Genomic DNA, 57,671 nt, shown 5'->3' on the forward strand with positions numbered 1-57,671 from the left:
AACGAGATGAAGACTGTCTGTATATATCTTACGGTTCCAACGTTTTTCCCGAACAATCATTTGAAACGCAAAGCGCTTCGCCTGATTAAATATTTCGATTGTCTCTGCCAATGCATCTACCATTTCATGCGGTACATCTATCTTATAGATCCGTTTCGAAAAATACGCTTTCTTCACCTGTTCTCACCTCATTTTATTTGATAAGATCATTATACACCAAAACAAACGTATGTTCTATTGAAAAAGAAACATTTTCTTTAAAAAAGACAAAACTGATTCATCCCCCACCTTCACTTCATTTAGAGGAGGGGGTCTTCTCGGTCAAAATGATAAAAAAACTTCCACCTATTATAGGGTGGAAGTTTTATCTTCTGGTAATAGCCTTTTCGGACGAGAAAGATGATGTTCTGTTAAATGCATGGCGTACTCGTAAAATAGCTGTCTCGTCAGTTCACTATATTCTTGTAATGATTCGGATTGAAATATAGTTCTTCCAGGTTTGGAATTGGCTTCAAATAGCCAAATCTTCTCATCTTTATCTAAACCTAAATCAAAACCAATTTCTCCAATATTTCCTTCCGTTTGCTGATCTAAAATAGAACTTAGTTGCAAGGCTGCACCTGTCAATTTATTCGTGATTCGAACACGCTCCGTTGCATCAGAAAAAATATCTTGGAGTAGTTTTACTTCTCCGCCGCTATTTATATGAGTTGTCATACTGCCTTTCCCGGCGATTTTTGCAACGATGGCACTGACTCTCCAATTCCCAAAACGATTTTTATTTGTATGAATGCGAAAGTCTACTGGCTGCCCACCTATACGTAATAATACAATTCCTTGTTGAACAATAAATGTTTTTAAATCATGGCCTTGCATAACATGATTGATAAGTGTTTCTAAAGAGTGATACTTTCGTAATTTATTCTGCCCTGCCTCGCGGTAACGACAATAATAACTGTTTTCTGAAGTGGAATAAAGGATTTGATAAATATTTCGTCCAAGACTACCATGCACAGGTTTCATATAAATGTGTTTATATGATGATAAGAAATTCTCTACTTGCTCGAAGTGCTGAAATGTTTCTGTTTGAGGTAACAGAGAAGCGACTGTTTTTTCATTTGTAAGCAGCTGGTGTATATTCCATTTGTTAAAAAAACCTGGGTTAAACCATGGAATGGTGTACTTCGTTTGTAATCGTTTTTTTGTTCTGAGAATAGGTTTGTAAAGTTCTGCTTCTCGATTAGGTAGCCGATCATAAATAACGTTTGGAAAAGGAACTTTACATTGTATCCAGTTTTCCTCTTTAAAAAAGTATCCATCAATTGTTTCCTCATCCCAGTTCATATGTTGTGCACCAAATAAGAAAACAAATGGATGTAAAGAGTGGGGTGGGGTCAGTAACTCCTTGAAACTGATGGAACGATTGCCAATTGGATTAGCAGCTGATTCTGTAAAACCTGTTGTGAAAATACCGATCAATGGCCCAAATACAAGTGTTTGATTTTGAATGAAAGCATGCACGGTAGTTGGAAATGGAAGATAAAGTTCTTTCGCAATTTGTTCGCCAATTATAATTTCGTGAGCATAAGTATAATGAATTTCAATATTTTCACATGTCGTATTTCGTGTGCCGAAGGAAAGAAATGTAAGGGGAGAAGTACTAGAAAATATATAGGGCAATGTTAGCGATCTTGGATGATCGATAGAAATTTGTAATGTGTAAATATGATCTTTCAATGTAATAGTCACTCCTTTTTCAGTTACGGTGTAAATCGATTAAACCGTAATGGGCCGCGGGAAGCTTCTTCGGCCAGTGAATAATCATGCTGTTTTCGCATTCGCATATATAATCCTAAGTGCTCTATTTTATCCATTATGTAAAAAGAGAAGAGAGAACTGCTCAATTGTTTTTTATTTCTATTGTGCAATTGCGCGAATGGCTTCAGTACATTGCAAACATGCTCCCATATCATTATACTGTTGTCCGTATAACGATATTCTATTTTTGGATGATCTATGTTTTAGGGCGAGAGAAGCCAAATTGAAAGACATTCTTTTTTAGAGGTAAGAGAGGATCTGATCAAGCATAGAAGCGGTCAGGTCCTTTTTCACCCCGCGCCACGTGAAACCAAAAGGAGAAAATAAGTGGAGGTCACTTTTTGTCTTCATAGCAGTGACTGATGTATGGAAAGATTGAAATGGATTTATGTACATACAAATGGAAAAACCTTTCTTTTTAGAGGCGAGAGAGCATCCGTCCATGGATAGAAGAGGTCGGATTCTTTTTCGGTCCCATGCCAAGTGAAAACGAGTGGAGGTCATCTTTTGTTCGTCATGGCAGTGGTTGTATTTTGGAAAAATATGGTATTTATTTCGCATCTTAAGCCGTGAGAAATCGCAAAAGGTAGCTGATGGATGGAGAAAGTCAGTGTATCTCAAGATAAATGGCTGGTTGTGTATTGTTTTTGTAACAGGTTGTAGTAAGATATATATATTTGGAGAAATGGAAGGCTGGTATTGTGTAATGAATATGTGGTTAAATATGTTAACAACGACAGGGCTAGGAGCAATAATTGGTGGGTATACGAATCATTTAGCGATAAAAATGTTATTTCGCCCGCATCGCCCTATTTATATTGGAAAGTTTCGAGTACCTTTTACGCCCGGATTGATTCCGAAGCGTCGTGATGAACTTGCTGTTCAATTAGGGAAAATGGTTGTGGATCATTTGTTAACACCAGAAGGGATCGGGAAGAAATTAACAGATGAAAACTTTCAGCAAGAGCTGATTCAGTGGGGACAAGTAGAGATAGATAAAATTTTGGTGAATGAGCAATCATTACGAGAGGTTTTAGAAAAATGGGGCTTGGAGCATGTGGAAGGGAAGACCATCCAAAAAATTGAAAGTATGATTGTGGAAAAAATTGATACGTTTTTATCACAATATTATACATATACGTGGGAACAAGCTTTGCCTAGTTCTGTTCATGAAAAAGTGGAGCAAATGATTCCGAATGTAGCATCATTTATTTTAGAAAGAGGTAAAAGCTTTTTTGAAAGTGAAGAGGGAAAAGAGCGGCTTGCCAAAATGATTGATGACTTTTTTGCTTCGCGAGGTACATTATTAAATTTAGTAGGTATGTTTTTAGGGAATGTAAGTTTAGTGGATCGTCTGCAGCCAGAAGTGATTAAGTTTTTAGGACAAGAAGGAACGAAGCAGCTTTTAAGTGATGTACTGCAAAAAGAGTGGGAGAAATTAAAGGGAAGAGAAGTGAAGGAACTAGATTCCTTTATAGAGAAAGAAACGATTGTAAAGTCAATCCTATCAACAGTTAAAATAGAGGAAACTGTGAGAGGATTTTTCAATCAGTCTGTTCAAAAAGTGTGTGAACCAGTTCGGGAAAAAGTTGTACAAACAATGATTCCAAGTTTAGTGAAAAAAGGTTTAGCATGGGGGATAAACAATACCGAACAGATTTTGAAAAACTTACGTCTTGCTGAAATCGTACAACAAGAAGTATCTACATTCTCAACAGAGAGATTAGAAGATCTTGTGTTATCAATTACGAAGAGTGAATTGAAGATGATTACGTATTTAGGAGCGTTGTTAGGGGGGACAATAGGTTTGATTCAAGGTATAGTGTTGCTTTTTCTAATGTAACGCTTTGTCTATATAAATCCATGTTACTTTTTCAACATACAAATCACTGTGATATGAACCATAAGTTTGCCGGAACGGCAAGCTTATGGTTCTTTTTGTTTATGGCAAACTTATGCTTCCGGTAATTTTGATGTTTTTGAATTAAAGCTAAGAAGGAATTCTTCAACCTTGGTACCAAAAATAACCCTTTATGAGCTCATAAAAGATTTTTAAGTACTTTTAATTGTGGATTTAAAACAAAGCTAAACCGTTTATATGTGGATTTTTGATAATGTAGGATTTTTTTCTTATTAAGCAAACGGGCCATTTAATTGAGTAAGTCTTATTAAACGAACGGTGGCAGGATAATGAATTTCATGGAGTAAAATAAGAAATTAGAGTAGAGAATTATTTAGAAAAGAACAAGGGATATGCCTTTGTTAAAATAACAGATTTATTTTTAGTAAAGAAAAATTAAGCTTGAAATAAAGATAGGTTTAAAAAAACGGTATGGACATGGCCAGCCGTTTTTTTGGGGGATTTATAAAACTTTTCAATGGAGTGCGTCGTCTAATAAATTGGAAGGAGGAACTGATGTGGATGAATTAACAGCAGAGGTGTTTGAAATAGAAGATAAGGAGGACCTTATAGATGAGATAATGAACAAGTATGGACAGGAAATCTTACAGCTTGTTTATTCATATGTGAATAATAAAGAGGTTGCTGAGGACTTAACGCAAGATATATTTATTAAATGTTATAAGTCCTTTCATACATACAAAGGGAAATCAAATTTAAAAACATGGTTGTGGAGAATTGCCATTAATCATTGTAAGGACTATATAAAAAGTTGGTATAACAAAAAGGTAATCGTTACAGAGGATGAATCTACGTATATTGAGATTCAAAAAGAAAGTGTTGAACAAACTGTTATTCAAAATGCTGAGGACCGTAGGCTGGCTTCTGCAGTAATGAATTTACCAATAAAATATCGAGAAGTGATTTATCTCTTTTATTTTGAAGAATTGCCAATCAAAGATATTGCTATGGTAATAGAAGTGAAGGAAAACACTATAAAAACAAGACTTAAAAGAGCCAAGGAACTCTTGAAGAAAGGATTGGAGGAATAATCAAATGGAAGATCGATTAAAAGGGCTACGAAAATCAATGGAGAATACAACCTTTAAACATTTGAGTTTTTCTGATCAGCATCGAAAGCAGGTACACGAAAAAATCAATAAATCATACGAAAATGAAGAAGATATCTTTTTAGCAGTTTTACAACTTCTCATTAATGAAAAAACAGGATACGAATTGGCACAGCTATTGCGGGGGAGAGGGATTCGAAAATTCGAAGGCAATGAAGGTTTTTTATACACCTTATTACATCGTCTAGAACAGAATCGTTTTATCCAATCAAGTTGGGATCATTCAGGAGCTAAATATTATCAATTAAATGATAAGGGAAGAAAGATACTAAGAAAGGCAGAAAAAAATTCTGCAAAGGCAAGATTTATATTAAAAGAATTAGTACAGGGGTGAGACAAAATTGAACAAAAAAGGGGATCATTTTTTAAAAGAAGTCACCAATCATATTAAATCAAAAGAAGCAAAGAATCTTGTGGCAACTGAATTGGATTTTCACTTGAAGAAGGCTAAGAACATGTGGATAGAGAAAGGGCTAAGTGAGGAAATTGCTGAAGACAAAGCTGTTGAACAAATGGGAAGTCCAATCAGACTTGGTCAAGAACTTAACAAACTTCATAAGCCAAAGGTTGATTGGTTAATTATTATTTTATTGGTGACTGCTATGGGGCTAGGTTTCTTGCCAATAGTAGCTCTTGGATATACGAATTATTTTCTAATCAATAAGGTGATATTTGTTATTCTCGGTGTTGCGGCAGCTTTTGGGATGATGCTGATTGATTATCGAAAATTAGAGAGACTGGGATGGCTGTTTTACACAATAGGAGTACTCATCCTGTTAATGATAGGCTATTTTCCAAACGCTTCAATTAATGGAGAACTGTTAATAAAAATTGGTCCCATTGCAATTGGATGTTTAATGGCAGTGCCGTTCTTTTTTCTAGCTTGGGCTTCCTTTTTCAATAACAATAGGTTAAAGGTTATACATCTTGTGATATTGTATCTATTTTCTTTGTATCTATTCTTAACTACATCAATTCTTTCAACAATTTTTATCTATATCATGATGGTATTCGTTATGCTTTGGTGGAGTAAGTTAGGAAAGAAACAGGCATTGATCATTACAGTTGTACCAATTTGTTTATTTATTATCGGTGGTTTATTTTTCTGGTCTTCAGTAAAAGAACGCTATTCGGCTAGGATTTTAGGGTATTTAAACCCAGAGCACGACGCAGGTGGTCCAGGGTATATGTATTTACGTTTAAAAGAGTTAATGTCGTCAGCAGGGTGGTTTGGTACATCTAGAAATATAGAGTTCCTCCCTGCTGCACATACTGATTTTGTGTTTGCAAGTTTGACTTACTATTATGGGTATTTGCTTGCACTGATCCTTGTTTTGATTCTTTCTCTTTTTGTAGCGAGGATAATAGTCATATCTTATAAAATAAATGATCGTTATGGGAAATTGCTTCTTGTTGGTGGAATGACTCTTTTTGTAGTCCAGTTCATTTATAACGTTGGAATGATCATAGGCTTATTACCGATCACTTCTATATCCTTGCCTTTTATTAGCTATGGATTGATGCCAATTCTGTTTAATGCGTTTTTAATAGGTATCGTGTTAAGTGTGTATCGACGTAAAAATTTGATATCAAGTAGTTTCATTTAGAATTGAATCTAAAATTTCTTTAAATTAATTTAACAAAGAAACTTTACATTGACATGGGTATTTAACTTATCCCAGAATAGGGCGCTTTAATGGAAGAAGGATCACAGAAATGAACAGACTTTTTTATAAAAGAATGATTCAATTAAATAAATTAAGAGCGTGTTTTGAACAATTTTTTTTCAAAACACGCTCTTTCTTTTTGCTCGTTTATCAAGATTATTAGTATCAATTTGACCAAACATTATTCCAAAGCTGCATTAATAAAACACACAGCAAGCTTATGGGTTAATAATTAACTCACGGCAAAGTTATGCTTCCATTTTCTTTGGACAATTAGTTAAATATCTTCTAAAATAAGCGATTTCCGGCAAGTTTATGCTTCCAACTGTGGCAAACTTATGAGTAAAGTGACAATCACGGCCATGAAAACAACAGGAGACATCCACTTATGTTCTCCTGTTATTTTCACATAGCATGGGGCCGACCGCTTTTATGCATGAACAGACGCCCTCACTTCTAAAAAGAAAGGTTTTCAATCGGTTTTTCAATTTGTACTTATACATACTATTGAACTACCCCCACCTACCTTTACAAGAGCTTGAGGTGGGAGATTCTCTTGTCTCTGTCCTCACAAAAACAGTTCCTCTCGATAAATAAAGTGAAATTTCTTCACATCTCGTGCATAGTTTGTTATTGTAAGAAGGTGCGTATCAAAAGGTACTCAAAGGGCAGGGACAATAGACCAAGCCCGTTAAAGGAGGAAAAATACAATGACAAAAAACATTCATGATGTTGCATATGAATTACAAAAAGCAATTGCAGAAAATACAGATTTCCAAGCTTTAAAAGCAAGTTATGCAGAAGTACAAGGGGATGCGGCATCAAAACAACTGTTTGATCAATTCCGTACAATGCAAATGGGCTTACAACAAAAGATGATGCAAGGACAAGAAATTACAGAAGAAGATAACCAAAAAGCCCAAGAAGTTGTAGCGCTTATTCAACAAGATCCAAAAATCGTAAAGTTAATGGAAGCAGAGCAACGCTTAAATGTTGTAATCGGCGATATTAACAAAATTATTATGAAGCCACTTGAAGAATTATATACTGCATATCAAGCTTAATGAGAAAGGCGTTTCCTGAGAGGGAAGCGTCTTTTTTTATGGAGTTCGCAGAAGTTCCTTTTCTCAATCAATTGCATAAAAGGAAAGTTTTACAGGGAATAAAGTAAAGATAGGGCAAGGAATATTTGTTGAGAAGGCCTTTAAAAATATGTGATACAAATGGAAAAACTTATAAAAAATATTATTTTAATATATTAAGATACATGTAAGGGTTTTCAATTTTTATTGTCAAAATAATTTCGAATTCATATTGTTGGAAAAGTAATACATTTATAATATAATAATCAACAAGATATATTACACCACATTAATTAATAAGGTGTAATATATGGGTGATTTACATAATAACTAGCTTTATTGTACACGATTTTGACATAAAGGGATGATTAGTTTGAGTACAGAAGTAAAAGCAAACAACGTGAAAACAACAACAAAAGGAGCCGATCTTGTTGTCGATTGTTTAATCGAACAAGGAGTTACACATGTTTTCGGTATTCCAGGTGCAAAAATTGATTCTGTGTTTGATGTGTTGCAAGAGCGTGGACCTGAGTTAATCGTTTGTCGTCATGAACAAAACGCAGCATTTATGGCAGCGGCTGTTGGGAGATTGACAGGGAAACCAGGTGTATGTCTTGTTACATCGGGACCAGGGACATCAAATTTAGCGACAGGTCTTGTTACTGCTACGGCAGAGAGTGATCCCGTTGTTGCTTTAGCGGGTGCAGTGCCGCGTACAGATCGTTTAAAACGTACGCATCAATCTATGGATAATGCTGCACTATTCGAACCAATCACAAAATATAGCGTAGAAGTAGAGCATCCTGATAATGTGCCAGAAGCACTTACAAATGCATTCCGCAGTGCAACTTCTACTCATCCGGGAGCAACGCTTGTTAGTCTTCCACAAGATGTTATGACTGCTGAAACGTCCGTTTCATCTATTGGCACGCTTTCTCAGCCGCAACTTGGTATCGCTCCCATACATAAAATTGCAGCAGTTGTAGAACAAATTAAATCTGCAAAATTACCAGTTATTTTACTTGGTATGAGAGCGAGCACAAATGAAGTAACGAAAGCAGTTCGTGAGTTAATTGCTGATACACAATTGCCGGTTGTTGAAACGTATCAAGCAGCTGGAGCAATTTCACGTGAATTAGAAGATCATTTCTTTGGACGCGTTGGGTTATTCCGTAATCAACCAGGCGATATTTTATTAGAAGAGGCCGATCTTGTTCTATCTATCGGTTATGACCCAATTGAGTATGATCCGAAGTTTTGGAATAAGTTAGGGGATAGAACGATTATTCATCTTGACGATCATCAAGCTGATATTGACCATGACTATCAACCAAATTGCGAATTAATTGGTGATATTGCATTAACGGTAGATAGCATTGCAGAGCAATTACCAAGACTTATCTTGTCAACAAAATCAGAAGCTATTTTAGATCAATTACGTGCGAAATTATCAGAGCAAGCTGAAGTGCCAGTTCGCGATTCACAAGGGCTTACACATCCACTGCAAGTCATTCGTACACTTCGTTCATTAATTGATGATGAAACAACTGTTGCATGTGACATCGGTTCACATTACATTTGGATGGCAAGATGCTTCCGCTCTTATGAACCACGCCGTTTATTATTTAGTAATGGTATGCAGACATTAGGTGTCGCACTTCCTTGGGCAATTGCAGCGACATTGGTGGAACCAGGTAAAAAAGTGGTTTCTGTTTCTGGAGATGGTGGTTTCTTATTCTCTGCAATGGAACTAGAAACAGCAGTACGTCTCAAAGCTCCGATTGTTCATCTTGTTTGGAGAGATGGTACATATGATATGGTTGCCTTCCAACAAATGATGAAATACGGCAGAACATCAGCGACAGAATTTGGTGATGTTGATATTGTAAAATATGCAGAAAGCTTCGGTGCTATTGGACTTCGTGTGAATTCTCCAGAAGAGTTAGAAGGGGTATTACAAGAAGCACTGAAAGCAGAAGGTCCTGTAGTTGTAGATATTCCAATTGATTATCGCGATAACATTAAATTAAGTGAAAAATTACTACCAAACCAATTGAACTAGTGGTAAAGGAGTAGAATAGACATGGGTATTGCACAATTATTAGATATTGATGCGAAAAAGATGAAAACGAATAATGAAGTATATCAAACATCAACAATGCTAGCTTTATTGGATGGTATATATGATGGCATTATCAACTTTGATAAATTAAAAGAGCACGGCGATTTTGGCATCGGTACGTTTGATCAATTAGATGGTGAAATGATTGCTTTTGATGGGGAATTTTATCATTTGCGTTCCGACGGTTCTGCAGAAATGGTAGCACCGGAAGAAACAACACCGTTTGCCACTGTAACATTTTTTGAAAAAGAAATGAGTTATACAATTAATCGTCCAATGAATCGTGAAGAAGTAGAAGCTTTATTACATGAATTAATGCCAAGTAAAAACTTATTTTATGCGATTCGTATGGATGGAACATTCCGTGAAGTAAGAACAAGAACCGTTCCGCGTCAAGAAAAACCATATACACTACTTGTAGAAGTGACAAAATCACAGCCGATTTTTTCTTTCTCTCATACGAAAGGAACAATGGCAGGATTTTGGACACCAGATTATGCGCAAGGTATTGGAGTAGCCGGTTTCCATCTACATTATATTGATGATGAACGAAGCGGAGGCGGACATGTTTTTGATTTTACTGTAGAAAACTGTACGATCGAAATTTGTCAAAAAGCACATATGCATTTAGCACTTCCAGAAACAGCTGATTTTATGGCAGCGGATTTATCTAGAGAAAATCTTGAAAATGATATTGCGACTGCGGAAGGTGCGGAGTAAAAAAGAAGCCGATGTGGCTTCTTTTTTACTTGACTGTGTTAAATCTTAATATTGATATGTAATATGACGATTTGAGCATTTCCGTTTTTGGAAGTATTCCCATTTTACACCATTATTTTTTTAACGTTCCGACCCAAACATCTCCAACATTTACTTTATAAAGAACGTCATTTTCATAGTTAAGGTTGATCTTTTCGGTTTTGTAAGCTTTATTTATAATCTCATTTACTTCATCTTCGGTGCTAAAACCCAATTCAATATTTTCTTTTAAATCTTCTTTCAAGTACTGATCAGCATTAATATGAGCTTCCCATTCAAACAAAGCTAATTTATTTTTCAATGATTCATATTTATGAAATGGGAATGCCTTTGTAATAGTATGTTTGTCAAAGGTATCATCGTAAAGGTTTATACAGTCTTTATACGAAACAACAATTTGTGAACTAATAAAGTCAGGTTCATATAACCAAATTTTTAGAAAGAAGTCTTCATTTTCCTTCGCCATTTTTTCATGCCAGTTTAGATATACATCAATCATTTCGCTTAGTAATAATTGGTTATACCAATTAGGTAGGGTTGTACGGATTAACGAATAAAAGGGATGAATCCACAGTTTTGCATAATCTCTCTGATTTTCTCTTATGTAATCCATATCCAAGTTGATTACATGTTGCTTCCATCTTTCTATTTTCCTCTTGTGCCGCTTCCATCCTCTGATTTTCTTCTTTTTAGAATGATAAAACTCTTTCATTAACACACATCCTTTGGTGTTTGTGGAAATTCTCAACTTGAGGGCATTTAACAGCCTGTGTCTCCAATAAAAAAGCATAATCCAAGTAACTCCTACGAATTCAGTCGATTTCGCAGAGGTTAACTAACTTTTGAACACACAACCAACGAATGTAATCCATTCATCACCTTTACAATCCTTATCAAATATCTGTTTTGATTTTGGTTATAACAAGTAATCGGGAAAACGCCAAATAATAACATTCTTCTTTAACAGAGCCTTTATTTAGAGACAAATGGATGGTTCTTAAAATAAAAACGCCAAGGATAATGAACAGCTTCTTCAGCATAGTCAATATTGATGCGTGGGCCTGTTACAATTTCATATTGAGAAGATAGCTGCTCTGCTTCTGGCACCAATTCAATATATAATTCTTCACCTTGTAAGGATAAGCCACGTTCTTCTAAAGTAATGCCAAGTGCGCGGCATAGCTTTCCAGGTCCGCTTGTTAAATTTTTGTATTGTGATTTCGTAAGCTCTGTTTTACCGTAACGTGCCATTTTTATGTCTTCTATTCCATCGACTGGCTCTAATGCCCGAATAAGAACGCCTTGCGGGGTACCAACTGGAGCTGTAATGACATTAAAACAATGATACATACCATAGATGAGATATACATAAGCGTGTCCTGGTGCGCCAAACATAACTTCCGTGCGCTCGGTTCGTCTTCCCCCATAGCTATGTGCAGCTTTATCATCTGGTCCTTTATACGCTTCTACTTCTACAATGAATCCACTTCGTTTTATTCCATCTACTATATGTACAAGTTTATGACCAAGTAAATTTTTAGCAATTTCTAATGTATCACCCTCATAAAAAGAAGGAGGTGCTTTCATATTGGTATCCCCTTTACTGATGATATACGTATATATTAAACCAAATTTGCGTACGAAATTCTAACTCGTTCTAATTAACAAATTTAGTTCATAAATTATGGATAGAGTAAAAGCAGCTAAGAGGAGGAATGCGACGTGATTTATCGCTTGTTGGCTCTTAATATAGATGGGACGCTCCTGCAGAAAAATGGGAAGATACCAAAAGGAACACGAGAAGCTATTGAATTTGTAAAGCGAAAAGGTGTATATGTTACGCTGTTTACAAGTCGGCACTTTCAATCGGCTCATAAAATAGCAAAGTCATTAAAACTAGATTCTATATTAATTACGCATAGCGGTGCTTTTATTTCTGCTTCATTAGATAAGCCGCTTGTTCAAAAACGATTATCAGAAGAAAAAACGTTTAATATCGTGCAAGTGCTCGAACATTTTGAATGTAATGTTCGTATTTCACATGAACGTTTTTCTATCGGTAACCGTGAGCGAAATACACCAAACTTAATTGCACGCACTGTATTATCAAGTTCGGATCCGTTATTTTATCCTGTTCAATTTGTAGATTCATTAGGTGACGCACTGCGTGATCAGCCTGTTGCAGCTCCAAAAATTGATGTTGTCTTTGCAAGTAGAGGAGAAAGAGAACGCGCGCTTAAAACGTTGAAAAAAGCATTTGAAAATGTCGAGTATATAGAATCCGATGGGGGAAGGGTAGAAATTCTTCCGCTTCATGTGTCGAAATTAAGAGGATTGCAATTATTAGGAGAACACCTTGGGATCGAATTGAATGAAATGGTGGCAATTGGAGATAGTTTGGAAGATTTAGATGTCATCGCGAGTGTTGGATTAGGAGTTGCAATGGGAGATGCACCTATTCCATTGAAGCAAGCAGCAGATTGGATTACACGTTCCAATAGTGAAAACGGAGTGGAATATATGATTAAGGAACATTTTCGAAAGCAATTTCCACTTCCATTTTTAAAAAATCACTCGCAGGTTCATAAATGGTGACAAGATGACGAAAGAACGCAGCCTGAAAGCTGCGTTTCTTAGTGTTTGTCTTTCCGGGAAAATGAGGAAAAGCTTCTATATTGACCTCTAGTCACCCTTCAAGTAAACTAAAGAGAGTTTACAAATGAAAAGGTGATAAGTGTTGTTAATTTCAATAAAAACGTTACAAGATGATCGTTTTTTACGTCCGCTACAAAATATTAGCGGCTTATTTTTTGAAGAAAGCACGATAGGATTTGAGAAAGAAGATGCGAATCTTATTGTTGAAATAAAGATAGAAGGAAACGTGACAGCTTCAGCACGTTTAACAGACGTTGCAACTGGAAATGTATATGAAGAAACGTTTGAAAAAGATTTATCTTCCTTCACAGTAGAAAAAGAACGTATGAAACAAGTAAAACATGTTGTTTCATATGTGTATCTTTCTGTCTTGCAACAGCTAACTGGAATTGAGCAAAGTTGGGGGATTTTAACAGGAGTACGTCCAACGAAACTTCTTCATAAAATGCTTCAAAATGGCATGTCAAAAGAAGAGGCGCATAAAGAACTTCGTGAAAGCTATTTAATTCATGAAGAAAAAATTGAACTTCTGCAGCGCATCGTGGACTGTCAATTAGCAGTTGTTCCAGATTTATATCGTTTGAAAGAAGAAGTAAGTATTTATATCGGTATTCCGTTCTGTCCGACAAAATGTGCATATTGTACATTCCCGGCGTATGCGATTAATGGACGTCAAGGATCGGTTGATTCTTTCTTAGGAGGCTTACACTACGAAGTTCGTGAGATTGGTAAGTTCCTAAAAGAGAAAGGTGTTAAGGTTACAACGATTTATTACGGAGGCGGTACGCCAACAAGTATTACAGCAGAAGAGATGGACATGTTGTATGAAGAAATGTACCAATCGTTCCCGGATGTGAAAGAAGTACGCGAAGTAACAGTTGAGGCAGGTCGTCCTGATACGATTACGCCAGAAAAACTAGAAGTATTAAATAAATGGAACATCGACCGCATTAGTATTAATCCGCAGTCGTACCATCAAGAAACGTTAAAAGCAATCGGGCGCCATCATACGGTGGAAGAAACGATTGAAAAGTATCATTTAGCACGTCAAATGGGAATGAACAATATCAATATGGACTTAATTATTGGTCTTCCAGGTGAAGGGCTAGATATATTTAAACATACGTTAGATGAAACGGAAAAGTTAATGCCGGAATCATTAACAGTTCACACATTATCATTTAAGCGTGCTTCTGAAATGACGCAAAATAAGCGTAAATATAAAGTGGCAGGTCGTGAAGAAATTACAGCGATGATGCATGAGGCTGAAGAGTGGACGAAAAATCATAACTACGTACCATATTATTTATACCGCCAAAAGAACATTTTAGGTAACTTAGAAAATGTTGGCTATGCGATGCCATCGCAAGAAAGTATTTATAATATCGTGATTATGGAAGAAGTACAATCTATTATCGGTCTTGGCTGCGGTGCATCAAGTAAATTTGTGCATCCAGAGACAGGGGCAATTACACATTTTGCAAATCCGAAAGATCCGAAATCATATAATGATGGTTATATCAAATATACAGAAGATAAGCTTGAAATTTTAAAAGAGCTATTCTCTTAAAGTGAAACTTTAATCCGTGGGGGTTTTTCTCATCCCCCACGGATTATTAGTTGAACCAATCGGGCTTTTACGGGCAGTTTATCTCACACCTAACTTCTTGGCTTCTGCTAAAATTTAAGGTGGGAGTATTACTGCCCGTTAAAGCGGGGTAAGAGGCTGGCCTAAAGGTTCGCATATTGCGAGTTTTTAGGTTTCAGTCTCTTTTTTTAATAAAAACCATTCTTTGGATGGGAGAGAGAATCCGTCCATGCATAGATTGCTTTTTTAGCCCCAGGCCAAGTAAAAACAAAGGGAGAAAATGAGTGGAGAACTCCCTTTGTTTTCATAGCAGATACGTGTATACCTACAAATCAAAATGAATATATATTTGTAAAACGATGTCGAGAATGATCAGAAAAAGAAGGTAAAAATGTAGAGGAAATGTCTACTTATAGACGAAATGATAGAATTATGAAAGTTAAAAGGGGGCATATTTTGACATGTATATGACGATTGGGAGGATTTTTGATTTAACGGTAGGGAAATATGCAAATAAAGAAGCGTTAGTAGAACCAGAAAAGAACATTCGTTGGACATATAAAGAATGGGATGAACAGATCAATAAAACGGCGCAAGCATTATTAGCAGAAGGTGTGAAAAAAGGAGATACTGTATCTGTTTATTTATATAACTGCCGTGAATTTGTAAACGTTTACCTTGCTTGTGCGAAAATCGGTGCGATTTTCAATCCGATTAATTTCCGTCTAAAAGCAAAAGAAGTAGCTTATATCCTCATGGATGCATCCTCAAAAGTCGTTGTATTTGAAAAAGCCGTTGAACAGACGGTTGCTACCATTGAACGAGATTTCCCAAATAGTTCTTTTTGGTACATAGAAGATGACGCGCCTTCATACGCTGCTTCTTATCATGAAAAGGTAAATGCAGCTTCATCTGAGGCAGTGGATATTGTCGTTGAGGAAACAGATTATTGTTCGATGCTCTATACAAGTGGTACAACGGGTCATCCCAAGGGGGTGCTACATCGTCATCGTGATATGGCTGAACATAGTATGATTTGCACGTATTTCTTAAAATATAACCGTGATAGTATTGGCCTTGCAGTAGCACCGTTATACCATTGCGGTGAATTAAATGCTGGTATTATACCAAGAATTCAAGTTGGCGGAAAAAATATCATTTTACATCACTTTGATACAAAGACGGTGTTACATACAATTCAGAAGGAAAAGATTACAACATTCTTTGCGGCGCCAACGATGTGGAATATGCTGTTACAAGAGGATTTATCACAATATGAATTACGGTCGATGAAAATTGGAGTATATGGCGGAGCTGCGATGGCACCAGCGCTCGTAAAAGAATGTAAAGAGCGTCTGCATATCGATCTTGTTCAAATTTATGGAATGACAGAGATGGGTCCCGTTATTGCATTCTTAGTAGAAGAAGATCAAATTACGAAAGCTGGTTCAGCTGGAACGCCTTGTTTTAGTCACGAAATTCGAATTGTAAAACCGAACGAAGAGGGGCCGGCAGAACCAGATGATGTGTTACCACCTTATGAAGTGGGAGAAATTATTTCACGTGGGCCAACTATGATGGCAGGATATCATAATCGTGAAGAAGCAACAGCAAAGTCTATGTATAAAGGATGGTATCACTCAGGTGATTTAGGTTATTTAGATAAAGATGGTTATTTATACGTTGCCGATCGTTTGGATGATATGGTCATTAGCGGCGGGGTAAATATTTATCCGCGTGAAATTGAAGATTTCCTGCATAGTCATCCTGGGATACTAGATGTTGCAGTACTTGGTGAACCAGATGAATTATGGGGTGAACGTGTTGTTGCGGTAGTGGTCAAAAAGGATGAACATATTACGGCGGAAGATTTAGAAAAGTATTGTAAAGAAAGTGATGAATTAGCAGACTATAAACGACCACGCCACTACGTATTTGCAGATGAACTTCCTCGTAATGCGAGTGGGAAATTGCAGAAATTTGTACTTAGAGAGTCATTAAAAGGTGCTAAACAATAAAAAAAATGCCTTTCCAATTTGGAAAGGCATTTTCTTTATTTGCGTGAGAAACCTTCTTCATCAAGGTATTCTGCAGCTTCTGGATAAGAATTGAATGTTCCGTCTAAGTTACTACCTGCGTACACATTCCACATATCGTCTTCTTGGATAAGAGTAAGAATATGGCCGTCTTCATTATGCCATTCTTCTTCTTTAGTAGGTGCAGCCTGTGCGACTACTTCTTCCGGTTCTTGGGATAGAAGTTCAATTGATTTTTGAATTAATGAGCGTAGTTCGTCTGCTGAAAATTCACGGATGTTAACCATGCCTTTCTCGTCTGTTTTATAACCGTTAATGCCGCTAGCGTATACAAAGCCATTTCCATTTGGATGTAAATGATAAACAACGTTCTTTTTGTCTAAGCGACTTTCTTCAAAGTGAAAGTTTACACGTTTTAATGACACGTTCTTTCTTTCTAATTGCGGGAAAGATTCGATAATCGATAATTTTTCTTCAAAAGTTAGCATATTGCCTCCAAATATATAGTAAAAGATTTAATCCGTTCATTATAGCATAGGGGGATTTTTTTCTAAAGCGTTAGCGAGAAGGGAATGTGAAAAATGAAGACGGTTACTTCACGATACTGTAAAGAGTTTCTTCTAAAAGGCGCTGACGAACGCGCCTTTCTCACGTTACAATGGAACGTGGACATTATCCTGCATGTAACACTTCCACCTCAAAATTTAGCGAAAGCAAGGAAGTTAGTGAGAGAAGAACTGTCAGTAAAAGCCCGATTGGTAAGGGATAATAATCAGTGGGGCTGAAGACCCCCCACTGATTAAAGTTTCATTTTATGTAGAGGTGATTTTTTTATGGTTCAAAAAATAGCAAAAGAATGTTTAGCGGGTTTTACCGTGGCGATTGTTGCACTGCCGCTCGCAATTGCATTTGGGATTGCCGCAACGGGGACATCTGAAGGGGCGTTAGTCGGATTGTATGGTGCGATTTTTGCGGGATTATTTGCAGCGCTGTTTGGTGGCACAGCAGGGCAAGTAACAGGTCCTACAGGTCCAATTACGGTGATTGCGACAGGAGTTATCGCAACTCATGGACTCGAAGCAAGTTTTATCGCATTTATGATGGGCGGGTTGTTTCAAATTTTATTTGGTGTATGTAAGCTTGGAGCTTATATACGTTATATTCCATATTCCGTTGTTTCAGGGTTTATGAATGGAATTGCACTTATCATTATTTTAGGTGAAATGAAGCATGTAAAGAATAGCTTTTTACTTGTTCTGTTAACAATTCTCGTTATGCTTGTTGCAGGGAAGTGGATTAAAGCGATTCCGGCGAGTCTAATTGCGTTAGTTGGAGTTACGGCAACATTGCCATTATTTTCTCATGTATTACAAGGACTTACGATTCAATTACCTTTTGTGGGAACGATTCCTCTAAACAAGATGATTGAAAAAATTGGAGCAATTCCAGAAGCAATACCTTCTCTTCATGTACCATCTTTTAGTGGATCAGTAGTGCTTGAACTTATTTTTCCAGCACTTAGTATCGCATTATTAGGATCAATTGACTCTTTATTAACATCTGTTGTGATGGATAACGTAACAGGTACGCGCCATAAAAGTAATAAAGAATTGATTGGCCAAGGGTTAGGGAATATCATGAGTGGATTGTTTGGCGGATTAGCAGGAGCAGGAGCAACTGTAAGATCGATTGTGAATATAAGAAGTGGCGGGAAAACAGCATTGTCAGCTTGTATGCATAGCATCATTTTATTTATTTTCATTATTGGACTTGGTGCGGTTGTACAATACATTCCACTTGCAGTACTATCGGGTATTTTAATTTTAACAGGTATCGGAATGTTTGATTGGGATAGCATGAAAAAGATGCATGTAGCCCCAAAAGGTGATACTGTCGTTATGCTTTTAACAATGGTGATTACAGTGAAATTTGATTTAATGATTGCGGTTGCGTTTGGCATAGTGTTTTCCTTCATTTTATATATAGTGCAATGTAAAGAACGAAAAGCTTCTATTGTAAAAGAAGAAGGGGAAGATGCATTGTATATGATTCGGGGGCCGCTTTCCTTTCTATCTGTTGACCGTATTTTCTCTTCTTTGCAAGAAGTCAAATCTCATTTGACATTACGTTTGAATGATGTGCATTATATGGATACTTCAGGAGCGATGGCGCTATTAAACTTTGTGGATCATACGGAGAAAATGGGTGCAAGTGTAACGCTTGAGCATTTACAGCCGCATGTTGAACAGACACTGCTAAGTTTGGCAAATGATGAACAAAGAAAAAAGTTACAAATGGTGAACGAAAAGTAGAATTGAAATGATGAAAAGCAGCATCCACATAATTGGATGCTGCTTGTAGCGTTTTCTTAATCTGCTTTTAAATCAACAATGACATAGGCTAATATTACGACAAAGAAAATACTAACAGCTGGTGCGGTTAATACATGTCCAGCCGTAAAGGCAATACCTAGTGCTAATACTAGCACACTGGCAAGGAGCATATATCTTACAGTTATAATGGATTTGAAATTTGTAATGACGCGAATGAATAATCGAATGCCAAAATAAACAAATGGTAACAGATAAAGCAGAAAACCAAGGATTCCAAATGAAAAGAATAAATCATGAAAGTCCATTTCAATTAGTTTAACTGCATCTTTATCTTTATAGTTTCCTGCGTATCCCATACCGAATAACTTTTGTGATGTAGGAGCTTCTTTATAGTATTGTTTATACACTTGTAAGAATTTATCACGGTCACTATAAATTAAACTATTCATTTCTCCACTTGTTAATTTTCCTTCTGCACGTCTTTTGGCTTCTTCAGGATCCTCTGTAATTCCTTTACCTTCTTTTCTTGCTTGTTCTTCACTTGCTAATTTTTTATCTTCATATATTTGTAAATGAATGCCCATATTTTTTGCAATAGGAGTAAGTGGTGTAACTGCCAATAAACCTCCTAGTACAACAAGAGCAACAAAGGTATTAACAAGATGTGTAATTCCTTTACCTACTTTTTTACGTTGCATCACATATTCAATAATAGAAAAGAGAAGTGCAACGCCTAGTGTAAGGATAATTGCTCCATAGCCCACTTTTGTTCCGACCATAATACTGGCATACATCGCTAAAATTGTTGGAATCCAGTAGTATACTTTAGAAAAAGAAGTTGTTTTCTGTACAGAGTAGAGTACAACCATTGGGAACGTGATTGCTAAAATAGAACTCAATTCATTTCCCGCGAAGAACCATCCTCTAGAGCCGGTTTTTTCGTATGAATAACTTGAGAAATCTGTTCCGGATGCTATAGATACAATCATAACTATACTTACAATTAACGATGCATATAAGAAATATGTAATGAGTTTATCAGAAGCATACTGTTTATCTTTTAGTTCTTTAAATACAAGAATATATCCAAACAATAAAACGATTGGATATGTACTTTTCAAAATGAATTTAATTTCCTCGCCAAAAGAAACGGGGTGCTTGATGATCATATTGTTTACAAGTCCAGCAGCAAGTACGATACCAAGCAAGACTAGATAGAAAATATATTTCTTATTACCAGGTTGTTTCCAATTTAAAAGTAGATATCCTAAAGCGAGAGTCATAAAGGCAAATCTTACTACAATTCCGACTGTCGCACTCATGTGTAATGTGTAGATAGAGAAAGGTGTTAATAAATCTAAAACTGGTTGCAACACGATGAATAGTAACAGGAAATGTGGGAAGTAGTTATTCGTTTGTTTCAACTTGTTAACCATGTTTTCCTCCATTTCTTCATTTTCGGATGATTGGATGAACGAATTTCTATGTCCATTTGATACATCAACATAAGAATACACCATTTTATTATAATGGTAAATAGACGAGGATATGTGGCAAATCTCTTGAAAAGAAGTTATTTTCTTTCATTCATAATAGGGAATATGTAAATTTTCGAGTGCATTAGACAGAAAATTACGAAAAAAGAAGGATTTTACACATCTTTTCTTTAATTATATAAGTATAATCTTTAAGGAAGAAAGAGGGATATATAATGGAAGTAAAAAGTAAAGCCGAGTCTGTAGTTGTGAAATATGAAGGACGAGTAGCAACGATTATGATGAATCGCCCGGAAGTATTAAATGCATTAGATGAGCCTACGCTCAAAGAATTGTTAGCAAAATTGAAAGAAGTAGCTGAGAGTTCCGTTCATATTGTTGTATTATGCGGGAATGGACGTGGTTTTTCTGCGGGTGGAGACATTAAATCTATGCTTTCTAGTAATGATGAAAGCAAATTTGAAAGTATCATGAATACCATTTCTGAAATTGTTGTAACGTTATATACAATGCCAAAACTTGTGATCAGTGCAATTCATGGCCCAACTGCGGGTCTTGGTTTAAGTATTGCGTTAACAGCTGATTATGTATTGGCAGACATTTCATCTATCATTGCGATGAATTTTATTGGAATCGCTTTAATACCAGACGGCGGGGGGCACTTCTTCTTACAAAAACGTCTCGGTGAAAATATGGCAAAACAAATCATTTGGGAAGGTAAAAAGTTACCAGCAACAGAAGCGTTAGAGCTGGGATTAATTGACGAAGTTATCGGAGAAAACTTCCAAGGTGCTGTAAAACAAAAAATAAATGAATGGCTTCAAAAACCAATTAAATCCATGATTCAAACGAAACAAATTTTCTGCGAAGTCAATCGCTCAAGCTTAGAACAAACGCTTCAGCTTGAAAAGCGCGGACAATACGCAATGAGAAGAACAGCTGACCATAAAGAAGGAGTTACTGCATTTTTAGAAAAACGTCCGCCTGCGTTTAAAGGGGAATAAAAAAAGAAAAAGTGTTAACACATCCTAAGTGTTAGCACTTTTTTAAGTAATGAGGGAAAAGATGAAAAGAAAAGTTATAGTTATTATCGGTTTATTTATGCTAATCTATTTTGCTCTACATAGCACACCAACGCTTGCTGTTCGCACGACGTTATTTTTTGAGGGCCATCCTAAGGTTGCTACAGGGGGAGAAATTACGAAGGAAAGAAATATAGAGAAAGAAGCACTTCCTGCAGCTTATCAAACATTGTATGGAACAGAAAATAACGAACCAGATCATTACTTCTTTCCTCAAGTACAAGCTCATGGAACGGGGATTGATATGATGAGTGCGTGTGTGAAAAAGAAATGGTTTTTCTATAAAGCAGAGCTAGGATGCTACTAAATATGGAAAGAAGATATGCTATAGTATAAGTATGATATTTTGGTGGAGGTAGAACTATGTCAACTTATAATAAACTAGTTAGAGATCTCGTTCCAGAAAAGATTTTAATGTCTGGAAAAACATATACTTCAAAAAAATTAACTGGTCAAGCATACATACAAGCATTAGCGAAAATCGGAACAGAGGAAATTCGTGAATTCGCCTCAATGAAAGAACGTGAACACGCATTAGATTCACTGGCTGATGCACTAGAAGTCATCATCTCACTAGCGCGTGCAGAAGGCGCAACATTTGAAGATATTGAGCGTCTTCGTAAGCAAAAAGAAGAAGAACGCGGTGGGTTCCAAAGAGGGATTTACTTGCTGGATGTTTCGGAGGAGTAGTTAACTGTGAATTATATAGAGATATAAAACCTTTCTGTTTTTGGGTGAGAAAGAGGATTCGTCCATGCGTAGAAGCGGACTCGGATTTTTTCTGCCCCGTGCTGGGTTTGAAACAAAGGGAGAGAATGAGAGTAAAACGTTCTCTTTTGGCGTACAAAACAACAAACAATAAGCTAAATGGGTTACGAAATCGCAAATGATTTCGTAACCCATTTAGCTTGTTGATATATAAGTATTTTTGGCACGCTAGCAAGCCAATTCGTATAAGAAAACGCAAGTAAATTATCATATTAAAATGAGACTTATTTTCCCCATATTTTTTTAAACGACTTAGCATATGTTATTACAAGTACAGATTGTACAATTAGAAATAGTGATGCAGTCAATGTTTTTACATTATGGTCCAATGCACCTAATACTCCCATAATTAAGCCAATTAAGATAAAAAGTACACTTAGGAAAGGCGTAACTTTCATTAATATTTCAAACTTTTTATTCATAGAATGACCTCCTATTTTCTGTGGATTTTAACTATTATATAGGATTTATTATAAAATTAAAATATTTAAATTATATGTAAATTCCCTATCTAAATTTAAAGGCCTTTAATTTTGTATCTGAATGAGAGGTGTGGGATTGCACCAAAAGTTTTTTGCTCTTAACAGAGTCATTTTTGGGGTGGGAGAGAGGATCCATGTATATGCGGAAGTGGAAAAAATGTAAAAATGTAAAAATGTTGTTTAAAATAAAGGCTATATAGGAGAAACGCCATCTATAAGTGGTGGTTTTCTAACGATTCCTGTATACTGAATATTAGAAAAATGAAGTGGAGGGACCAACATTGGCACATCATGCAAAAGAAACAATGGAATTAATTAAACAGCTTGTTTCTATTCCAAGTCCATCTGGAAATACAGGCAAAATCATTAACTTTATTGAAAACTACGTAAAAGAGTGGAATGTAGAAACGAAGCGTAACAATAAAGGTGCGCTTATTTTGACGTTAAAAGGGAAGAACGATGATCAGCATCGGTTACTAACTGCTCACGTTGATACTCTAGGCGCAATGGTAAAAGAAATTAAATCTGACGGTCGCCTTCGCTTATCGATGATCGGCGGATTTCGCTGGAATTCTGTTGAAGGAGAATATTGCGAAATCGAAACAGCGAGCGGAAAAACATATACGGGTACAATTTTAATGCACCAAACATCTGTCCATGTATACAAAGACGCAGGTGAAGCAAAACGTGATGAAAAAAATATTGAAGTTCGTATCGATGAGCGCGTATCTTCAGCGGATGAAGTTCGGGAACTAGGAATCGAAGTAGGGGACTTCGTCTCATTCGACCCACGTGTCCAAATTACAGAGAGCGGCTACATAAAATCACGTCACCTAGACGACAAAGTAAGCGTGGCAATTCTACTAAAATTAATTAAAAGATTACAAGATGAAAACATTACATTGCCATATACAACACATTTCTTAATCTCTAATAATGAAGAAATTGGCTATGGTGGTAATTCCAATATCCCAGAAGAAACAGTAGAATACTTAGCTGTCGACATGGGAGCATTAGGGGATGGTCAAGCATCAGATGAATACACAGTATCCATCTGTGCGAAAGACTCTAGCGGTCCATACCACTACGGTTTACGTAAACATTTAGTGGAACTTGCGAAAGCAAACAACATTGAATATAAAGTAGATATTTACCCATACTACGGATCAGATGCATCCGCAGCAATCCGCGCAGGATTTGATGTGAAACACGCGCTAATTGGAGCAGGAATTGATTCTTCTCATGCATTTGAGCGTACACATGAGAGTTCGATTGCACATACGGAGGCGCTTGTGTTTACTTATGTGATGTCAGAGTTGATTGGAGAATAGCGAAAAGAGGTTACCTGGTATCGGGTAACCTCTGTTTGTATGGCGAATGTTGTCGGATTGACACTCCCACGGCTAAAGTCAGTGAAATTCTTGCTACCAAAGGCGAAGTAAACTCTTACAGGTGCTTTCTCGTATCGCAAAATCTGTAATCTCCTTACATACTACATGGGAAGTTTTTTATGAAAAAACAGCTATTAAAGAAATTAACCTTCCTAAAATTGAAGGGGCTTGCAATTTTAGGACAATCTCAGTTGAACTCATGTTACTTAATCGTTCCCATCCCACCAATTTTTATATTTACCTTGACGTTTACATCGCCCTTTGCTAATTCATTATTCCATTTATTTTGGACTTTTTTCCATTCTGGATATGTGTAAGTTCTCGCATATACCCCAAGCCCAATAGGGTCGATTTTGGCAGCTTGTATTTTCTTTATTAATTGCTTGAAATCAGCTTCCAGCTTAGTTTCAATAGCTTTTTGTAATTTTTCTGCGTCCTTTCTTGTATTGAACGAAAAAAGTCGTTCTGTAATACTGATTCTCATCTTTACATCTATATTAAATATAAAATGATTCTCATACTTTACCTTTGTCTTTACTTTAATATTTTGGGCACTAAAGCTTATCCAATCTTTATCCTGGCTATCTGAATTTAGTTTAATTGCAATTGTAAATGGAAACTCACCTTTCGTTTCTTGCTGCAAAATGCGTAATAGTTTGTTTTCATCGGATTTTAGCGTTAATTTATACCTTCCTTTTTCATCCAATAAAGCTGTACCTGTCACCCATATTTTATTCTTTTTTTTCATCTCAGTAATACTTGCTGTTATCCCTTTGTCTGCTATTTGTTCATGTAATTTTTGAAGAGTTGTTTTTACTGCGATATTTCTTAAATAGGCTGTATCAACTAGTTTTGTTAAATATAAAGGAAGCCGCGGCTTATCTTTTGGGTGATAAAAGATGACGTCCGAAACAGGTCCATCTACAGCAACAACTCGTGTGGTAACTGTGTTTTTGGGGTCTCGGTAAAATGGGTCGAGGTAATTTTCCCAGTTTTTTCGTTTCATTAGCCGTTTTCCAACTAAAATAACCTGTGTTTTACTTCCCGAGGTAAGCGCCATAACCGTAGCGTCAAATTTGTCTCTAGAATTTCGAGTCGTAACAGATTTCACACCAGTAGTTTCTTCTTTTACCTTTGCTTCTTTATTAAAAACAGGGCTTGACATGTACACCAATAAATTATTATTACGATCTAAATCGATACCAAGGACAAGAGTAAGGGAAACATCTTCAACATTTGTTTGGTCAAAGCATCCAGTCAGCATGAACACTGATAACAAAATACAACATAGCACCTTTCTTTTCAATGTATCCCCCCCTGGCGAGACTTCTCATATACCCAGCTATACATCCATAAAATGATAGGCGATATATACGTTAATCCTAATCCAGCATTCGATACTACCTGTTGCCAAGTTTCGGCTTGATTCCAACTAGGATGAGTCCAAAATATGAAGCCGATAATGAGTAATAATAGAACAACAACATGAGAGGTGTGATCTTGTTTCCCAAGTAATTGGCTAGAACAAAATACAGCGCAGTATATGCAAGGAATCCAGGCTGTGGAAACAACGGTTAAGTAAACAGCTAATAAAATCATGTCAAAACGTTCTAAAAAACGAAATTCAATTACTTTAAGTAAATTTAGTACTGGCTGGTTAAATTGTGTAATGCTATCAGGGCTAAAATAGGCAAAGCAAACAATAGTAGCAAATAAATAAAATAACATCGTTAAAGTGTTTGCAATAACGATTCCATGGACTGCATACTGTTTTTTTTGTAAAAAGGGATATAAAAAGAACGCAATATCAAATCCTAAATAAGAAAAAATAGTGGTCGGTACAGCCGTTAATACCGGTTTCCACCCTTCTTTTAAAAGCGGAAAGAAAGGCAGCAGGCTTCCGCCCTCTCTTAGCGGTATCAAAAAAAACAGCGGAATCCAAAGCATCATATAAAAATTAAGTTCACAGTACCGCCCTATAATACGAAGGCCGTTGCGTACAACAAGAAAGGTAGGAATCGAAAACAAAAAGATAATGATATAGTCAGGCGTTTTCGGAAGAAGCCATCCCTTAAGATAAAGCATAGCGTTCACAAGAATGGTACCGGAATAAAAGGAAAAATATATCATGTAAATAACAATTAGTGCTTTCCCTACTATTTTTCCAAATAATCGTATAAGAATGTCGTAAAGCGTGTCCTCGGGATATCTTGCAGCTGTTTTCACGATAAAAATACCTGATATTGTGGAGAATATCCAGCCGATAAGTATAGCTATCCATCCATCTGTTCCAGCTTTTTCTGCAAGCAATCGTGGGAGAGATAAAACTCCAGTTCCTACCTGCATTCCATTAATTAAAAAAATATACTGCAGAAGAGTAATGTCATTATAGGCATATTTTTTCATAGTTTCACCTTTTATTATGGTTCTTTCCTTGTCGAATAGATTGAATGGCTCCTGTACCCTTAGGACGACTTCTTATGGCCCATAGAGGAAAGCGTACAAAAGCATCCTTCATATCTGTAAAGCGAAACGGTGCTAACGGCGTTCCATAAGGAGTTCCTAGCGATTCAAGACTGATAAGATGCGCAATTAATGTCATCCATCCGATAACAAGTCCGACAATTCCAAATAAGGCAGCTGATAGCATCATCGGAAAGCGTAAAAGTCTGACTGCCGCCCCCATATCATAATTAGGGATAATAAAAGAAGCGATGGCTGTAATAGCAACAACAATAATCATAATGTTGCTGACAATTCCCGCCTGAACAGCTGCTTGTCCAATAATAATTCCGCCTACAATTCCAATCGTCTGACCGATCGGAGTAGGCAGCCGCAAAGCCCCTTCCCTCATCATTTCCAATGTCATTTCCATAAGCAGTGCTTCCATAACTGGAGAAAATGGTACGCGCGTTCTTGATTCAGCAATAGATAAATAAAGCTCTACAGGAATGACTTCAAAATTAAAGGAAATAAACGCAACATAACTCGCAGGCAAAAATAGAGCAATCATAAAAGCGACGAAACGAAGTATACGAATAGACGAGGCAACTAACCAACGTGTCCCGTAATCATCAATTCCTTGAAAAAAGGAGGTAAAATTTGTTGGAGCAATTAATACACTTGGGGAATGATCCGTTACAGTTACAAATCTGCCCTGTAAAATGTGAGATACTGCCAAATCAGGTCTTTCAGTTAATATAAATTGGGGAAACGGTGAGTACGGGTTATCTTCAATGAATTCGATAAGTTCACCAGTACTAGCAACAGCGTCGATCGTAATACTTTGAATTCGTGTTTCTAATTCCTTCAGCACATCTTCAGAAGCTACATCTTTCAAATATAAAATAGAAATCCTCGTTTTGCTTCGTATACCAATTATTATTTCTTTTATCATTAATTCGCGATGAGGAATATATCTTCGAATCATTGCGATATTTTGACTTCCAGTTTCTACAAATGCTTGATGCGCACCTTTTAGAGCTATTTCGTTATGAGCATCTTCAATATTTCTTTGTGGCCATCCTTTCGTATCCAATTGATGCGCTGTTGTTCGGCCATGGATTAATAAAACACTATCTCCTCCAAAAATAGCATTTTCAAACTGACTCCACGTATTAATAATTTTAATATGTCCTAATGTAATTGGAAGTTCCGTATTCGTATCAAAAACACTATTCATCAAAGGATTTAGAACGTGATTTTGAATCAATTGTTTATCTGTTAATCCAGACAAATACACTAAAGCTGCTTCTAATCCATCTGCTTTCATTTGAAACCGACGAATCACTAAATCAGGTGCTTGACGAAATACATTCTGAATATCAGCTATGTTTTTTGATAAATCAGCGTCTAAGAGGGAGTCCTCTATATTTTTTTCCGAGAAATGAGTGTTGTCTCGTATTGAAACTGACTTACGATTGCTTCTATATTTTAACCGTTTCAGAAATTTAGCCATGAGTCCCTCACTTTCTACGTGCCTTCTATAGTATGTTTAGTATGTATATATTAAAAAAAAATATCCTAATAACTAGAGAGGCAACGCTAGAATTATTACTATAGATGGCCATTAACCAAATTTCTAAAATAAAAAAGTATTTCCTTCTGTATGACTAGTAGAAAGAAATACTTTCTATAATTTCTTTAGGAACCATATTGCCACCTGTCCCTCACATGACGTGTGTAGCATTTTCTAGTTTGTCTGTTTTAATTGAGCATACAGAGGCGCTTGTGTTTGCTTATGTAATGTCGGAGTTGATTGGAGAATAGAAGAGGAATGCTTTTCTGAATGAGTGATTGGTAGTTGTATACCAATCACTTTTTTTATTCCGCTATTCGCGGGCAGTAAGACTCCCGCTTCGAAATTCAGCAAAAGCAAAGAGGATAGGTGAGTGTGATTAAAGTTTCACTTTATTTGAATCATATGATATCATTTAACTTTATTAAAAGAGTATGTGAGCGATTGTAAGGAGTTAGGAATACGAGCTAATTTCTAGAAATAAAATGTTCTTTAATAAGTAAAGAATCCGATGAAAAGGACTAATAAAAAGAGACAAACTTGCCTCGGCTTATTCGTCCCTTTTTCATATATTTCATGTTATATGGTGCTACTGAGAATGATAGGGAAGAACAATTTAAAATGATAAAGGATGCGAACAGATTGAATAATCACAGCACAACACCGGCATTTATATATACGTATGCATTCCGCGAGGATGAACGATCTTTATGTTATATGGAGATGCGCTCTCTTTTTGGAGTTGAGTCTCATGTTAACATTTTGAAAAGTAATGTTAAAATTGATCCGAGCCGAAGTCCGTTTATGAAAGAACGAATCGAAGTGATGTATGAAGGAGACGACTTGGCAAATATTTTAGAACAAGTAGAACAAATTGATTTGGCAGGAGCTACATTCAAAGTTATTTTTGTTAAAATTAATGACCTCAATGAATCGAACAAGATAGAATACGGACAGAGGCGTGTAATTGAGAGAGAAATCGGCATGCAGATTGAAGGGGAAGCGGACGTGCATCATCCAGAGCGTGTATTTGGAATTGTTCCTCTTGGTGGTCGTTGGTATTTTGGAGAATATATTGAAAGTGAAGCTGTTTGGTATCATCACGTGAAAAAACCACGCAGCTATTCTACGTCACTTAGCACACGTGTTGCGAGAGCTGTTGCGAATATCGCTGTGCCAAATCCTGATGGAGTCAAAGCGATTGACCCGTGTTGTGGTATAGGAACGGTACTGGTAGAGGCACTGTCCATGGGAATTGACATCGTGGGCCGGGATATAAATCCTCTTGTTGTAATTGGATCTAGAGAGAATATTGCGCATTTTGGATTTGAAGGAGACGTAACGGTAGGGCCGATTGCGGATGTCACAACTAATTACGATGTAGCAATTATCGATATGCCGTACAATTTATTTACACATGCGACACCAGAAGATCAATTCTCAATTCTTACACATGCGCGTCGTTTTGCGAAAAAAGTAATTGTTGTAACCATTGAGACAATGGATCACATGATTAAAGAAGCTGGATTTGAAATTACAGACCGCTGTATAGCTAAAAAAGGGACATTTTCTAGGGAAATTCTTGTTTGTGAATAGGGGAAGTTTTTTGTAATGAAAAAAGGAAAGTGATTGGTATATATGCCAATCACTTTTTTCTTTATCACTCAAAGGAATTGTTTAATCTTCTATTCTAGGATTAAGGGTATTTACTTGTTAAGCTTTGTAGTAACTGCTTAGCCTAGTGTTAGATATTTTCCTTTACCTTGGCCATTCGCAAGTCACGCTCTGCTTGATTGTTGCCAAACGGGACAAACGCATTCCGAATATGGTGAGAAACGGTCGATATATTTGAAAAATCGCCGATATATTTGAAGGAACAGTCGATATCGTTGTATCGATGAATCATAATAGATTACTTTTCTTTGAGTTCTTCTTGCTTTGCAACTAATAAATTGCGTAAAACATGCCCCCGATAGCTCTCTAACTTCCGTCCTTCAAAATAACGAACTCCTAATTTTTTCAGTTCAGCTACGTACCATCCTTTTGTTCCAAAATGCATGGAGATCACTTCCTTTTTTTGCTTTTAAACAGTATATGTTTGGGGAGGGGGAAATTTCGTTTTTTATATTATATGACTGAATTTAAAATAAATGTTGAATATTCAGTCTATTTGTATTATTATTAGTTTATCATCGGATGACAGTGATTAGCCTCTCTGCATGCCCGGATATGATTTCGTTCACTTCAATAGAGGATGATTGGCTTCTTTCCACTTGAACTTCCTTAGCAGGAAGACGAGCCATAAGGATAGAGACAGTAAAATCCAATGTAACTTTGTACATTGTTTTTCTGGCTCTTTTTATTGTTCCTATTTATAGGAGGACTTTAAGAAAACGTTATCAATAATAGTGATATTTCAATCTTATATATGCTAGCTCGAAGGGTTTATGAAAATAAATACTTATAGGTTGGTGATCTTTTTGGCGAAAGAAAAACAAGAATTGCAAAAAGACTTAAAAACCAGACATATCACGATGATTTCAATTGGTGGGGTAATCGGGGGCGGATTATTTGTAGGAAGTGGGACAATTATTCAATCAACCGGTCCAGCTGCCATTTTGTCCTATATCATTGGCGCTTTAATGGTTGTACTTGTGATGCGGATGCTCGGGGAGATGGCTGCGGTAAACCCTGATAGTGGTTCATTCTCAACATATGCACATAAGGCAATTGGACCTTGGGCAGGGTACACAATCGGTTGGTTATACTGGTTCAATTGGCTCATCATTATCGCAATCGAGGCGGTATTGTTAGGAGTGATGATCAATAATTGGTTTCCTTCCATACCAACATGGATAGCGAGTTTGTTCGTGATTATCATGATGACAATGACAAATGTTTATTCAGTGAAGTTATATGGAGAGTTTGAATATTGGTTAGCGTTTATTAAAGTAGTAGCGATTCTTGCATTTTTAGTTTTAGGAGTTTCTATGATTTTTGGACTTGTGCCTAATGTAGATAGACCGGATCTTTCAATGATCTCTGAAAACGGGGGCTTTTTTCCAAAAGGAATTATGCCAGTATTACTTAGCGTTGTGTTTATTTCTTTCTCTTTATCGGGGAGTGAGGTAGCGGCGATTGCGGCCGGAGAGTCTGATAATCCAGAGAAGAATGTAATAAGAGCGATTAACAGTGTTGTATGGCGCCTTATGATTTTCTTTGTAGGGTCTGTATCGATTTTGGTCATTTTTATGCCGTGGAACAATGCAGAATTATTGAAATTGCCGTATGCAAGTTTATTTCAGATGGCAGGAATCCCTGCGGCTGCGGAAATTATGAATGGGGTTGTATTTCTGTCGCTCCTTTCGGTTATGAATTCCGGAATATACACGAGTTCTCGTATGTTATTTTCACTTGCGAAAAAGGGAGACGCTCCTTTTATTTTTTCAAAGTTAAACAGTAGAGGGACACCAGTTTGGGCGATATATGCAAGTATCATCTTCGCATTCATTTGCGCCATGTTAAAGTTTATATCTCCTGATAAACTATTTGCTTTTTTAGCGAATAGCTCAGGCGGCGTTACGATGCTGATGTATATGTTCGTTGCCGTTTCTCATATCAGGTTGAGAAGAAAAGCTGAAAGAGAAGACCCAGGGAAACTAAAGGTGAAAATGTGGCTATTCCCTTATCTCACATATGCAACACTTGCGATGATCATTACGATATTTGTTGCACAAGCGTTTATAGCGGATATGCGTATGCAATTTTATATGACGATGTTAGCAACTGCCGTAGTAATCGCAATCTATTTCCTAAGAGATAGAAATAAGCGAGTGCCAATAAAAGAAGATTTTACGATTATACAAGATTCGAAAGTTAGTTTAGAGAAGGAGTAAGAAAGGGGTATGTTCCATGCTAAAAGAAAAACAAAATATTGTAACGACAAAATCAAATAGTCTACATGAGAGAAGAAACAATGCGGTGCCTGGGGGTCCTTATAATATTACGCAGTTATATGTAGGGTCGGCAAAAGGGGCAATCATTACGGATGTAGATGGTAACGAATTAATAGATTTTGCAGGCGAGATTGGTATGCAAAATGTCGGGCATTGTCATCCGAAAGTAGTACAAGCCATTCAAAGCCAAGTGGAATCTTCTATTCATAGTTGTTTTCATGTAGCGCCGTATGAAAGCTATATTGAGTTGGCTGAGAGATTGAATGAATTAACGCCAGGAGATTTTAAGAAAAAAACAATGTTTGCAAATAGCGGGGCTGAAGCGGTCGAGAACGCTGTAAAAATCGCTAGGAAAGCGACTGGGCGCAGTGCCATCGTTTCATTTGAGCGTGCATATCATGGGCGGACACTTCTGACAATGTCTCTTACGAGTAAGGTAAAACCTTATAAGCATGGATTTGGTCCATTTGCATCAGATGTATACAAGCTGCCTTATCCGTATTATTACCGCGCGGAAGACGGCATGACGAAAGAAGAAGTAGATGGGCAAATTTTAGCGTATTTCGAACGCTTTATGTTAGAGGAAGTGGCGAGTGATAATATCGCTGCCATTATTTTGGAACCGCTTCAAGGGGAAGGTGGATTTATTGTTCCAAGTGCAACGTTTATACAAGGCGTCAGAAACCTTTGTGATAAATATGGAATTATCATGATTGCTGATGAAATTCAAACGGGCTTTGCTCGTACAGGAAGTTTGTTTGCAATGGATCATTTTGGCGTTGCTCCTGATTTAATGACATTTTCAAAATCCATTGCTGCAGGTATGCCGCTTAGCGCAGTGACAGGAAGAGCTGAATTGATGGATGCACCTGGGCCAGGACAACTTGGCGGCACTTTTTCGGGAAGCCCGGTTGCTTGCGCAGCTGCACTCGCTGTTTTAGATGTAATAGAAGAAGAGCAGTTAGTAAAACGTGCCGAGGTAATCGGTAGCCGTATGATGGAAGTATTCCATAGCTGGAAGGAGAAATACGAATTAATTGGAGATGTGAGAGGCCTTGGGGCTATGACGGCAATTGAACTTGTCAAAGATCGCAATACGAAAGAACCAGCAACAGAAGAAGTAAAAGCAATTATGCAAGAAACACATAACAAAGGTGTAATCACAATAAGCGCTGGAATTTATGGAAATGTCCTTCGTTTCTTACCGCCGCTTGTTATTACAGATGAACAGCTGGAGGAAGGTCTTCATATTCTTGAAACGGCAATTGCGAAACTATCAAAATAGGAAACGATGATGGAGGCAGAGAAATGAGGTTTTTAAATTATATAAACGGCCAGTGGAAAGAGCCATCTGCGAATCAATATTCGAAAAATTATAATCCGCATAACGGAGACGTGTTAGGGGAATTTCCACTAAGTTCAGCAGATGATACTGGGGCAGCCATCGCATCCGCAAAAGAAGCGTTTCAAAGTTGGCAAGGATTATCATTTCATGAGCGGGCAAGTTATTTATGGAAAGCAGCAACGATTTTAAAAGAACGAGTGACGGAAATCGGTCAAGATTTAACGAGTGAAGAAGGAAAGACGCTCGCTGAAGGAATCGGTGAGACGAAGCGGGCAATCAGTATTTTGGAATACTATGCGGGGGAAGCAAATCAGCCGGTAGGAGAAATGATCCCTTCTGCAAATCCGAAAACAATGCTCTATAGTAAGCGCGTCGCGGTTGGAGCAGTCGGACTCATTACACCATGGAATTTCCCAATTGCGATTCCAGCATGGAAAATGGCGCCAGCGCTTATTTATGGGAATACAGTTGTGATAAAGCCGGCTGAAATTACGCCAAAATCCGTGTATCATCTTGTGAATGCTTTTCACGAGGCGGGAATTCCTGCTGGGGTTATCAATTGTGTATTTGGGAAAGGTTTAGTCGTTGGAGCAGAATTAACAGAAAATCCTGATATAAAAGCGATATCCTTTACTGGTTCGAATAGCGTCGGAAAAACCATTCAGCAAACGGCGATTGCAAGCGGAAAGAAAGTGCAATTAGAAATGGGAGGAAAAAACCCATTAGTCGTATTAAAGGATGCTGATACCCAGAAGGCAGTCGATATTGCGATAAGAGGTGCATTCATGTCAACAGGACAAAAATGCACAGCGACAAGCAGAGTGATTATTGAAGATGACATTTATGAGGAATTTCGAAATGAGCTCCTGTTACGTACAAAGGCTCTAAAAGTTGGAAATCCATTAAAACAGGATACATTTATGGGTCCATGTGTATCTGAAAATCAACAGCACTCTGTTTTAGCGATGATTGAAGTAGGAAAGAAAGAAGCTTCTTTACTTTGCGGAGGTAGCGCACCAGAAGAAGATGAGTTAAAACGAGGATATTATGTTTTACCGACTATTTTTGAAGACGTATCGCAAGATGCACGAATTGCGAAAGAAGAAATTTTCGGTCCTGTTATCTGTTTGTTTAAGGTGAACAATTATCAAGAAGCGATTCATGTAGCGAATGATACAGAATACGGACTGAGTGCATCTATTTGTACAAATAATCTCAGCCTAGCCCAGCAGTTTATTGATGATATGGAGGTTGGGATGGTCCATGTCAACTCAGAAACGGCAGGAGCAGAGCCGCAAGTTCCGTTTGGTGGTATGAAAAATTCGAGTGCAGGACCGCGTGAACAAGGAAAAACAGCTGCAGAATTTTATACACGAGTGAAGACAGTATATATCGATCAAGTATAAGTTAGAAAATGGGGGATGAACATGCGTAAAGGTACTTTTTTCATGGCAGGACACTCAAGACTTCCGAAAGGGATGGCTGTGCGCAGTGTCTATGAAACATTAACAATTACAATAGAGGCAGATCACAAATATCACGTTATTATTGAAGCGTCATGTACCCTTGCTACTGAACATGGAAGAGACTTTATTGCTCAAATGTTAAGAGGACATAGTTTACAAGATGGCATTGAAGATATCATTCAAGAAATCTCTTATCACTATCAAGGAAAAGCGCAAAATGCGATTATTAGTGCGGTAAAAGATTTGTACCGCCAATATACAAGCTATGTAAACGGCGAAAGGCCACAAGAAGAATATGAAGAAACAAATCTATAACAAACTGCCCAGTTTATTACGCTTTACTTTTTAAAGAGCATTCATAAACAAGAGCCAGTTATATTTCAGCTTATTTGATGAGCGAAATATAACTGGCTTTTTTATTTTTTCTAATAGGGAGGAAAGAACATGTAAAAATCAAACCAAGGTGGAAAGCAAAAAAGAGGATGTACGAAAAATGCTGTAGTGAAAACTTGTAAAATGTGTAAAGCATGTGGTCGTGAGAAAGAAAATGAAAAATACATGTCAAAGGATAAGAAAGTTCTTTTAAATTCGGAAATTATAATAGATAAATATAGTGTCAACTCTTACCACTTCATATACAATAAAAGTAGGATTGCTCTTCTACTAAAGAGCACTTTTCAGAAGGAGGGAATGACTTGGAGAAAATGAAAGTAGAGTTTGAAGTGAAAGGATTCGGTGAAGAAGATCTAGTAAATGTTGATGGTGCTTTTAAAAGTATTGAAATTGCAAGAGTAAATGGCTTATCAAAAGATACGACATTAGGTGAGTTGGAATCCATTTTAAATGCTATGTTTGATGAAGTTGAAAAAAATTATGAAAATCCACCACAATTCACTGGAAGAATTACGATTCGAGCAAAGAAAGAGAATGCTGAAATTAAGTATTATGGCTAACTCTAACTGCATGGAAATAAATAATAAAAACATATTGACAGTATAAATATTTCGAATTATCATTTAATTATAAAGTGATAAGATCCATATGAGAAATTAGCCTTCTCTATATCCGATCTTCATTTTCTATTTTGCACATATTTTCATAAAAAAACTGTCTATTATTACTGTACTTTAAGAGATTAAAGAACACTCGTAATTTAAAGCCAGTTGTACGTTTTCTACGATTTGTATTGTAGATGCGTATGACTGGCTTTTTCGTTTATCTAAAAAAAGGAGGAAATAAGATGTCAGTGATTACAGAGCAAGTAGTGAAGATGAAGTTTGCAAAGAAATATGAGGGGTATGAAATTGTTCCTCATCCAGAACATAAACGTTTGTATCATATTGTGTTAGATCAGCAATTGCTTCAGCACTTTTTCGCAGAGGTAAAAGAACATTCGGAGCAATCCTTACAATATATTCCGTATTCTCGCTTTATCCTTGCTGATCAAATGAAAAAATTCTTTGGTGAATCGTTTATGGAAAATGTTCGTGGCATTATTCACGACCGGGAAACGGGCGGGTTTACAATTGGTGTACAAAGCGAAACGATAGATGCAAGAGACTATGTGAAATTTGCAACGGCATTAACACATTTAATTGGTACACCTAACTTTGATGCGATGACAGGAACGTACTACGCGAGATTTAATGTGAAAGATACAGATGGCAGTGATTCTTACCTTCGTCAAGCATATCGATTATTTACTCTTCATACAGACGGGACATTTGTTGACGAACCGACAGATTGGCTCCTTATGATGAAATTTGAGGAAAAGAATGCGGTAGGGGGCGAATCACGTTTACTTCATTTAGATGATTGGGAAGAGCTTGAGAAGTTTCGAAAACATCCACTCGCATCTGTCAAAATCACATACAAAGCACCTCCAAGTAAAAATGCGCAGGAAATCGTCTACCGTGAAACATTTTTTGATGTAAACAATGCACCGTGTATTTGCTTTATTGATCAATTCGCTTATCCAGATAATATTGAACAGGCAACATATTTGAAGGAATTATCACACTCTGTGGAGAACTCTCCAGCAACGCACGCATTAAAATTACCAGTTGGCGATCTCGTTCTATTAAACAATCTCTTTTGGATGCACGGGCGCGCTCCTTTTGAGAAAAACAAAGATTTATATCGAGAGCTCATGCGCCAGCGCGGTTGTTTTTCTAAATAATATATGTGGCGGGCCTTTCAACAAGGCCTGCCTTTCCTAATATAGGGGATACAGACATAAGGGGGAAGTAAAATGTATGATTTTCTAATTATCGGCGGAGGAATTGTCGGCCTTTCAACTGGAATGGCCTTAACGAAAAAATTTCCTCATGCCAAAATCGCAGTCATCGAAAAAGAGGACGAACTTGCGCATCATCAAACAGGACATAATAGCGGTGTCATTCATTCCGGTATTTATTATAAACCGGGTAGCCATAAAGCGAAATTTGCGAAAGAAGGAAACGCAGCGATGGTGGAGTTCTGCAAAGAAAATGGCATTGCCTATGATATGTGCGGCAAGGTGATCGTGGCGACAGAAAAAGAAGAAATTCCTCTTTTACATAATCTGTATGAAAGAGGCCTGCAAAATGGGTTACATATTTCGAAAATCGACAAAGAAGAACTAGCGGAAATCGAGCCTCATGTAAAAGGATTAGGAGCTATTCGCGTTCCATCTTGCGGCATCGCCGATTATAAAGGAGTCAGTCATACATTTGCACGTTTTATAGAGGAGAGCGGAGGAGAAGTACACTTAGGCACAAAAGCAGAACAAATTATTGAACACAAAGATTTCGTTACAATCGAAACAAACAAAGGCGCCTTTGAAACAAAATTTCTCATTAACTGCGCTGGACTACATAGCGACCGAATCGCCAAAAAGACAGGCATACTAACAGATATGAAAATCGTCCCGTTCCGAGGCGAATATTACGAACTCGTTCCAGAAAAGCGCCACCTTGTAAAACACTTAATTTACCCTGTTCCAAACCCAGACTTTCCGTTCCTTGGTGTTCACTTTACAAGAATGATAAATGGGGACGTACATGCAGGGCCAAATGCAGTACTAAGTTTCAAGCGCGAAGGCTACACAAAAAAAGACTTTAACATAAAAGACTTCATGGAAACAATGACATACGCCGGCTTTTGGAAAATGGCAATGCCGAATATGAAAGAAGGCATGAAGGAAATGATTCGTTCTTTCAGTAAACAATCTTTTCTCAAAAGCTTGCAGCGCTTAATACCAGAACTTACAGAGAAAGATATCGTTCCGACTCACGCTGGTGTAAGGGCGCAGGCGATTCTATCGAATGGAAACATGGTCGATGACTTCTGCATTATCCCAGGCATCAACTCTATGCATATTTGCAATGCCCCGTCTCCGGCGGCAACAGCGAGTTTGAAGATTGGGGAGGAGATTGTGGGGAAGGTACCGGATGTGATTTTGGACCGAGTTTCCTTGTCGAAAGCTACTTTTTGAGGTAGCTTTTTATTTTTTTTTGGTAAATAACGAAATTTATTGAATTACGGATATATGTTGAGAAACAATCGATATATTTGGAAAATAACTGATATAGGAGAAGAATACTCAATATTTCGGTATGAAATAGGAGGTATACGGGTATTTTCGAAATATTTATAGGGTGTATTTTCTTTTGTGAAAGCGCTTTATCACTTAACTTACACTACATGTCGTTAGACAAGGAATTGATTTTATGAAACAATAATATCAGGTAAGGAGAGGGTGCTTTTCCTTAAGTGCTTCGTATTGAATTTATTCTATAAGAGAAGGTGTGCTTAATGATTTTAAATTAAATAAGGAGCTGTTTTTATTATATGCAACAAAAAAATGATTTAGATTTTGGACCTCAAGATGTGAATATTGTTAATCCTAAACAAGCGAGGAAAGCTGTTGTTGCTACTGGCATTGGGAATGCAATGGAGTGGTTTGATTTTGGCTTATATGCGTATTTAGCGGTTACTTTAAGTCAATTATTCTTCTCGGGTGTCCACAATAGTGGTCTCCAACTTGTACTTACATTCGGTACATTTGCTGCCGCCTTTCTAGTTCGACCAATTGGAGGTATTTTCTTTGGTAGAATTGGTGATAAATATGGTCGAAAGATTGTTTTAAGTACGACTATTATTTTAATGGCGCTTTCTACATTATTCATCGCACTGCTGCCAACTTATGAACAAATTGGTATTTGGGCACCGATACTATTATTAGTTGCTCGAATGATTCAAGGTTTTTCCACAGGAGGCGAATATTCAGGTGCAATGGTTTATATCGCAGAATCTTCTCCAGATAAAAAGCGTGGTATACTCGGTAGTGGTCTTGAAATTGGAACACTCTCAGGTTACATTGCTGCTTCGGTAATCGTTACCATTTTGACGTTATTGTTAACAGATGAACAAATGCTTAGTTGGGGATGGCGTATTCCTTTCTTAATTGCTGCACCAATTGGTTTGGTCGGTTTATATTTACGCCGTCATTTAGACGAATCTCCAATCTTTCAAAAGATGGAAAAAGCACAAGAGGAATCTGAAGACAATGAACAAATTCCGTTTATCGATATTTTAAAATATCATAAAAAGGACTTCCTGCTAAGCACAGTAATTGTTGCCTTCTTTAATATTACTAACTATATGATCCTTTCTTTTATCCCTTCTTATCTAACACAAATATTAAAAATCAAAGAAACAACTGGTTTAATCATCATTTCAATTACGATGGCACTTATGATTCCATTGGCGCTTTACTTTGGTAAATTAAGTGATAAGGTTGGCAATAAACGTGTAGTACAATTTGGTTTACTGGGTTTAACATTATGTTCAATTCCAGCATTTTTACTAATAGGTAATGGGCATATTGCAGCCGTTTTTGCGGGTATTCTTGTTTTAGGTTTCTTCCTTAGTGTTTATGAAGGAACACTGCCTTCGTTGTTACCAGCTCTCTTTTTCACAGATGTACGTTATCGTGCACTTTCTATATCCTTTAATATTTCTGTATCCATATTCGGTGGTACAACACCACTTGTATGTTCATACTTAGTTCATGCTACTGGTAATGCTCTAGCACCAGCATTTTATTTAACAGGTATAAGCTTAATTGGATTAGTTGTATTTAGTTTACTATTTGTTACCACATCAGGGCGTGCATTAAAAGGTTCTTATCCTACCGTAGAAACGAAAAAAGAGGCACATCAAATAGCTAAGCAAGACCCTGAAGAAACACTTTGGTGGCATGAAGAATCTTTAGAAATTGAAGCAGAGAGACAATCGTAATAATGATTGTTTGAATTTTCAATATAAACAAGACTCCTGTTAAAGGAGGGCGCTGAATGCAAAACAAGAAAGGTGATTTTTCGTTCAATTTCGAACGAAAAATCACCTTTTTCTTTATTCTGTTTCATTTTGTTTCGTTCATTTTAATTATATGAAATTTTTTGTTTGATTCTGTTGTTCAGCTTAAAATTTATACTCTCTAAATGGAAAAAGATGAGTATAATCAAATTGGGTAGAAAAATGTGAAATTTGAAAGGGAGGGGATAGTGATGCAGTTAGAACAACAGGATTTGTTTAAAGGGGAAAGAGTTGTTATGGAGCGAAAAGCAAATGCAATGATTGATTTTGAAGAATTTGGTATGAAAAAAATCAAATATAGCTCTTTTAGAAAACAGGAAGCGATTGGCGGAAAGTTATATGTAACGAACTATCGGCTTATTTTTAAATCACATTCTATAAATCGTGTAAGGGGTATGTACAGTATCCTACTACCTACGATTCAATTTGTTAAGGACGCTTCTTTTCTTGTAGTTAAGAAAATTGAAGTGTTATCAAAAGATAATACGTACATATTTGTCGTTTGGGGAATTAAAGAGCTTTTAGAAGAAATAGAAAGAGTGAAGAGTAATCTTTCGGTAGAAGAGAAGGTATGGCTAGAAAATATAAGAGAATCTGACGAAGAAAAATGTGGAGAAGGATTAAAGAGATTCAAAGAGATGGAAGAGATTGTGGAAATAATGGAACAGCTGTATTAAAAACAACTGTTTAGAACATATAAAATATTTTAGACTTCAATCTATTGATATATTTAACATTCTTTATTTTCAACTGGATGATGAGATTATAAATAGCAATTCTTAAAAATATAGCACAAAATAAAATGGGGGATGAGCTTGAATATGAAAACAAACGTTGAATATGGATTAGTAACTGAACGTAGAGAAGAGAAAGTAATTATTAAGTATCTCAAACAATTTCTAGCTAACGATAAACGGACAATTTCAAAGACAAAAAGCCCTTCATTATTAGAATCCAAATTACCCTTTAAGTATAAATATTTTTACTTCAATCTTAATAAGGAAATGGGTACATATATTGCCTTATTTCCAAATCGAGATGAAGATTCAAAGTATAAATATCCCGATAATAAAGAAGCTAGTTGGATATTACAAGTAAGATTAAAAAAAAGTTCTCCTGGTTACGAGCAAGAAAAGACAAGCAATTATATACATTCACTTTTAAATTCTCTTAACTGTGAGTTCACTATTGTATGTGAAGATGATGAAATGGATGATCATTAATAAAGTCACTAACTTTTTAGTATTATGTTTAAGAAAAGTGCATTCGTGTACAGAAAGCACCTTTTCAGTCTAATACTTTTTTCTATCAAATCAAAATATTGATTTGAAATAGGTGAGTAGACATTGATAATGAGGTTATAGAAATATAGAGCCTTTTGATTGAAACCCTGAACTGTGGAAAATTTAAAAAGTCTACGATTCAGGTTTTTTTACGTTTCGTATCAATGCTCTTCTTTATGAAATATAATCCCATACTTCTTTATTTTCTTATACAAATTAGCGCGCGACATTCCTAATTTTTTCGCCGTAATGCTTTTATTCCCATAAGTCTGTTGCAAGGTTTGAAGAATGCGTGTTTTCTCTAGACTTTCTTTTTCGTCGGTGAGTGAAGGCATAGTTTGGTTAACGGACTCTGAAAAAGACTTTGTTTGCGGTAATAGCTTGAGAATGTCTGATTCGTATATTTCGCTACCTTCGTGAAGAACAATCAGTCGTTCTATGAAATTACGTAACTCGCGGATGTTGCCTGGCCAAGAATATGCATGTAATCGCTCAGTTGCCTCTTGATGAACAAAAGGAGCTGGTTTGTTATATTTGAAAGAAAATTCTTTGAAGAAATGATGAGCTAAGTAGGAAATATCGTCCGTTCGTTCCCGAAGTGGCGGGATGCAGGCAGTAAATACGTTAAGTCGATAAAATAAATCAGACCGGAAAGTTCCGTTTAATACCATATCTTCTAATATACGATTTGTTGCGGCGATAATTCTGACGTCGATTTTCTTAGGTGTTTGTCCTCCGATTCGATAAATCTCTTTTTCTTGTAAAGCTCTAAGTAGTTTCACTTGCATATCAAGTGGGAGTTCACCTACTTCATCTAGAAATAAAGTACCTCCGTCTGCTAATTCTATTTTTCCAGGTTTGCCCCCTTTAGCAGCTCCGGTATATGCGCCTGATTCATAACCGAATAATTCACTCTCAAACAAAGCGTTGGGAATGGCACCGCAATTAATCGGAATAAACGCTTTTTTACTTCTTAAACTCGCCTCGTGGATCGCTTGTGCAAAAAGCTCTTTTCCAACACCGCTTTCCCCAGTAATCAAAATCGTCGCATCTGTCTTCGCTACTTTTTTCATGTCATGAATGATGTGCTGGATTTCCAAGTTATTTCCTTTTATATTGCTGAAGGGATCGTCCCTATTATTTTGAATCATTTGTTGTTTTAGTTGCTGTAATTCTTCAGATGTAGAGGATAACTTTTCATTTAATTTAATCGTAGCGGTAATATCTTTTTCTACAGACATAGAGCCAATTAGTTCATTGCTTTCATTATAAATGGGAGTTGTGCTAATCAATACATGTTTATCTGGCCTAGGGAGGTGATAAATATCCCGAACGGGTTGCTGACTCTCAAGAACTTTTAAATTCATAATGTCTTCTTTTAAGAAAAATTCCTGAACATTTCTTCCGATAATATCTTCCTTTTTTATGTTATACATTTTTTCTGCTGCTTCATTCCAATAAAGCATGACGCCTTTCGTATTTACAATAGAAATCGCTTCTTCTACAGAAGAGAGAAGTGTATGCAATGTAGGAATCGCAAAGGTATCAGATTGTTTCATAACATATCCCCCAATGATTTTAAAACGTATACAAAAGTAGACACTCGTAGACAGATTTGTTGCTAAAAGGATACAACTTTTGAAAAGAAATGTAAATAAAATGACCGAATATTCGCTTTTCGTCATTGGCATAATACTTGCTAATAAAAAAGTAAGACACTTTTAAAATACAAACACGGAGGAGATAGAAATGAAGATTAGCAAAATATACACAACAATTGATGCACACGTAGCGGGGGAACCATTACGTATTATTACAGGCGGAGTGCCGGAGATAAAAGGAAAAACGCAATTAGAAAGACGAGCTTATTGTATGGAGCACTTGGACCATCTTCGCGAAGTTTTGATGTATGAACCGAGAGGGCATCATGGGATGTATGGTTGTATCATTACGCCGCCGGCAAGTCCTCATGCTGATTTTGGGGTATTGTTTATGCATAATGAAGGCTGGAGTACAATGTGCGGCCATGGAATTGTTGCTGTCGTCACGGTAGGAATTGAAACGGGTATGTTCGAAGTGACAGGCGAAAAACGAAAGTTCATTATTGATAGCCCTGCAGGAGAAGTTGTTGCGTACGCAAAATATAGCGGAAATCAAGTAGAATCCGTATCATTTGAAAATGTTCCTTCTTTTGTTTACAAGAAAGATGTTCTTATAAAAATTGATGGCTATGAATTTCAAGTAGATATTGCTTTTGGAGGAGCATTTTATGCTGTTGTAGACAGTAAAGAACTTGGTTTAAAAGTAAACTTTAAAGATTTATCAGCTATTCAAACGTGGGGCGGGAAAATTAAACACTACATTGAAAGCCAAATGGAGGTAAAACATCCTCTCGAAGAAGATTTAAAGGGAATATATGGCGTTATCTTTTCAGATGAGCCAAATGGAAAAGATGCCACTTTACGAAATGTGACCATTTTTGCTGATGGGCAAGTAGACCGTTCTCCTTGCGGTACTGGTACTTCCGCAAGACTTGCAACTCTTTTTGAAAAGAGTGCCTTGCAGAAGGAAGAAAGTTTCATTCATGAGTGTATCACTGACGGACAATTTGCCGGAGAAGTATTGTCAGTGACAAAAGTAGATGAATACGAGGCAATTATTCCAAAAGTTACTGGGCAGGCATTCATTACAGGGTTTCATCAATTTTTATTGGACCCAAGGGACCCGTTGAAGCGAGGGTTTTTATTGGCTTAATGTTTTTTAAGAGTTGTTTTCTAGGTAGAAAACAACTCTTTTTATAAGTGTTTAACTTGACCTTCACACTCTGGAAATGAAGAGGTAGCTAATTATGTACAGAAGGTGTTTGTGCTCAGGTAACTATGAAGTTCAGTGAGCCGAATACGCTAGAGAAAGGTTTCTTACCTAAAAAATCCCTTGATAAACAAGGGATTTTTAAGCTGAATTATCGTTTTAAAATAGCTATTTATGACATTTAAGAGTGCCTTGAACCAGAGTTGCGAGTAGCTAGCGTATTTTCATCGCCCAGCTCGGCTTCGATATGGGAGACCTTCGAAGACTCAGCCATACGCCAATAAGTGATGAAACTTATGGCAATGCAGCCAGCCACGTAGAAGTAGAAGAGCGACTCGAGCCCAATGCTCTTCAGCCATAACGCGATGAATTCCGCCGTCCCGCCGAATACCGCAACAGTAATTGCATAAGGGAATCCCACGCCAAGGGCACGGATTTCAGTTGGGAAGAGCTCGGCTTTCACGATCGCGTTGATGGAAGTATAGCCGGTAACAATAATGAGACCTACCATCATAAGCAAGAATGCAACAATAGGGTACTTTGTTTGCTCCATGATTAGAAACAGTGGCACTGTCAGCAAAGTTCCGAGAATGCCGAAACCAATCAATAGCGGACGTCGTCCAATCCGGTCGGATAACATACCAGCGAGCGGTTGAAGTACGACGAATACTAATAGGGCAATAAAGTTAATCCAGCTAACGACTTCTTTAGGAAGGCCTACAGTATTCACCATGAACTTCTGTAAATACGTCGTGTAAGTATAGAAGGCAACAGTTCCGCCGAGCGTTAGTCCGACCACTGTTAATACTGCCTTAGGGTGTTTCATTAGAGCCCGAATGGTTCCAGCGTTCTCCCGGCTTTCAGAACCCATTTTTGAGAATTGCTCCGATTCATCCATCGTGCGACGCAGCCACAATACAGCAACTGCTCCCATTGCTCCAATGATGAAGGGGATACGCCAGCCCCAAGATTTCATATCCGGTTCGCTGAGTATTTGCTGGAGGATGATCTGAACACCAAGTGCTACTAGCTGTCCCGCAACAAGTGTTACATACTGGAAGCTCGAGTAGAAACCACGGCGGCCGCTGCTGGCCATCTCGGATAAATATGTTGCCGAAGTTCCATACTCTCCACCTAACGACAACCCCTGAAGCAGACGTGCAAGAACTAGAATAATAGGGGCCAGTATACCAATGGTGCTATAACTTGGGGTACAGGCAATGATCAGAGAACCACCGGCCATGACGGTGATGGAAAGCGTCAGTGCGGCGCGTCGGCCATGACGATCGGCATAACGGCCCATCAGCAGGCTTCCTAGTGGGCGCATCAAGAAGCCTACGGCGAAGATTGCTGCCGTGTTAAGCAGTTGGCTGGTCGAGTCTCCCTTTGGGAAGAATTCTGCTGAGAAATACACGGCGAAAGCAGAATAGACGTACCAGTCGTACCATTCAATCAGATTTCCAACTGAACCTTTGAAGATGTTCCCTGTTATGCGCCTTGTATTTGTGCGATTGGTGGATTGAGACATGATTAAAACCTCCCTATTTAATTGAAGTAATTTGAAAAATATCATTATGAACTAAGTATGAAGGCGTATAAATGTAAATAAATTATATCGTTTCGTTCGAAAAATCTCAATATAATGAAAAATAACTCTATTTTATAGTTGAGCAAATTGTTTGGAGGCAATCTGGAAGAGTTTGAGTTTTTTGTGTATGAAAATAAGGGGGAGCTGTAAGTGCTTTAATTGATAGGCGGATTGCTGTGGTGGCAATGACTTTGTCAGAAGCGGAAAGACAATACAAAGTAGAAAAGAGAATGTTTGACTATATCTCCTCCTGAAAGGTTATTTAATCATGAGTTATAGCGTATCATTTTTCTTTTGTATATAGTTTGTTAAAATAGTAGTAATTGTAATTAATTGTAACTGCGGAGGTGAAAATGTTGGACCAACTCATAATTGAATTCGCTAAAGTAACCAATCAAGTTAATGATATAAATACTAATAAATCTTATTTGATTATAAAGACAGATGATAAAGGGCTATACGTTGAAACGGAACTTTTACACGAGAAGTACAAAAGGGGAGAAGAGTTACAGCCATATTTTATGATAACTTTTGAGATTCTCCAGCAAGCTTGGCAAAAATTCATAAATATACGTACGGTAACGAGTGAAGATTTTGGACAAGCAAACGAACACAATGCTTTTTTGATGGCTTTCTTTTCACAACTTCCGTTTGTGAATGTAACTGACTCAAAATCTATTACACTTAAAGAATTTCAAACAGATGATCTACCATGTGAGCAATATCATAAAGTGATCACTTTTTTAGAAGAGGTAATAGATAATACATATGCTCCGAAAAATCTCAGTCACCAAATTGATGGGAATTTATATAGAGTGAAATCTCGTGGACGGCAAGATTTGAGATTATTGGGCTTTTTGGATGAAGCTCATGAGATTAATCGGGCTCTATTAAATGAATATATTGAATCAAAAAATAAGGATGCTTTTATTCGAAATTTGATTTTGAAACAGGAATATTTTCAAATTGTTCTATTTGTACTCGAACTTTTAAATAGTTATTCAAAGGCTGAAAAGAAAGCGGCTTTAGTGAATTTAGGAATGACGATCGTTCGAAATTCACGAGGAGATAATTTAATGGTTGAATCAGTAGCCAAGGAACGTACTCATAATTTGTTAATGTGGCTTGAGAAGGTAGGGTTAATTAACGAGAGGTGGGTTCCAGTTGAACAATATTTAAAAGAAAATGATGAAGAGGACGATAATATGAATAGTAACTTACGTGAAAAATTTTTAACTGTTATGTATGAGTATTTAGAGGCAAGAACGGAAAAATTTGCGGGTCATAAACTTGGTTCAGTCGTTCGAAATGAAATGACAACGGAGGTAACTCGTTTATCTTTTATCGATCATAATCAGTACATTGTTACGGGCTCAGTTGGACAAGGGAATTGGGCCGCCGTGCCATGGCTTGCTATCATGAATAAAGACATTACGACATCGACGCAGAGAGGGTATTATATCGTTTATTTATTTAGTGAAGATATGAAGCAATTATATTTAACAATGGCACAAGGAGTAACTGAAACTTCTAAAGAGGAAATGGAAAAGATTAAGTCTGAGATCCGTCAACATATACAAATGTCTAAAAAAATAAAAAAAGATGATGATATTTTCCTTGGTACAAGTCCAAAAGCGAAGGGATATGCCAACTCTACAGCTGCATACATTCCATATGATGTTGAACAAATGCCAAGTGAAGCAGAATTAGTGGAAGATTTAAAAGAACTGCTTCGCTATTATGAGGGATACATTGCCTTTAGAGAGAAAGGAACTAATCGTGCAGTGATTCACGAGGAGAAAAAAGAAATGGATTTGAATGGGAAGGAAATTGTAGATCATGTATCTTCCTATATGAAAAGCAAAGGTTTCTATTACGATAAGCAAGATATTATTAACTTTTTCCTTTCTTTAAAAACGAAGCCCTTTGTTATTTTGTCTGGTATTTCAGGTACGGGGAAAACAAAAATTGTTCAGTGGTTCGCTGAAAGTTTAGGGGCAACTGAAGAAAATGGACAGTTCACGCTTATTCCTGTGCGACCTGATTGGAGCGATAGCTCTGATTTACTTGGCTACGTGAATATTCAAGGTGAATTTCAGGAAAGACCGTTAATTCAAGTTCTTGAAAAAGCTGCAGGGAATCCGGACAAACCTTATTTTGTCGTGCTCGATGAGATGAATCTAGCACGTGTAGAGTACTATTTCAGTGATTTTCTAAGTGTCATTGAAAGCCGAAAATGGGAAGGAAGAGAGATTGTTACATCGGCTGTTCTTCCAGAATCGATTATTGGGAAACGAATTACGATTCCATCAAATGTGTACGTCATTGGAACTGTCAACATGGATGAAACAACACATCCGTTAAGTAAAAAAGTATTGGATCGTGCGAATACAATTGAATTTAATCAAGTAAAATTAGATTCCTTTGAGTTTTTAATGGATGTAGAAGAAGTACAGGGAAAATGTGTTTCTAATCATTCCTTGACAGCCACGTTTCTTCATTTAAAAGAATGCTTTCAGCTCAATAAAGATCTTGTGAAGGAAGTATCTCATATTTTAATCGAAGTTAATAAAATTCTTGAACCGATCGGAGCACAAGTCGGGTATCGGATACGTGACGAAATTTGTTTTTATATGGCTTACAATGAAAAAAGTGAACTATTATCGTTTGACGAGGCGTTAGACTATCAAATATATCAAAAAATCTTACCGCGTATTGCAGGGAGCGATGGGAGAACAGAAGAGGCATTAAAGAAATTATATACGCTATGTACAAATCAAGAGTTTGATAATGAAGATATGATGTCTTATGCGAAGTATCCTCGTTCTGCTAAGAAGTTGTCTCATATGTTAAGGAGGTTCGAGTATGATGGTTTCACCTCTTTCTGGATCTAATCGTGATATAGAGCTAGTTAAGATTGAAACAGCGGATTTGTCATTGACTATCAAAGGGAATCCCTATCATGAAAAATACGAGAGCTTAAAAAAACATCAATCCATTGCCTCAGATGAGATGATGCATTTTCATGTGTCTGGAACAAGTGATTCTATCATGGTATATGATGCTCAGTTACAAAAGCTTAGCGAATTAACCGAGCACCCCCCTATCTTTTTCGAGAATAGGAGTTATCAGCTCGTTGTCGTTCCTAAAAATGATCAAGAATTGTCTTTTTACCATGAGCATCCATCTCTTCGAAAGGCAATCAGTTCTACTCAAATGGGTTCATTGAAAGTATTAATGGGAAATCTCTCATTTCCCAATGAAGTAGGCTATACAACATTTGAAATTCGAGATGATAAAAAGTCTCTACTAACAGTCACACTAGAAATTTTTCCATCAAAGCTCGATTACAAAGATGACTATCGAGCTTTATTGGAAGAAGTGAACGATGAAATTTATAATCTAGCATTTCATTTATTAAAAAGAACTTATTTGGGGGCATCAACAATCTATGCTACAAATCCATCTAAAAGTGAATTTTATCATATTTTAAATGACTCTTTTCATAGATTTATGAAGGCAATTTCTCATATTAAAAGACAACCGCATCATGCGCTTACTACACGTCATCAGCTTGTACAAGGAGAAAAAATTCGTAGGCTTGATTCTGTTGGGATGAATTACTTACGAAAAAGACCTCACTTGTTTCAAGAAGTAGGAAGAAACATGCTTCCATCGAAAGGAATTACAGCTTATAAGGAAGTATCCTACGATACATTGGAAAATCGGTTTGTTAAGTGGATGGTTCAGAGGGTGATACATAAAATCGAGGATTTACTTAAATCTTTGGAAAAGGATTCTGGATTTAAGAGTTTGCCAATTGACGATGATTTGATTCAAAACGTAAGAAAAATGAAATCTCGAATGAAAAACGAGTTGAATGATCCGTTTTGGAATGGGATCGGGAAATTGGATCGTTCTGTCTTTTCTCTAGTCATTCAAATGGCTGCTGGTTATAGGGATGCGTATCAAATCTTTCTAATGTTATCGAGAGGTCTCACGCTAAGAGGGCAGATCTTTAAAATGTCTGTAAAGGACGTCGCAAGGTTATATGAATATTGGACGTATTTAAAGCTTGGACAAATTTTATCTAAAAAATATGAAACAGTGAATCAAGATATTATTAAGGTACGGCAAGATGGATTATATGTGACACTTGATGAAAGTAAAACTGCAAAAAGAACATTTAGGCACCCTGAAACAGATGAAGTGATTGAGCTTTATTTTCAAAAAAGAAATAAAGCATTACCAACTGTCACTCAAAAGCCGGATACGATGCTTGCTATTGAGAAGAAAGGGAAAAACTATCAATACCAATATATTTTTGATGCTAAATATCGAATCGACTTTGCCAAAAATGGTTCCCATTATAAAAGACAGTATGGGACACCGGGTCCAATGGAAGAAGATATTAACACGATGCACCGATATCGAGATGCATTAGTAGTAGATCAAGGTGGACCGTTTGAGAGAACAGCCTATGGAGCTTATGTATTATTCCCGTGGAATCAAGAGGAAGAATATGAGCATCATCCTTTCTATAAAAGCATTGAAAAAGTAAATATTGGCGGTTTTCCATTTTTACCAAACGCGACAAGACTAGTAGAACAATTTCTTGATCATCTCATTGAAAAAAGTCCAGAAGAGATTATAAGAGAAGGAATCCTTCCAAGAGGAACAAAAGAAGAATGGGAATCCTCTTTAGATGAAAAGGTATTAGTCGGTAATGTGAAAACAGAAAAGGATTATGAAACATATATGAAAGAAGGTTTCTATCAAATTCCTGTTTCACAATTAAAACCAGGCTGGCAAGAAATAAAATACATAGCCTTATATGCACCGAAAAAGTGGTATGGAGAAAACGGTGGGATTCAACATGTCGCAAGGATTAAAGATATTCATATAAACAGAGAGAATGTACTACCTGGTGATGAAACAAATGATTGTGTTTATTTCGAACTAGAGCCATGGAAAAAGTTAGGTCATCACATTTGTCCGGTGGGATATGGAATTCAAACATATATGTTAACGAGCATGTCATTATTAAAGGAAGTACAAGAGCTTCCTGAATTATTTATGAAATCGAAAGAAGAGCGAGCTCTTTGGAAAACGCTGCGCCGATTTACGAAACAGGTGAAGGTCGAGCTTGATCATTCTGATTTGGACAAGGCATCTTCCATTAAGGGTTATTATGTTCAAGATGTTCAAATTAAAATTGATTATGAGCAGGGGAATGTGATGGTTGGAAAAGGGGGAGAGTTTAAAGAGTTGGCTTTGGATTTGGTTGTTAGGTATTCTTCGATGTTGTTTAAGAGTGTTTTGGGGCAGTTAAGTAGAGATTAAGGTGTATTGAAAATAATAAATATAACAGGGACAACAATTTGTATATCGTAGGTGAGAATTGTATCATGGACAAGAGATCTAATCTATTTTCATATGCGACTAGTGAGTCATCTCAAGATGCTTTTATTTGTTGGCTAGCAGAGTAGGCAGATCCAGAGTATAAAGAAGCAAACCCAGATTTATATAAAAAGAATTTCCCAGTATCTATTTCTGTCTTATAGATCCGTTTCGAAAAATACGCTTTCTTCACCTGTTCTCACCTCATTTTGTTTGATAAGATCATTATACAACAAAACAAACATATGTTTTATTAAAAAAGACAAAACCGATTCATCCCCCACCTTCACTTCGTTTAGAGGAGGGGGTCTTCTCGGTTAAAATGATAAAGTCGGTACATTTACTTGTTACAACAATGCTCTTCTTCTCATCCATTGCGTCGCAACCCATTTTTCACCTTTGATAACAGGTGCACCGCCATGTAAAGTAAGTTTGTTTATTGATTCATCCTGATAAAAATACTCGAAATATACCGCCATTCCTTTTTTCGGAGATACGGAAAGGTTGAGTTTTGGAAAGAAGGTCTCTCCACCTTCTTCTACATGATTTAAATACATCACAAGTGTACTCATACGATTGTTACTTGCTGCCGCACTATTTTCTACAAAAAAATCATAATGCGCTTGATATTCTTGGCCAACTGTATACTTTAAAATTTGCAGCCCTTCTCCATGTGGGGCAGGAACATTCATGATCGAGGCGATTCGTCTTTCGATTCTAGTAGTAATCTCGCTTTCTTCTAAAAATGCACCACTGCTCGTCCGAATGTCATTTGTTTTGCGCGAAACACCAATTTTAGAACGTTTCATTTTATTTTTAGACATTTCAATTAACGTTTCACACTCTTCATCACTTAATACATTTGCTAAAACGACAATAAGAGGCTCTTCTAGTCTTGAAATAATTTGTATTTCTCTGTCTTCTGTCACAATGGTGTTCCCTGTGTGGTTAAAAATCGTTAGTTCTGTATTTTCAACTGTTTCATTTTTCGTTGACATTTGCCCCATCTCCCTAAAAAAATGATTAGATAGCATTAATATATCACATTTTTCTAACTATTCATTCTTTACAAAAAAATAGAGTGATGATTGAAAAAGAGGACATGTAGTTACCTATTCAAACTAACTATTCCCACACCAAAATTTTGTTAAGTTAACACAGTTTAGTGATACACTGTACTTCTTTTGTTCATAAGTGCAGAAGTCGGCCATGTACAGATTAAAAGAACCCCTCCCAAGCCCCTTACAACCCCCTACCAACAAATAAATCACTAAAAAGAAACAAAATAAAAAACAAAAAAACTACTACAAGCATTCCTTCAAAAGAAAAGTAGTTGTAGTAATCGTAAAAAATATAAAATAACCCCGCCAAACTTCCTCCCTTATCCCTATATACATTAAGGAACCACCGATTACATATGTTTCATTAAGGGATAGGAGGAATAAACATGGCAGTATACCGTAATGTGCAGGTGAATTTTTGGCAGGATGATTTTGTACTCGATTTAACACCGGAGGAGCGGTATTTTTATATTTATTTGCTGACTTGTTCGAAGACGACGCAATGCGGGATTTATCCGTTACCGAAGCGTTTGGCGGAGATGGAGACGGGTTATAACCGGGAGACTGTTGAGAAGTTGCTGCAGCGCTTTGTTGAGTATGGAAAGATATTGTATGATGCGGAAACGAAGGAGTTATGTATTTTAAATTGGCTGCGCTATAACCCGGTTACGAATACGAATATGGAGAAGTGTGTGTTACGTGAGCTGAAGAGCGTGAAAAGTAAAGCGTTTGTATATATGTTTCTGCAAAAATGTTTGGAGGAAGAGATGAATATTCCGCTACTTTTAGAGCATTTCGGTATGCCGGGTGAGTTGTCTGAGATGATTCCACAAGCATCTATTGAAAGCTATGAAGAGGATGAGGAAGTAGAAGAGATGGAGCAAGGTGGTGGTGTGTTCATGTTTTATGAACAAAACTTTGGTAGTTTGTCGTCGTATGCAGCGGAGGAATTAAGTGAATGGATGGCAGATTTATCGGAGGAGCTTGTCTTAAAAGCGCTCCAGATCGCTTTTGAAAATAATAAGCGGACGCTTGCTTATGTGAAGGGGATTCTGCGGGATTGGCACGGTAAGGGATATACGAAGGTTATTGAAGTAGAGGAAGCGGCAGCAAAGTTTCGGAAGAAGGAATCGACTGCTTTGTATGAGACTGAGAAGTTTCTAGAGGAGTGTGAAGAGTGGGAGAAAAACGTGCCGTCTGAAGAAGAGTTGCAGAGGTTCTTGAAAGAAGAGGGATGGCGGCCATGAGCATTCAAAATATTGAGGCCGAACAGACGGTATTAGGGTCTTTGCTGCTTGATGGTGAACTGATTAAGGAGTGTAGGCTGACCGATCAGCACTTTTCTACAGCTGTGCATCAAGCTATCTTTAAGTTGATTCGGAAAATAGAGGAGGAGGGACAGCCGCTGGATCTTGTTGCGCTTGTTTCAAAAATGGAACCTGCTTTTTTGGCGCAAATTGGTGGTATGGAATACCTTGTAAATATAATTGAGAGTGTGCCTACTACTGCTAATTTCTCCTATTATGAGGGGCTTGTTCGGAATGCCTGGAAAATGAATCAGGCGGGAAGTATGGCGCACAGCATGTGTGAACGGCTTCTTGCGGAGAAGGATGAGAAAGTAATCGGAGAGACGATTACGAGACTTTGTGAACTGGAAGAGGTGGATTGCACACTTGATTTTGATTTGAAGGATACGTTAGTCGATCTTTATGAAGAGCTTCATCAAGATACAGAAGAACTTACTGGTATTGAGACAGGTTTTTCAGCTTTAAATAAGATGACGTGTGGTCTGCAGGAAGGGGATTTTGTTGTGATTGGGGCACGGCCTTCGATGGGAAAGACAGCATTTGCCTTAAACATTGCGCTTCATGCGGCAAAATCGGGTACGGCAGTTGGGGTGTTTTCTCTGGAGATGAGCAACAAGCAACTGCTGAAACGAATGGTTTCTTGTTTGGGTGAGGTATCTGGGAAAAGGCTGAAAAATCCGAAGCATCGTTTTACGATAGAGGACTGGGGGAAAACGAGTCGGGCATTCGCAGAAATTGGGGATTTGCCTCTAGAGATTTATGATAAGGCAGGCGTTACAACGCAGGAGATTTGGGTGCAAGTGCGGAAGCTGAAACGGAAGTATGCAGATAAAAAATTGCTTGTTATTGTTGATTATTTACAGCTCATTACAGGCGATTCAAAATATCGTGGAAACAGGTTTCAAGAAATGAGTGAAATCTCCCGTAAGCTGAAGCTGTTGGCACGCGATTTAAATGTGTGCGTCGTAGCGCTGTCGCAATTGTCACGCGGGGTGGAGTCGCGTCAAGATAAGCGCCCGCTTTTGTCTGACCTAAGGGAGACAGGACAGATTGAGCAGGATGCGGATGTGATTATGCTGATGTATCGGGAGGATTATTATGATAAAGAGACGGAGCATAAAGATATAACAGAAATTCAGATAGCAAAGCATCGGAATGGGCCTGTTGGGATGATGAAGCTACGGTTTTTGAAGGAGTTTGGGAGGTTTGTGGAGGATGGTTAAAAATAGCTTGATGAGTTCCACTCCTAAAATAATCTTGATTCTTTTTTAGACAGTTTGGATAAAATTAAGAGGTTGCTAATTAAAACTTCTTCAAGCGGTAGGTAATGTAATCGAATTGAGGTCTATATTAGGAATACAAAAAAGACACTTCATCGAGTGTCTTTTTATTGAAATGATATCTTTTATCCCGCATTAACTGCCCGTAAAAGCCTGATTGGTCGGGCTGATTAAAATTTCACTTTATCTAGCATATATGGTGAACTAGTTGGTCCACCATGCTCAGATTATTGTATTTACAAGAGAAAGTGATCGGTTGAGCCATATGTTTTCTACTGATACTTCGGACGTAAATTTTTAAGGGAAAGAAAATGGTAAGCCTATACACCTTTTGCTTGCAAAAAACATCTATCTGCAAGAAAATAAAAGAGGTAATAGTTGTAAATAATGGTTTAAAACCCAATTATTATATTTTTAGTAAAATATCTCTTGTAGATAAAGTTTAAAAGCTACTTAATAAAAAGGTGGATTTTTTATACTTCCTGCTTAGGTGAGATCATATCAGTTCATAAAGAATGTATGGTGGTCTTTTTATCTTTTAATCTCGTTTCGTGACAGTGTTAATACTGGAAGCTATTGAAGAATTGAAGACAACAATAGAGTATTCATATATAACGAATCGAAGAAAGGAAGCTAAATATGGGGATGAGTACGATGAAAAAAATGATTGGTTTAATCGTAGGTATAGTGCTAATTATTTTTCTTTTTTACTATCAGAATCATTCTAATTCAGATCGAAAAGAGAAGATATATGTTGAGGATTTTAAAGGGACAAATGATTCTGATAAAATTCAATTAGCTATTAATAAAGCAAAGGATAATAAAATAAAGACTGTTTTGCTTGATGACAAAAAGTACAAGATTACTTCACCTATCGTTGTGAAGCAAGGTGTTAAGTTGTTATTCGGGTATGGAACACAGTTTATTGTTGATGGTGACTTCAGGGTGATTGAACTTGAGAAGAATGCTTCAATTGAAGGGGCCTATATTGCCATTGATGATGCGAATTTTAACTCGGAAGTGATCTATTTAGATGGTAAACATAAATATTATAACACTTGGAACAAAACACATATAAAGGATATAAATATCATCAATTGGTCTGAAACGAACAAGGGGACAGGGATATCGTTATACGCTGGTGGAAGAGAACATGAGATTTCTTTTGTTAACTTCGAAAACGTTAAGGTAGTAGGAATGAAGAATGGAGTAAAGTTAAAAGTGGATAAACCGAATTCTGGATATGCTTGGATAAATGCTAATCGGTTTCTGAATTTTTCTTTAGAGGATTGTGTAAACATGATTTACATGGATAGCCATTCAACGATACCGAATGAGGCTAGCGGGAATCAATTTACCAATTTACAGATACAACCTTCAAGTAAAACAAAAAGTGTTTTGAAGGTGAGCGGGCAACATAATGAGTTTCATGGGATGTTGTGGGATTTGAACCAAATCAATCATGGAAACACGATTGTTGAGCTTACGGATAAGAGTATGGATACGACCATTGATATTTCTTCTGTGCCTACGAGCAGAATCTCTGATAGGGGACAAGCAAATAAAGTGAAACAGTAACTGTAAGGTTCTCTCAATCGGACATGGCTTTCTTAGGAGGAGCCCCCTAGATTCATGTAGAGACGGGGACAATTATTACGTATAAGTGGAATTGTTAGGGTATTTTGTGTCTTTGGTATAAGAGGTGATGGTTACGCAAAGTTTTTTGAATCGTTAACATTTGAAGATATCGAAGGGGAGCATTTTAATATTTACTAATGGAAGTAAATGAATCTTAATTTGTACTATTTTCATAGTTTAGATGTGCTAATTTGCCCTTGATCATTTATACTCAATCTCCATTTTGTTCCATTTGAAGAAGTCAAAGTCACAGCATTCCCTTTTTGAAATTCTAAATCTCCATATAATGTACCACCAGTAGTTGGCAACCATGAGGAGCCATGCTGTAAAGATGATTTTGCGAATATTCGATTTATCCGAAAACGTTTGTGATCTTGTGTATATCCGCTTAGTGTTAGTTTAACTTTATACAACATAGCTGACCTTACTTCTGAAATCACAGTGTCTCCGACATTAAACTGGAGATCTTTAGCCACCTCCCATGGTCCATTTAGGCTCTGTTGATATTCAATTAAAATACGACTTGGGCTTTCATTCCATCCAAAATAGATGCCGATGCAATTAAGCATGTTAATAGGCTGCTTAGAAAAATCTAACTCGATTACAATCGGCTGAGTGCTAGGAACATCCACGTAATTTACACTTTGCTCATCGAGTAAGTTAAAACAATTATTAATATGTCCTCCATAGGGGGCTTTTCCAGAAAGTTGGCGCACTGCGTAGCGGATATTTGCATTTACTAATATATCATCTTGATTCCCAACTAGATGTGCTTTTCCTAATGCAAGAGGAGGATATATAGGAAGGGATTCTTCATGTGGTGAGGTACACCGATTGTATAGGCCACG

At 37.0% G+C, this 57,671-nt stretch carries 48 protein-coding genes and 1 pseudogene (1 of these 49 running past the window's edge); 34 read left to right on the forward strand and 15 right to left on the reverse strand.

Annotated features, from left to right (window positions below; translation table 11 throughout):
- Positions 1-348 precede the first annotated feature (348 nt).
- Entirely contained in the window at positions 349-1,737 is a 1,389-nt protein-coding gene (locus C564_RS0123490) for a YheC/YheD family endospore coat-associated protein (RefSeq protein ID WP_018767059.1), read from the reverse strand.
- Positions 1,738-2,503: 766 nt separating this feature from the next.
- Between C564_RS0123490 and C564_RS0123495 the strand changes: the two genes are divergently transcribed.
- The 7 genes from C564_RS0123495 (at position 2,504) to budA (ending at position 10,439) form a co-directional block, all read left to right on the forward strand.
- On the forward strand, positions 2,504-3,661 hold the full coding sequence (locus tag C564_RS0123495) for a DUF445 domain-containing protein (RefSeq protein WP_003195503.1): 1,158 nt from the start codon (positions 2,504-2,506) through the stop codon (positions 3,659-3,661).
- 575 nt (positions 3,662-4,236) lie between these two features.
- On the forward strand, positions 4,237-4,770 hold the full coding sequence (locus C564_RS0123500) for a sigma-70 family RNA polymerase sigma factor (RefSeq protein WP_018767061.1): 534 nt from the start codon (positions 4,237-4,239) through the stop codon (positions 4,768-4,770).
- Positions 4,771-4,774: 4 nt separating this feature from the next.
- A complete protein-coding gene (locus C564_RS0123505) occupies positions 4,775-5,182 on the forward strand; it encodes a PadR family transcriptional regulator (RefSeq protein WP_003195507.1) in 408 nt (135 codons plus the stop codon).
- 7 nt (positions 5,183-5,189) lie between these two features.
- The gene (locus C564_RS0123510; protein ID WP_003195509.1) at positions 5,190-6,455 is read left to right on the forward strand and encodes an FtsW/RodA/SpoVE family cell cycle protein; all 1,266 of its coding nucleotides are present in this window, start codon (positions 5,190-5,192) and stop codon (positions 6,453-6,455) included.
- A 770-nt stretch (positions 6,456-7,225) separates the two neighbouring features.
- Entirely contained in the window at positions 7,226-7,579 is a 354-nt protein-coding gene (locus C564_RS0123515; RefSeq protein ID WP_006093678.1) for a YlbF/YmcA family competence regulator, read from the forward strand.
- Between the two features lie 391 nt (positions 7,580-7,970).
- Complete coding sequence (gene alsS / locus C564_RS0123520) at positions 7,971-9,659, forward strand: acetolactate synthase AlsS (RefSeq protein ID WP_018767062.1); 1,689 nt, start codon at positions 7,971-7,973, stop codon at positions 9,657-9,659.
- A 21-nt stretch (positions 9,660-9,680) separates the two neighbouring features.
- The gene (gene budA, locus C564_RS0123525) at positions 9,681-10,439 is read left to right on the forward strand and encodes an acetolactate decarboxylase (protein ID WP_018767063.1); all 759 of its coding nucleotides are present in this window, start codon (positions 9,681-9,683) and stop codon (positions 10,437-10,439) included.
- Between the two features lie 112 nt (positions 10,440-10,551).
- Here budA and C564_RS0123530 read toward each other — a convergent pair whose 3' ends face one another.
- Together C564_RS0123530 and C564_RS0123535 are read right to left on the reverse strand one after the other, a co-directional pair.
- Positions 10,552-11,190: a hypothetical protein gene (locus tag C564_RS0123530; protein ID WP_018767064.1), complete on the reverse strand. Its 639-nt coding sequence runs from the start codon at positions 11,188-11,190 to the stop codon at positions 10,552-10,554.
- A 260-nt stretch (positions 11,191-11,450) separates the two neighbouring features.
- The gene (locus tag C564_RS0123535; RefSeq protein WP_018767065.1) at positions 11,451-12,065 is read right to left on the reverse strand and encodes a DNA-3-methyladenine glycosylase; all 615 of its coding nucleotides are present in this window, start codon (positions 12,063-12,065) and stop codon (positions 11,451-11,453) included.
- A 135-nt stretch (positions 12,066-12,200) separates the two neighbouring features.
- Here C564_RS0123535 and C564_RS0123540 point away from each other — a divergent pair, with 135 nt between their 5' ends.
- The 3 genes from C564_RS0123540 (at position 12,201) to C564_RS0123550 (ending at position 16,739) form a co-directional block, all read left to right on the forward strand.
- The gene (locus C564_RS0123540; protein ID WP_018767066.1) at positions 12,201-13,073 is read left to right on the forward strand and encodes a Cof-type HAD-IIB family hydrolase; all 873 of its coding nucleotides are present in this window, start codon (positions 12,201-12,203) and stop codon (positions 13,071-13,073) included.
- A gap of 139 nt (positions 13,074-13,212) precedes the next feature.
- Entirely contained in the window at positions 13,213-14,703 is a 1,491-nt protein-coding gene (locus C564_RS0123545; RefSeq protein ID WP_003195520.1) for a coproporphyrinogen III oxidase, read from the forward strand.
- A gap of 479 nt (positions 14,704-15,182) precedes the next feature.
- Complete coding sequence (locus C564_RS0123550; RefSeq protein ID WP_018767068.1) at positions 15,183-16,739, forward strand: fatty acid--CoA ligase; 1,557 nt, start codon at positions 15,183-15,185, stop codon at positions 16,737-16,739.
- 35 nt (positions 16,740-16,774) lie between these two features.
- Here C564_RS0123550 and C564_RS0123555 read toward each other — a convergent pair whose 3' ends face one another.
- Positions 16,775-17,245 carry a hypothetical protein gene (locus tag C564_RS0123555; protein ID WP_018767069.1) on the reverse strand — a complete coding sequence of 157 codons (471 nt, stop codon included), beginning with the start codon at positions 17,243-17,245 and terminating at the stop codon, positions 16,775-16,777.
- Positions 17,246-17,338: 93 nt separating this feature from the next.
- Here C564_RS0123555 and C564_RS0123560 point away from each other — a divergent pair, with 93 nt between their 5' ends.
- A complete protein-coding gene (locus tag C564_RS0123560) occupies positions 17,339-17,542 on the forward strand; it encodes a hypothetical protein (protein ID WP_018767070.1) in 204 nt (67 codons plus the stop codon).
- Between the two features lie 48 nt (positions 17,543-17,590).
- Positions 17,591-19,069: a SulP family inorganic anion transporter gene (locus C564_RS0123565; protein WP_018767071.1), complete on the forward strand. Its 1,479-nt coding sequence runs from the start codon at positions 17,591-17,593 to the stop codon at positions 19,067-19,069.
- Positions 19,070-19,125: 56 nt separating this feature from the next.
- On the opposite strand, the gene C564_RS0123570 is transcribed toward C564_RS0123565, so the two are convergent.
- Entirely contained in the window at positions 19,126-20,526 is a 1,401-nt protein-coding gene (locus tag C564_RS0123570) for an O-antigen ligase family protein (protein WP_018767072.1), read from the reverse strand.
- Between the two features lie 275 nt (positions 20,527-20,801).
- Here C564_RS0123570 and C564_RS0123575 point away from each other — a divergent pair, with 275 nt between their 5' ends.
- From C564_RS0123575 to C564_RS0123585, 3 genes are all read left to right on the forward strand, one after another.
- A complete protein-coding gene (locus C564_RS0123575; protein WP_018767073.1) occupies positions 20,802-21,590 on the forward strand; it encodes an enoyl-CoA hydratase in 789 nt (262 codons plus the stop codon).
- A gap of 61 nt (positions 21,591-21,651) precedes the next feature.
- Positions 21,652-21,975 carry a hypothetical protein gene (locus C564_RS0123580; protein ID WP_018767074.1) on the forward strand — a complete coding sequence of 108 codons (324 nt, stop codon included), beginning with the start codon at positions 21,652-21,654 and terminating at the stop codon, positions 21,973-21,975.
- Between the two features lie 56 nt (positions 21,976-22,031).
- A complete protein-coding gene (locus tag C564_RS0123585) occupies positions 22,032-22,358 on the forward strand; it encodes a nucleoside triphosphate pyrophosphohydrolase (RefSeq protein ID WP_003195533.1) in 327 nt (108 codons plus the stop codon).
- 302 nt (positions 22,359-22,660) lie between these two features.
- Here the strand turns inward: C564_RS0123585 and C564_RS0123595 are convergent, their stop codons facing one another.
- Positions 22,661-22,858, reverse strand: a complete 198-nt coding sequence (locus tag C564_RS0123595) for a hypothetical protein (RefSeq protein ID WP_018767076.1) — start codon at positions 22,856-22,858, stop codon at positions 22,661-22,663.
- Between the two features lie 341 nt (positions 22,859-23,199).
- On the opposite strand from C564_RS0123595, the gene C564_RS0123600 reads away from it, so the two are divergent.
- Positions 23,200-24,249: a M42 family metallopeptidase gene (locus C564_RS0123600; RefSeq protein WP_018767077.1), complete on the forward strand. Its 1,050-nt coding sequence runs from the start codon at positions 23,200-23,202 to the stop codon at positions 24,247-24,249.
- A 262-nt stretch (positions 24,250-24,511) separates the two neighbouring features.
- On the opposite strand, the gene C564_RS0123605 is transcribed toward C564_RS0123600, so the two are convergent.
- The 3 genes from C564_RS0123605 to C564_RS0123615 are packed head-to-tail and all read right to left on the reverse strand — an operon-like array spanning position 24,512 to position 28,267.
- Positions 24,512-25,615, reverse strand: a complete 1,104-nt coding sequence (locus tag C564_RS0123605) for a Ger(x)C family spore germination protein (RefSeq protein ID WP_018767078.1) — start codon at positions 25,613-25,615, stop codon at positions 24,512-24,514.
- The gene (locus C564_RS0123610) at positions 25,612-26,715 is read right to left on the reverse strand and encodes a GerAB/ArcD/ProY family transporter (protein ID WP_018767079.1); all 1,104 of its coding nucleotides are present in this window, start codon (positions 26,713-26,715) and stop codon (positions 25,612-25,614) included. The genes C564_RS0123605 and C564_RS0123610 overlap by 4 nt, the downstream gene beginning before the upstream one ends.
- A 4-nt stretch (positions 26,716-26,719) precedes the next feature.
- Positions 26,720-28,267, reverse strand: coding sequence for a spore germination protein (locus C564_RS0123615; RefSeq protein WP_018767080.1), 1,548 nt, complete (start codon positions 28,265-28,267; stop codon positions 26,720-26,722).
- A 702-nt stretch (positions 28,268-28,969) separates the two neighbouring features.
- On the opposite strand from C564_RS0123615, the gene C564_RS0123620 reads away from it, so the two are divergent.
- The gene (locus tag C564_RS0123620; RefSeq protein WP_026008679.1) at positions 28,970-29,923 is read left to right on the forward strand and encodes a TRM11 family SAM-dependent methyltransferase; all 954 of its coding nucleotides are present in this window, start codon (positions 28,970-28,972) and stop codon (positions 29,921-29,923) included.
- 316 nt (positions 29,924-30,239) lie between these two features.
- On the opposite strand, the gene C564_RS35310 is transcribed toward C564_RS0123620, so the two are convergent.
- Positions 30,240-30,386, reverse strand: a complete 147-nt coding sequence (locus tag C564_RS35310; RefSeq protein ID WP_018767082.1) for a YflJ family protein — start codon at positions 30,384-30,386, stop codon at positions 30,240-30,242.
- Positions 30,387-30,516: 130 nt separating this feature from the next.
- Positions 30,517-30,669: a hypothetical protein gene (locus C564_RS36355; RefSeq protein WP_155896291.1), complete on the reverse strand. Its 153-nt coding sequence runs from the start codon at positions 30,667-30,669 to the stop codon at positions 30,517-30,519.
- Positions 30,670-30,774: 105 nt separating this feature from the next.
- Here C564_RS36355 and C564_RS0123630 point away from each other — a divergent pair, with 105 nt between their 5' ends.
- The 10 genes from C564_RS0123630 to C564_RS0123685 all read left to right on the forward strand — a co-directional run bounded on the left by C564_RS0123630 (position 30,775) and on the right by C564_RS0123685 (position 41,678).
- Positions 30,775-32,223 (forward strand): amino acid permease, encoded by a 1,449-nt coding sequence (locus C564_RS0123630; protein ID WP_033794534.1) that lies wholly within the window; start codon positions 30,775-30,777, stop codon positions 32,221-32,223.
- A 16-nt stretch (positions 32,224-32,239) separates the two neighbouring features.
- On the forward strand, positions 32,240-33,568 hold the full coding sequence (gabT, locus tag C564_RS0123635) for a 4-aminobutyrate--2-oxoglutarate transaminase (RefSeq protein ID WP_018767084.1): 1,329 nt from the start codon (positions 32,240-32,242) through the stop codon (positions 33,566-33,568).
- A gap of 23 nt (positions 33,569-33,591) precedes the next feature.
- Positions 33,592-35,034, forward strand: coding sequence for an aldehyde dehydrogenase family protein (locus C564_RS0123640; protein ID WP_018767085.1), 1,443 nt, complete (start codon positions 33,592-33,594; stop codon positions 35,032-35,034).
- 21 nt (positions 35,035-35,055) lie between these two features.
- Entirely contained in the window at positions 35,056-35,409 is a 354-nt protein-coding gene (locus tag C564_RS0123645; protein ID WP_018767086.1) for a DUF3870 domain-containing protein, read from the forward strand.
- A gap of 380 nt (positions 35,410-35,789) precedes the next feature.
- A complete protein-coding gene (locus C564_RS0123655; protein ID WP_018767088.1) occupies positions 35,790-36,047 on the forward strand; it encodes a hypothetical protein in 258 nt (85 codons plus the stop codon).
- A gap of 287 nt (positions 36,048-36,334) precedes the next feature.
- Positions 36,335-37,273 carry a glutarate dioxygenase GlaH gene (gene glaH / locus C564_RS0123660; protein WP_018767089.1) on the forward strand — a complete coding sequence of 313 codons (939 nt, stop codon included), beginning with the start codon at positions 36,335-36,337 and terminating at the stop codon, positions 37,271-37,273.
- 72 nt (positions 37,274-37,345) lie between these two features.
- The gene (gene lhgO / locus C564_RS0123665; RefSeq protein ID WP_018767090.1) at positions 37,346-38,569 is read left to right on the forward strand and encodes an L-2-hydroxyglutarate oxidase; all 1,224 of its coding nucleotides are present in this window, start codon (positions 37,346-37,348) and stop codon (positions 38,567-38,569) included.
- A gap of 356 nt (positions 38,570-38,925) precedes the next feature.
- The gene (locus C564_RS0123670) at positions 38,926-40,377 is read left to right on the forward strand and encodes an MFS transporter (RefSeq protein WP_018767091.1); all 1,452 of its coding nucleotides are present in this window, start codon (positions 38,926-38,928) and stop codon (positions 40,375-40,377) included.
- Between the two features lie 269 nt (positions 40,378-40,646).
- Complete coding sequence (locus C564_RS37735; RefSeq protein WP_018767093.1) at positions 40,647-41,132, forward strand: hypothetical protein; 486 nt, start codon at positions 40,647-40,649, stop codon at positions 41,130-41,132.
- 144 nt (positions 41,133-41,276) lie between these two features.
- On the forward strand, positions 41,277-41,678 hold the full coding sequence (locus tag C564_RS0123685) for a hypothetical protein (RefSeq protein WP_033794866.1): 402 nt from the start codon (positions 41,277-41,279) through the stop codon (positions 41,676-41,678).
- A gap of 221 nt (positions 41,679-41,899) precedes the next feature.
- Here C564_RS0123685 and C564_RS32550 read toward each other — a convergent pair whose 3' ends face one another.
- Positions 41,900-43,297 carry a sigma-54 interaction domain-containing protein gene (locus C564_RS32550; RefSeq protein ID WP_018767095.1) on the reverse strand — a complete coding sequence of 466 codons (1,398 nt, stop codon included), beginning with the start codon at positions 43,295-43,297 and terminating at the stop codon, positions 41,900-41,902.
- A 190-nt stretch (positions 43,298-43,487) separates the two neighbouring features.
- Here C564_RS32550 and C564_RS0123695 point away from each other — a divergent pair, with 190 nt between their 5' ends.
- Positions 43,488-44,492, forward strand: a complete 1,005-nt coding sequence (locus C564_RS0123695) for a proline racemase family protein (RefSeq protein WP_018767096.1) — start codon at positions 43,488-43,490, stop codon at positions 44,490-44,492.
- A 238-nt stretch (positions 44,493-44,730) separates the two neighbouring features.
- On the opposite strand, the gene C564_RS0123705 is transcribed toward C564_RS0123695, so the two are convergent.
- Entirely contained in the window at positions 44,731-46,077 is a 1,347-nt protein-coding gene (locus C564_RS0123705) for an MFS transporter (RefSeq protein ID WP_018767098.1), read from the reverse strand.
- Between the two features lie 413 nt (positions 46,078-46,490).
- On the opposite strand from C564_RS0123705, the gene C564_RS0123710 reads away from it, so the two are divergent.
- The 3 genes and pseudogenes from C564_RS0123710 to C564_RS38500 all read left to right on the forward strand — a co-directional run.
- Positions 46,491-49,031 carry an MrcB family domain-containing protein gene (locus C564_RS0123710; protein ID WP_018767099.1) on the forward strand — a complete coding sequence of 847 codons (2,541 nt, stop codon included), beginning with the start codon at positions 46,491-46,493 and terminating at the stop codon, positions 49,029-49,031.
- Positions 49,006-51,480, forward strand: coding sequence for a restriction endonuclease-like protein (locus C564_RS0123715; RefSeq protein WP_026008680.1), 2,475 nt, complete (start codon positions 49,006-49,008; stop codon positions 51,478-51,480). The genes C564_RS0123710 and C564_RS0123715 overlap by 26 nt, the downstream gene beginning before the upstream one ends.
- A 65-nt stretch (positions 51,481-51,545) precedes the next feature.
- Positions 51,546-51,689, forward strand: a pseudogene (locus C564_RS38500) (PD-(D/E)XK nuclease family protein); the annotation flags it as partial.
- A gap of 195 nt (positions 51,690-51,884) precedes the next feature.
- On the opposite strand, the gene C564_RS0123725 reads toward C564_RS38500, so the two are convergent.
- A complete protein-coding gene (locus C564_RS0123725; protein WP_018767102.1) occupies positions 51,885-52,535 on the reverse strand; it encodes a 2OG-Fe(II) oxygenase in 651 nt (216 codons plus the stop codon).
- A gap of 449 nt (positions 52,536-52,984) precedes the next feature.
- Here C564_RS0123725 and C564_RS0123730 point away from each other — a divergent pair, with 449 nt between their 5' ends.
- The 3 genes from C564_RS0123730 (at position 52,985) to C564_RS0123740 (ending at position 56,763) form a co-directional block, all read left to right on the forward strand.
- Entirely contained in the window at positions 52,985-53,845 is an 861-nt protein-coding gene (locus C564_RS0123730) for a DnaD domain-containing protein (protein ID WP_018767103.1), read from the forward strand.
- On the forward strand, positions 53,842-55,128 hold the full coding sequence (gene dnaB / locus C564_RS0123735) for a replicative DNA helicase (protein ID WP_018767104.1): 1,287 nt from the start codon (positions 53,842-53,844) through the stop codon (positions 55,126-55,128). Before C564_RS0123730 ends, dnaB begins: the two co-directional genes overlap by 4 nt.
- Before the next feature lie 696 nt (positions 55,129-55,824).
- Positions 55,825-56,763 carry a hypothetical protein gene (locus C564_RS0123740; RefSeq protein ID WP_018767105.1) on the forward strand — a complete coding sequence of 313 codons (939 nt, stop codon included), beginning with the start codon at positions 55,825-55,827 and terminating at the stop codon, positions 56,761-56,763.
- Between the two features lie 230 nt (positions 56,764-56,993).
- On the opposite strand, the gene C564_RS0123745 is transcribed toward C564_RS0123740, so the two are convergent.
- Positions 56,994-57,671 carry the 3' portion of a hypothetical protein gene (locus C564_RS0123745; RefSeq protein ID WP_018767106.1) on the reverse strand. It continues 864 nt past the right edge of the window, so 678 of the gene's 1,542 nt are visible here — the last part of the coding sequence; its start codon lies off the right edge, out of view — the gene reads right to left on this strand; it ends in the stop codon at positions 56,994-56,996.

Origin of the sequence: Bacillus sp. 105MF (assembly GCF_000374885.1) — a bacterium.
Lineage (GTDB): Bacteria > Bacillota > Bacilli > Bacillales > Bacillaceae_G > Bacillus_A > Bacillus_A pseudomycoides.

Bases quoted from the DNA above. Each gene is read 5' to 3' on its own strand.
- C564_RS0123570 (WP_018767072.1), bottom strand. From the start codon at position 20,526: ATGGTTAACAAGTTGAAACAAACGAATAACTACTTCCCACATTTCCTG.
- C564_RS0123575 (WP_018767073.1), top strand. From the start codon at position 20,802: ATGGAAGTAAAAAGTAAAGCCGAGTCTGTAGTTGTGAAATATGAAGGA.
- C564_RS0123595 (WP_018767076.1), bottom strand. From the start codon at position 22,858: ATGAATAAAAAGTTTGAAATATTAATGAAAGTTACGCCTTTCCTAAGT.
- C564_RS0123585 (WP_003195533.1), top strand. From the start codon at position 22,032: ATGTCAACTTATAATAAACTAGTTAGAGATCTCGTTCCAGAAAAGATT.
- gabT (WP_018767084.1), top strand. From the start codon at position 32,240: ATGCTAAAAGAAAAACAAAATATTGTAACGACAAAATCAAATAGTCTA.
- C564_RS0123495 (WP_003195503.1), top strand. From the start codon at position 2,504: ATGGAAGGCTGGTATTGTGTAATGAATATGTGGTTAAATATGTTAACA.
- C564_RS0123515 (WP_006093678.1), top strand. From the start codon at position 7,226: ATGACAAAAAACATTCATGATGTTGCATATGAATTACAAAAAGCAATT.
- glaH (WP_018767089.1), top strand. From the start codon at position 36,335: ATGTCAGTGATTACAGAGCAAGTAGTGAAGATGAAGTTTGCAAAGAAA.
- C564_RS35310 (WP_018767082.1), bottom strand. From the start codon at position 30,386: ATGCATTTTGGAACAAAAGGATGGTACGTAGCTGAACTGAAAAAATTA.
- C564_RS0123615 (WP_018767080.1), bottom strand. From the start codon at position 28,267: ATGGCTAAATTTCTGAAACGGTTAAAATATAGAAGCAATCGTAAGTCA.
- C564_RS0123725 (WP_018767102.1), bottom strand. From the start codon at position 52,535: ATGTCAACGAAAAATGAAACAGTTGAAAATACAGAACTAACGATTTTT.
- C564_RS0123645 (WP_018767086.1), top strand. From the start codon at position 35,056: ATGCGTAAAGGTACTTTTTTCATGGCAGGACACTCAAGACTTCCGAAA.
- C564_RS0123730 (WP_018767103.1), top strand. From the start codon at position 52,985: ATGGCAGTATACCGTAATGTGCAGGTGAATTTTTGGCAGGATGATTTT.
- C564_RS0123505 (WP_003195507.1), top strand. From the start codon at position 4,775: ATGGAAGATCGATTAAAAGGGCTACGAAAATCAATGGAGAATACAACC.
- C564_RS0123710 (WP_018767099.1), top strand. From the start codon at position 46,491: ATGTTGGACCAACTCATAATTGAATTCGCTAAAGTAACCAATCAAGTT.
- C564_RS0123640 (WP_018767085.1), top strand. From the start codon at position 33,592: ATGAGGTTTTTAAATTATATAAACGGCCAGTGGAAAGAGCCATCTGCG.
- lhgO (WP_018767090.1), top strand. From the start codon at position 37,346: ATGTATGATTTTCTAATTATCGGCGGAGGAATTGTCGGCCTTTCAACT.
- C564_RS0123695 (WP_018767096.1), top strand. From the start codon at position 43,488: ATGAAGATTAGCAAAATATACACAACAATTGATGCACACGTAGCGGGG.
- C564_RS36355 (WP_155896291.1), bottom strand. From the start codon at position 30,669: ATGTACAAAGTTACATTGGATTTTACTGTCTCTATCCTTATGGCTCGT.
- budA (WP_018767063.1), top strand. From the start codon at position 9,681: ATGGGTATTGCACAATTATTAGATATTGATGCGAAAAAGATGAAAACG.
- C564_RS0123685 (WP_033794866.1), top strand. From the start codon at position 41,277: ATGAAAACAAACGTTGAATATGGATTAGTAACTGAACGTAGAGAAGAG.
- C564_RS0123705 (WP_018767098.1), bottom strand. From the start codon at position 46,077: ATGTCTCAATCCACCAATCGCACAAATACAAGGCGCATAACAGGGAAC.
- C564_RS37735 (WP_018767093.1), top strand. From the start codon at position 40,647: ATGCAGTTAGAACAACAGGATTTGTTTAAAGGGGAAAGAGTTGTTATG.
- C564_RS0123565 (WP_018767071.1), top strand. From the start codon at position 17,591: ATGGTTCAAAAAATAGCAAAAGAATGTTTAGCGGGTTTTACCGTGGCG.
- C564_RS0123715 (WP_026008680.1), top strand. From the start codon at position 49,006: ATGGTTTCACCTCTTTCTGGATCTAATCGTGATATAGAGCTAGTTAAG.
- C564_RS0123560 (WP_018767070.1), top strand. From the start codon at position 17,339: ATGAAGACGGTTACTTCACGATACTGTAAAGAGTTTCTTCTAAAAGGC.
- C564_RS0123535 (WP_018767065.1), bottom strand. From the start codon at position 12,065: ATGAAAGCACCTCCTTCTTTTTATGAGGGTGATACATTAGAAATTGCT.
- C564_RS0123630 (WP_033794534.1), top strand. From the start codon at position 30,775: ATGAAAATAAATACTTATAGGTTGGTGATCTTTTTGGCGAAAGAAAAA.
- dnaB (WP_018767104.1), top strand. From the start codon at position 53,842: ATGAGCATTCAAAATATTGAGGCCGAACAGACGGTATTAGGGTCTTTG.
- C564_RS0123670 (WP_018767091.1), top strand. From the start codon at position 38,926: ATGCAACAAAAAAATGATTTAGATTTTGGACCTCAAGATGTGAATATT.
- C564_RS0123555 (WP_018767069.1), bottom strand. From the start codon at position 17,245: ATGCTAACTTTTGAAGAAAAATTATCGATTATCGAATCTTTCCCGCAA.
- C564_RS0123610 (WP_018767079.1), bottom strand. From the start codon at position 26,715: ATGAAAAAATATGCCTATAATGACATTACTCTTCTGCAGTATATTTTT.
- C564_RS0123530 (WP_018767064.1), bottom strand. From the start codon at position 11,190: ATGAAAGAGTTTTATCATTCTAAAAAGAAGAAAATCAGAGGATGGAAG.
- C564_RS0123740 (WP_018767105.1), top strand. From the start codon at position 55,825: ATGGGGATGAGTACGATGAAAAAAATGATTGGTTTAATCGTAGGTATA.
- C564_RS0123550 (WP_018767068.1), top strand. From the start codon at position 15,183: ATGTATATGACGATTGGGAGGATTTTTGATTTAACGGTAGGGAAATAT.
- C564_RS0123580 (WP_018767074.1), top strand. From the start codon at position 21,652: ATGAAAAGAAAAGTTATAGTTATTATCGGTTTATTTATGCTAATCTAT.
- C564_RS32550 (WP_018767095.1), bottom strand. From the start codon at position 43,297: ATGAAACAATCTGATACCTTTGCGATTCCTACATTGCATACACTTCTC.